Source organism: Faecalitalea cylindroides (assembly GCF_028321995.1).
Classification (GTDB): Bacteria; Bacillota_I; Bacilli_A; order Erysipelotrichales; family Erysipelotrichaceae; genus Faecalitalea; species Faecalitalea cylindroides.
Genome location: NZ_JAQLXG010000003.1, coordinates 115,901 through 173,571, shown reverse-complemented (window position 1 = coordinate 173,571; position 57,671 = coordinate 115,901). Strand labels below are relative to the sequence as shown.

Genomic DNA, 57,671 nt, shown 5'->3' with positions numbered 1-57,671 from the left:
AAAGAAACAAATTGCTCAGGCAAAGTTAGAAATTTTAGAGAATCTAAAACCAGGAGGTCTTTTCTTATATGACAAAGAAAGTCCGGAAATTCAGGAATGCCTGCTGGAGATGGATATTGATCCATCTAAACGTCTGGTTTCTTTTGGCTTTAATGGAGATATTTCCATTATTTCATCTATTGATTATACAGAAAATGGAATTGAGTTTTATTGTTCAAGTTTAACTGATAAAATCACATTAAATGCACTTGGAGATTTTCAGGCAAAAAATGCTTTACCTTGTATTTATGTGGCATTGGATCAGGGAATCTCGACATCATCAATCTTAAAAGGATTAAAAGATTTGGAAATGACGAAGATGCGTACAGCACTTTTAAAGGTTCATGATGCAAAGATCATTGATGATACATATAAATCCAATCCAGAAAGTGCCAAGGCGGCAATTGATACCTTGATGAAAGTACAGGCAAAAAAACATATAGCTGTGTTAGCGGATATGTTAGATTTAGGACCAGAAGAAAACGATCTGCACGCGATGATTGGATGCTATGCAGTTGAAAAAAATGTGGATACAGTCTATGCGACGGGCCCTTTAAGTAAATATACGATTAAAGCATGTACAAATATTGAATCTAAGTGGTTTGAAACAAAGGATGAAATCGTTGAGGAATTAAAACATTTACTAAATGAAGATTGTGCAATCTTGATCAAGGGAAGTCGTGCAATGCATATGGATGAAATTGTGGATAAATTGAAGGAGATGTAAATTATATGTTGAAATTAGGTGTTGTCTTTGGTGGACAGAGTAGTGAGTATTCTGTTTCTTTACACTCTGTTGCTTCTTTTTTAAGACAGATTCATAATGAAAAATACGATATTACTATGATTGGTATCGACCAGAATGGGCAATTTTATGTTTATGATGGTTCGATTGATGATATAGAACACGATCATTGGATTCCTCAGGCTACAAAAGCTGCATGGGTTCATAAAGGAATCATGGCTTTGGATGGAAAGAATACAGTAAAAGAATTAGATTGTGTATTCCCTGTTTTACATGGAAAAAATGGGGAAGATGGATGTGTGCAGGGGTTATTGGAATTGATGAATATCCATTATGTTGGATGTGATGTAATGTCTAGTGCAATTTCTATGGATAAAGAGATCATGCATATTTTATGTGATGAAGCTAACATACCTTGCGCTGATTATGTTTGTTTAAAAGCCAATGAAGAAAATCCTTCATTTGAAATGATCCAGGAAAAGATCTCCCTACCTTGGATCGTAAAACCATGTAATGCCGGAAGTAGTTATGGTGTTCATAAAGTAGAGAATAAAGAAGAATTTGAAGAGGCTTGTAAAGATGCTTTCTTCTATGATGGCCGTGGCAAGATCTTAGTTGAAAAAGCAATTGAAGGCTTTGAGATTGGCTGTGCTGTTATGGGAAATGAAGAAGTGTTTACTGGCAGCTGTGATGAGATTCAAATTTCTGGAGGAATTTTTGATTTTGAAGGAAAATATGAGATGAAAGGGGCTGAAATCATCTGCCCTGCACGAATCGATGAAGAAACGTTTGCCAAGGCTAAGGCCCTAGCAGCTAAAACATATAAAGCTATGAATTGTTGTGGTATGGCTCGTGTGGATATGTTTGTAACGCCTCAAAAAGAGGTTATCTTAAATGAATTGAATACGATTCCAGGTTTTACCGCCACTTCACGTTATCCATCTATGATGAAAGAAGCTGGAATTGAATTCAGTGATTTAATTGATAAATTGATCGATCTAGCAATGCAAAGGACGATTTCAGCATGTTAAAGAGTTATAGCCGTGCTTGGTGTGAAATTGATTATAAGGCAATCAATCATAATTTGGATGAAATTCAAAAGCTTGTGGGAAAAACCAAAATCATGGGAATCGTTAAGGCGAATGCCTATGGTCATGGAGATGTAGCTTGTGCAAGACAAATGGCTAAGTGGGGCGTTGATTTCTTTGGCGTTTCCAGCATTGATGAAGCTTTGAATTTAAGAGAAAATGGAATTGATCAAGATATCTTGATCTTGGGATATACACCTGTTGAACATTTTCATTACTTATACGAAAAGAATATCGTACAGTCACTGGTCTCTTTCGAGTATGCTCAAAAATTAAATGCATTTGCAAAAGAGAACGACGCGATGATTCGCTGCCATTGCAAGGTTGATACAGGAATGTGTAGAACTGGTATCATATATCAGGATCAAGATAAGCATATGGATCAGATCATTGCAGAATATAGATTATCTAATTTAAGTGTAGAAGGAATTTTTTCGCATTTTCCAGTTAGTGATGATCTGGGAGTGGATAGTCGTACATTTACCGAGAATCAGATTCGCTTGTTTAAAGAAGTCATTGACAATCTAAAAAAAGAAGGTATTGATTGCGGAATCAAACATATTCAAAACAGCTATGGAATTTTAAATTATATGGATCTTGGTATGGATTATTGCCGCCCTGGTTTGTTGTATATGGGTGTTACAAGTGATGATCAAATTCCTATTCTTTCGAATCCAGACTTTATTCCGATCATGTCAATCTATGCCAATGTTTCTTTGGTAAAATGGATCCAAGAAGGTCAAAGTGTTAGTTATGGGCGTAATTTTATAGCCACAAAACCAACCAAAGTAGCAACTGTATCAATTGGATATGCCGATGGAATTCCTCGTCTTTTAAGCAATCAGGGATTTGAAGTGTTGATTCACGGTAAACATTGTAAAGTAATTGGAAATATCTGTATGGATCAATGCATGGTTGATGTAACAGATGTAGAAAATGTTAAAGAAGGAGATATTTGTTGTTTTGTTGGTCAAATAGGACAGGAAAGAGTTACGATTGATACGATCAGTCGTTTAGCCAAGACCATCAACAATGAAACGATGAGCGCTATTGCTGCTCGTGTGCCACGTTTAGAAAAGAGGTAGATTATGAAGGTGAAAAGAAAATATGCCGCAATTGATATTGCTAAATATGTTTCGGCATTATTGGTTGTATGCATTCATACATATCCGTTTTATGAAATTAGTGAAACGTTCAATACGTTTTTTATGCAGACGATATGTCGAATTGCTGTGCCATTTTTCTTTACGACTTCCGGTTTTTTCTTCTTTCGTAAATATGGTGATGACTCTGAAGAAAACACAAAGAATCTTCGCAAATATTTAATGCGCTTATTAAAAATATATTTGATTTGGACCGTAATCTATCTTCCATATACTATATGGGATCAATATCAGGCAGGATTTAGTATTCTAGGTGTTTTTTCTTACATTCGAGATTTCTTCTTAAATGGAAGTTATTATCATCTATGGTTTTTACCTGCTTTGATGCTAGCAAGTGTGATCGTTTTCTATTTATACAAAGAAAAAGGTTTGGTGTTTACTTTAAAGGTAAGTTTAGGAGCTTATTTTGTAGGTTATTTGATCAATGTTTATACACCAGTCTGGGAAAGTATTCCAGGAATTAATTTCTTTTTTGCATTTTTCACAAAAACTTTAGTGACAGCACGAGATGGAATCTTTTTTGGACCTATCTTTGTGTCTTTAGGTCTTTTGTTAGCTAAAACAGGACGTTTACCATCTAGAACTAGCTTAGGAGGATTTGTAATTAGCTTTTTATTAGTGGTAGTTGAAGTGTTGATTTATAATATGACAGGCATCTTGCGTGATTTAACGAGCATGTATTTATTCTTAGTGCCGGCAGTTTATTTCCTTGTAAATTGGCTGTTAACAATCAAGATGCCATATAAACCAATTTATAAAGTACTAAGAAATGACTCATTATTGATTTACACATCACATATTTTATTCGCAAAAATTTTATTAGCATTGATGCCAAACGCCCATATCGTTGTTTATTTTTTGACGATTGCCTTAGCGCAGGCTTTTGCAAGTCTTGTGATGTATTATAAGGGAAGATTCCCTGTATTAGAAAATTTATTGTAGCTTATGATTAGAGTATTCCAAGTAAAATGTGCTTATGAAAATGAGGTTGAAGCACAGTTGATCAAAAAACTGCATATAAAAAAAGAAGATCTTTTGGGGTATACAATACACCGCAGAAGTGTGGATGCCCGCCACCAAAAGGTCTTGTTTTCTTATGTTATAGACTGTTCACTAAAAAACGAAAAAAAAGTTTTAAAACACAAAGATGTTCAACCCTGTCCAGATGAAACATATCATTTTGTTTCCAGTGGCACTCGGATAATGAACACAAGGCCAGTTGTCGTAGGATTTGGACCAGCTGGTATGTTTGCATCATTGATCCTGGCTGAAGCAGGATATCAACCTATTGTAGTTGAGCGTGGCAGTATGGTTTCTCTTCGCAAAGAAAAAGTAGATACTTTTTGGCAAACAGGAAAGTTGGATCCAGAATGCAATGTTCAGTTTGGAGAAGGTGGTGCCGGGGCTTTTTCAGATGGGAAATTAACGACGCGTTCTAAAGATTCAAGAGCACGAAAAGTTTTAGAAGAATTGGTGGATTTTGGCGCTAAAGAAGATATCCTAATCGATGCTCATCCACATATTGGAACGGATGCCTTTTTAAAGATCATTGAGAATTGTCGTAAGAAGATCATTGATCTTGGTGGAACATTTTATTTTGATACGTGTTTAAAAGATATAAAGACAAAACAAAATAAACTGGCAGAAATTAAGATCAACGATACATGGATCCCCTGTGAAAATATGATCTTAACAATTGGGCATAGCGCAACCGATACGATTCGAATGTTACATCAAAACGGAGTTATGATGGAAAATAAACCGTATGCGATCGGCGTACGTATTGAACATAAACAAGAATATATCAATCGTGCTATGTTGAAAGACTATGCTACAGATCCTAGATTGATTCCAGCTAGATATCAGTTAACACATACAGCTTCTAATAATAAAGGTGTCTATACATTCTGCATGTGTCCGGGTGGGTATGTTATTCCTTCCAGCAGTTCTAAAGAAAAGCTTGTGGTCAATGGAATGAGTTATGCATCAAGGAGTGGAGAAAATGCAAACAGTGCTTTACTAGTACAGGTCAATGAAGAAGACTATGGAAATGAGCTTTTTGCGGGATTACAGTATCAGGAAGACTTGGAAATAAAAGCGTATCATATGGCTGGTGATTACAAGGTTTGTTTGCAATTGGCAAAAGATTATTTAGAGAATAAGGTTTCGGTTCGCTTGGATGATGTAAAACCAACTTATGCCTTGGGATATCAATTTGTCGATTTAAATGAATTGTTTGATCCAGCAATCAATCAGGCCTTACATGAAGCCTTGATTGTTTTTGAAAAACGTGTTCCAGGCTTTGTCAGCGAAGGAGCTTTATTAAGTGCTGTTGAATCAAGAAGCAGTTCTAGTGTTCGGATCATTCGTGATCATGATCTTCAATCTAACATTCAAGGGATCTATCCTGGAGGTGAAGGTGCTGGATATGCTGGTGGCATTATGACAAGTGCTATTGATGGAATAAAATGCGCAGAAAGTATTATTTGCCGATACCAAAAACATGATACAATGAAGCAGAAAACGGAGGGATGAGATGGCTTTATTAAAACCAAAATACTATGTTTCCAGTTTTGAACATATGTCGATCGAGCGTTTAAAACAACAGGGGATCAAGCTGTTATTATGCGATATTGATAATACGCTGGTTTCTTATGATGAAAAACATCCAAGTCCTTCTGTTATTGCGTTTATTGATCGCGTAAAAAGTTCTGGAATTGAAGTTGCTCTTTGTTCAAATGCAACCAAGGAGAGGGCAACACGGTTTTCCAAGGATCTAAATGTGTCCACAACTTATTATTTTTCCATGAAACCATTACCGAAGAACTTTATTCAAGCAATGAAAAAACATAATTTAAAAGCCAATCAGGTTGCCATTATTGGTGATCAGATGTTTACAGATATATTAGGTGGAAATCTTGCTGGACTTTATACGATATTGACTGCGCCAATCGCAGTGAAAGATAGAGGAGTTACGAAGATCAATCGTTTCTTTGAAAATATTGTATATAAAGTGTTAGAGCATAAAGGAGATTTTAAGAGAGGTGAATTCGATGACTAAATATTGTAAAGGCTGTGGCGCAAAGCTGCAAAACGACGATAAAGATGCAATTGGGTATGTTCCTACACTGGATGCATCGTATTGTGAAAGATGTTTTCGAATTCGTCATTATGGAGACGTAACTATTTCCATGGCACAGAAAATTGAATCCAATCAAACGCTGGATAAGATTGCCAAAGTCAAAGGAGTAATCTTTTGGGTGGTCGATCTTTTTGCGTTTGAATCGAACATGATTTCTCGTTTGAATCAAAAATTGGATACTGATGAAATTGTTCTTGTCTTAACTAAACGTGATGTTCTACCTAAAACATTAAGTGATAAAAAGATTCTTGAATTTGTCAATCGTCGCTTAGATGAAGAAGGAATCAAAGTAAAAGATATCGTGATTTGTGGATATCTCTTAAAGCATAATGAACAGTCAAAGGCCTGCATTGATGAAATCTATTCCAAGATACAAATGTATCGTAAAGGAAGAGATATTGTCTTTATGGGGGTTGCCAATGCAGGAAAATCAACCATCTTAAATCAACTGCTGGCGATGGAAGATCTAACGACATCTAGACATCCTGGTACAACATTGGATCTTGTGCCAATTGAACAAGATGGATATACGATTTATGATACGCCGGGAATTGAAAATCATCATAGTGTATTGACTTTTTTAAATTCAAAAGATTTAAAAATGGTGATTCCAACCAAACCAATTAAGCCATTTGTTTCTCAGATTTATGAAGATCAGTCTTTTGCAGCAGCTGGGCTTGCAAGGCTGGATATCGTAGTAAAAGGAAAAGCCAGTGTAGTTGGTTATTTCTCTCGCTCTTTATCGATTCATAGAGGAAAGTTGGAAAATGCGGATAATCTTTGGAACAAACATTTAAATGAAATGCTGGTTCCTTGTCTAGATACTTCTATGTTGACAATGCATACATTCCAGGCACCAAAAGTAACAAATGAAAAATTGGATGTCGTGATCCATGGGCTTGGATGGTTTTGTATAAGTGGACAGATTCAAGATGTTTATGTCCGTGTTCATAAAGGCATCAATGTTACATTCAGAAAGGCGATGATCTAATGTTAAATAATAAAGATAAAAAATATTTACGGAAATTAAGCATGTCATATAGACCTCTTTTCCAAATTGGAAAAGATGGAATCAGCTATAATTTGATCAAAACAATCAGTGATTCTTTAGAAGCTCATGAGCTTGTCAAATGCAATCTGTTACAGACATGTCCAATTGATACAAGAGAAGCGGCTATTGAGTGTGCCAGCAATACTCATAGTGAGATCGTACACATTGTAGGACATACATTTGTATTATATCGTCGCTCTAAAGAAAATAAGCTGGGGCTTAAAAAATGAGAATTGCGATCATAGGAGGGTCTTTTGATCCAATTCATTATGGCCATATCCATATGGGACTGGAGTCAATCAAACAATTGAAGGTGGACGAAGTCTGGTTCATGCCTACGAAGATCACGCCACTAAAAGATCGTGAATTGACAAGTGTTGAAGATCGTGTGTCTATAATCAAGCTTGCGATTGAACCATATGCCAATTTCAAACTTTGTACACTGGAGTTAGAGCGTGAAGAGAAAAGTTATACAATCGATACATTAAGAGAATTAAAGAAACGATATAAACATGAATTCTATTGGATCATAGGCAATGATCAACTTGAACAGTTTGATCGCTGGAAGGACCCAGAAAAACTCGTCAAGATGGCTCAGTTTGTTTGTTTTGATCGAGACCATATGTTGACAAAGACATCTTATGATATTAAAAGATTACATATGGAATGCATGCCGGTCTCTAGTTCTGAGATTCGTATGGGAAATAAATTGAATTATTTACCATCGAAGGTTTTAGATTACATATATGCGAATAGGTTATATGTTAAAGAATTTGTAGCCAGCCGTGTACCTGAACATCGTTATAGGCATTCACTATCTGTTGCCAACCTTTGTGAAGAATTTGCCCGAAATAATGGTTTGGATGTCAATGTAGCGTATTATATTGGGTTATTTCATGATGTATGCAAGGCAATGCCTAAAGATCGAATGTTATGCTGGATCAAGGCTATCTGCCCAGAAAATGAAAAATATGCTCCTCCAGTATGGCACGGTTTTGTAGGGGCAGAAGTTGTAGATCGCATCTTTTATATCAAAGACTGGCGCATCAAAAACGCTATTTATCATCATGTGCTTGGAACAAGTACAGATCCATACGCAATGGCGGTTTTCTGTGCAGACAAATTAGATCCGTTAAGAGACTATGATACCAGTAAAGGTATCCAGCTTTGTAAGCAAGATTTATATAAGGGCTTTTTAAAAGTAAAAGAAGATAATGAACGATATCTTCAGAAAGGAAAGTAAAGTGGAATTTAAAGAAATCGTATTAAAGGCAATTAGCGAGAAAAAAGGGTTTGATATTAAAGAATATGATACACGTAGTTTGACTCCATTTATGGATAGCATGATTGTTGTAAGTACGACCAATATTCGTCAAAACAATGCAATAGCGCAGAATATTAAGGATCGTTTAAAGGAGAATGGATTTGATGGTACGATTCGTATCGAAGGAAATGCCGATTCAAAATGGCTTTTGATCGATCTAAAAGAAATTGTTGTACAGCTGTTTGTCAAGGATGAAAGGCAGGTGTATCAGCTGGATCGTTTGTATCGAGATGTTCCAGTCATTGAATATGATTTATGATACATTAGCGCAATATTATGATGCCTTAGTAAAAGATGAAGAGGCATCCAGAATGTGGGTGGATTGGATTGAATCCAAATGCAGTCCCTGCGATGTGCTTGAACTGGCCTGTGGCAGCGGAGAAATTACCGAAATGCTGGTACAGGATGGTTTTGATGTTTCTGCCCTTGATCTTTCTGATGAAATGATCGAACAGGCAAAACAAAAAGATACGGATAATAAGATTCAATTTTATTGTCAGGATATGAAAGATTTATCTAATTTTTCTAAGTTTAGTGCAATCTTTTGTCTTTGTGACAGTTTTAATTACCTGCTTGAAAAAGAAGAAGTTTCTAATTTTTTTAAAGAGGTCTCTGACCATTTGAAAGATCAAGGATATTTTTTCTTTGATACTCATTCACTGGATCGCCTGGAAGAGTTTGAAGATGAGTTTAATGAAACAGGTTCTTTTGAAGACTGCGATTATCAATGGTCGATCATGAGTGAAGATGATTTGATCTATCAGGATTTTGCGTTTTATTTTCAGGAAGGACATATTGTTCAAGAACATCATATTCAAAGGGTATATGATCCAGTTTGGTTAGAAAAAGAATTATCAAAACACTTTAATATTCGTTCCGTTAAAACAGATTTTGATCTTGAAGGAATTCAGGAAGGCGAAAAGTATTTTTATATTTGTCAAAAGAAATAAGGGATATATATGATTATAGGAATAGCTGGAGGCAGTGGTTCAGGAAAGACAACTTTTACCAACGCTATAAAAGAAATGTTTAAAGAAGATGTTTTGATCATCCGTCATGATGATTATTATAAAGATAATTCAAATTTGAGTTTTGAAGAAAAAAAGCATATCAATTATGATCACCCAGATGCATTGGAAACGGATTTATTGGTGGAACATGTAAAACAATTAAAAGATGGTCAACCGATTGAAAAACCACTATATGATTTTTCGACTCATGATCGAAAAGGCAGTGAAATGATCTTTCCTAAAAAGATCATTATTTTAGAGGGTATCCTTATATTAGAAAGCGAAGCATTAAGGAACTTGATAGATATAAAAGTTTATGTAGATGCGGCAAGTGATGAAAGAATTTTACGGCGGATTCTTCGTGATACGAAAAAACGAGGTAGAACTCTTGAAGATATATGCGATCAATATTTAAAAACTGTGAGACCTATGCATGAAAAATATGTTGAGCCTACAAGAAAATATGCGGATATCATTATAAATGGTGGGATGAATAAAATGGCTCTTGAGTTAATCAGGACAAAAATAGAGTCAGTTTTACAGGAGGAAGTATGATTGGAATTTTAGCAGCCATGGATACAGAAGTAGAAGCTATCAAAAATATCATGGAAATAAAAAAAGAAGAATTGTATCAGGGAATGAATTTTACCTATGGTACAATTGAAAATAAAGAAGTCGTTTTATGCAAATGTGGCGTAGGAAAGTGCCTTGCGAGTATGAGTGCTACTTTGTTATGTACAAAAGAAAAACTGTCTGCTTTGATTAATGTTGGTGTTGCCGGTGGTTTGAAGGAAGATCAAAATGTATTGGATATTGTGATTTCAGATAAAATAGTTCAGGCAGACTATGATACCTCTCCTATTGATGGGGACGATGGTATTGGGCTTGTGTTTGAAGCGGATGAAAAACTTAAGGAAACGTGTATCGAAGCTGCCAAAAAGGCAAAAATCACCTATCATGTTGGAACAATAGCCTCACAGGATATATTTATGGCAAGAAAAGAAGACTATGATAGATTAATGACAAAATTTGCCGATTCAGCTTGTTCAGAGATGGAAGGTGGAGCTATAGGGCAGATTGCTCATGTTTTCAATGTTCCCGTGTTGATCGTTCGCTCTTTAAGTGATGTCGTAGATCATCATGATAATCCAATGGAGTTTACAACATATGCTCAAATTGCATCGAAACAAGCTGCAACTTTGATCAAAGAGATGATGAGATCCTGAGGGATCTTTTTTTTCAGATTAATTTAGGGGATTGTTGGTATGATCGTAAAGTATAAGTTCATAAGAGAATCTGACAATTTGTGTCAGAAAATATCCTGTTATTCTTAAAAACTGACCACTTATTCTTATGTTCTTGATACATCAAAATCAGTTGACTATGATAGTACGCGTTAGAAAGTAAGGCGATGATCATGATTTTAAAGAATATCTCCGAGGAGGAATTTAGTGATTTTTATGAGAATTTTGAACAAAAATGTTTTTGGCAATCGGTTTCAATGGCTCATTTTGAGTCTTCTCATGGATGGAGCATTCATTATTTAGGCTTTTATGATGAGGATATGATTCGTGCAGCTACAGTGTTAATTTCTAAAAGAGTTATAGGTAAGTGTGCTCTTTTTGAGGCGTTACGTGGTTTTTTGATTGACTATGACGATCTTGATTTAATGGATGCATTTTTAAATGAGTTAAAAATATATCTTCATGCGCATAATTGTTTATATATGAAGATCGATCCATATTGTGAATATCAGCCTCATGATAAAGATGGGAACGCCATAGAAGGCTATAGAAGAGATGACTTGATAGATTTGTTCGAAAAACATGGTTTTATTCATCAAGGATTTCGTAATGGATCGGATAATAATTATGAACCACGTTGGATGTCTATACTGCCATTGGAAGGCAAAGATGAAGAGGATATTTTAAAAAAATGTGATTCAAAGACTCGACAAAATATTGTCAACACACAAAAAACTGGCCTAAAAATAGACCGTCTAAATAAATCGGAGCTATATCGCTTGCATGATATGGTTTCCACAACTGGCCAACGACGTCATTTTCTAAATCCAGATCTTTCGTACTATACCGATTTTATGACAAGTTTTCATGAAAATATGCAGGCATATTGTGTATATTTGGATACAAAAGATTACTATGAGCGTTACAAAAAGAATTATGAAGAACTTATAAAAGAAAAAGAACATATATACAAGCTGATTGAGGAAACAGATTCCAAAAAGAATCGTTCAAAATTAAAGAATTGTGAGAACAAAATCACAGCGGCTTTGAAACGAATTGATGAAGCTAAAAAACTTAGAGAAGAATATGGCGATAAAATTGATTTAGCAGCTGCCATGTATGTTATTACTGATCGTGAAATTGTATATTTATTTAGTGGATCTAATGATACGTTTAAACATTTTAAAGCAGCCTATGCTTTGCAGTGGTATATGATCAAATATGGTATTGAGCATCATATCAAGCGCTATAATTTTTATGGCATTAGTGGAATTTTTTCACCTGAAGATGAAGAATATGGAGTATATCTTTTTAAAAAGGGTTTTGATGCAGATGTTATCGAACTTATAGGAAATTTTGAATATATAGATCGAAAAAGAACATATACAGTTTATGAAGATCTAAGAAGAATCAAGCATCTTGTACGTAAATAATATCTTTAGATCCAGTAAGGGATTTTTGGTAATTGAGAATAGTCTTGGAGACTTCCTGCATCATATCATACATTCGACTGACTTGATTAGAGAAGATAACAAGAATATAGTCTCTTCCAGGAAGATAAACAATTCCTCCATCGTGATATAACAGATCGGCTGCGCCTGTTTTATGGGCGAATTCAATGCCTTTATCTAAACCAGCTTGGATCTCGTCACGGTCTTCACAAGCTTTTAAGATGGAAATCATGTCTTGGCAGGCTTTGTCGGATATGATTTCTTTTTTATATAGTTTTTCAAAAAGAATACCAATGTCTTTTGGATTGGATGTGTTGGCACCTCCATCAGTAAAGAAGTTTTCACCAGGAAGAAGTCCATGGTGAAGTTCTGTGTTTTCTAAGCCTAGTTCAATGTACATCTGATTGATTTGATAAAGGCCAAAGATTCCATTGCCGCCACCAAGTAGAGCAGCTAAATTATTGTATGCTGTATTGCTGCTAATGGTGATCATCTGCTCGATTTCGTTGGCATGAGCAGCATGATCTATATTACCATTCTCGATTTCTTGAAAGATCTTAATTAGAGCAGGTACTTTGATCATGCAGCAAGGATACATATTTTTAGGATTGATATAAAAGGATTGCTCGGTGCGTAAATCTTTAAAATATACAGAAATATCACCATCATATTTTGATAAAACTTTTTGTACTTGCGACTGGATTTCTTCAATGTCAAAATCTACTTCTTGTTTGGTCTTTTCTCCGTTTTTATCGTAATAATCTAGATGCAGTTGTCCATCTTTTGAAAATGCTACATAAGTATCTTTTGCCATTTTTCCATTTTTATCAAAATAGTATATATGATCATTAATGGTTTGAAAACCATATAGTTTATGACCTTTTTGATCATAATAATATGTATTTGTTTTATGTGTCACAAATCCCCTTGCCATAAACCCGGAGTCTTCATTAAAATGATATTCTTTACCATCAATTTCAAGGTTTCCATGATATAAGTGTCCGTTTTGATCCACATAAACCATGATGGCATCTGAAAAAGGTAGAATTTGCACAAACCCTCTTTGATTGGATAACCAGATACAAAAGACAAGGACTATAATTGAAAAAATTCCGACAGATAAATAAATTTTCCCAATAAAATCTAAATGTAAAAACTTTTTTCGCAACATGAAAGAGACCTCTTTAAATATATATTACTATATTTTTTAATTATTGCATCTAAAATTGAGATGAGTGGTCTTGTTTTGCGCTTAACAGGTTTAATAATCACCACCCTCTACATGTAGATATTCTTCAAGTGTTAGACCAGACTGGTATATATTTACTGCCTCATCACCTACATATCGTACATGCCAAGGTTCGGCCATATAGCCAGTTATGCTTTCTTTACCACTTTGATAACGAACGATAAATCCATATTTATGAGCATTTTGAGCTACCCATTGAGCTTCATTAGGACTTTCCAACAGAGCACCATTTGGTTGTATCAAATCAAAAGCCAACCCGGTTTGATGTTCAGAATATCCAGGTCTTGCTGAAAATGTATCAGCGCTTGCCTGACCGTATGAGTTAACATAATTTTGATAAAGAGAACTTTGATATTGATAACTACGATATCCACTGTAGGAATTGCTGATTGAAAGCCCAAGACTTTGCATGTCGGCAATCATTTTTTGAAGTTGAGATAAAGCCGTTGGATCTTCTTGAGATCCATAGTTTGCAGGTAAAGGATGTTTCTTATTCACGATAAGAATGCCGTTTACATAGTATGGCTCAATGGTAGTTTGAGGTGTTGAAGGATTATTTTGATTTTGTTCGGTTGAATTATTTTGACTAGAAGAAGTATCATTTTGATTTTGTTCGGTTGAATTATTTTGACTAGAAGAAGTATCATTTTGATTTTCTTCATTTTGAATAACTATATTGAATTCTTTTGAAGTAGAATTATTGTATTTATCTGTGGCCTTGATTTTACCAATATAGGATCCAGGTGTAGTAAAATCAACTTCTTGTGTATCAAAGCTTAAAGTACATTCACTTAGATCTTCTACAGTAAAATGCTTAGAAAAATCATAACTGCTATCATTGAGAGCTACATCTATAGGATCTGAAGAAGCAGTTATTTTGGGCTTTGTTGTATCTTTTACTTTGATTGTTAATGATTTTGAATGATCAATCAAAGCGTGATAGGATAAAGCGACTTTGTAAGTTCCTACAGCCGGATAATCTTTATCGGGTTCATTTTTAATCTTGGAAGTATCAATGCGAATGTTACTTGGTTCAATGAAAGATGAATTAAACAATTCTTTTGTATTAATATTTATGGACTTTCCATATTCCATTGTATAAGATGTTTGTTTTAAGGAAGGCATGGAAAAATAGATTGCCAAAGCAATGAGAACTATACAACTAGCTGTGCCTGCACCAATATAAATTTTAGTATTTTTCTTCATAGTATCCCTCTATTCTAAAGTGAATAATTTTGTTTCATATGTGTAAAATAAACTAGATATTTCTTTAAAAAAGTCTGTTTTATTTGAAATCTGATCGGTGAATAATACAAGAATATAATCTTTATCAGGAATGTACACGATACCACCATCTAGATATAAATCATAAGCCCATCCCGATTTATGCGCGAATTCTACAGTATTTGGTAATCCTTGCCAAATGGCTCTTTGATCTGAACATTGTTTTAAAAGATTGAGCATTTGATCACATGCAACTTTTGATATAATCTTTCCTTGATACAGCAAGTCAAATAATAAGCCAATATCGCTGGGGCAGCTCATGTTTGATCCATTGTCACTAAAATAGATATCACCGGGTGATAAACTATGATGAAGCTGCGTGTTCTGCAAACCTAATTGCATCATATATGTATTCACAACTTGTAATCCTTTTATGCCATCCCCATTTCCTAACATGGTTATTAGGGCATTATAAGATGTATTATCACTGTGTATGATCATATTATCTAGATAAGTTTGACAGGAATCATATTCCAATAAACCTTGATCTATATAGTTATATACAGTAACTAAAACGCAAACTTTGATGATCGAACATGGATAGAATGTATTATCATTGATGGAAATCTCTTGTTGTGTCCTTAAATCTTTAAAATACAAGCCGACATTTCCTCCGTATTTATTAATGATCGCTTGAGCCTGCTTTAAAAGTGTATCTTCATCGATTAATAATTGTCCGTCTTCATTGAATATTTTTTCTTTGTATTGATTTGTTACCATTTTTCCATCCTTGTCAAAATATGATATCTGGTCGTTTTCGTTCATGGAAACTTTCTTAAATTGATTCTTAATTTGTTTTCCATCTTCATCAAAATAGTAAAAATCATCTTCAATTCGATATAATCCTTTTACCATGGTGCCATCTTCTTTGAAATAGTAGGTATTGTCATCTATTTCAGTAAATCCAGTCTGCATGATGCCGGTTTCTTTATTAAAATAATAGGTTTGGTTTTCTATAGTTTGAAATCCGTAAAGTAAGTCGCCTTCTTTTGTCCTGTAGACAATCTGATCACGGCTAAATATATTTTTTGGAACAAACCCGGATCTAGAAGAAACAAATTTAAAAGAAACAAGAAAAACGAAAATACAAAGAGACAAAATGATTATTATAATTCTTTTCTTCTTTCTCACTGTATCACCGGCTTTATCTTTACTTATATAATAAACTTATTTTAGGCTGCATAGTATAAAAAAAGAACAAGAGGTTAAAAAAATGGCATAACTGGAATTATGTCTTATAACTAATTATTATTTTAACATAAATACAAATATGAACTAGATGAATGTGTTTCATCAAAAATGTTATTGGATCAGGCATGTGTTTATGATTTTTTGTTTATGGATATAGAATTGGGTTCAGAAAATGGAATTGATCATGGATTAAAAATTCGTAAGAAACATAAGAATTGCCATATTATTATTACATCAAATTATACAAAGTATTTAATTGATGGGTATAAGGTAAAGGCGGATCGTTATTTATTGAAACCAATTAGTCAGGAACTATTTGATAGTGAAATGGCACCGGTATTTCGTGAATATTATGCAGAAAACACAACCATCTATGATGAAAAGATTTCGCGATATCGAATTCGTTTGAATGATATTGTGTATATTGATTTTTTTGATAAAAATTCATATTTGGTATTTGATAATGGGAAGAAATTAAAAACTCCATATCCTTTATATTATTGGGAAGAAAAATTATCCAAAGAATATTTTGCGAGATGCTACAAAAGTATATTGGTGAATTTAAACTATGTAGATACAATCGTAAAAAACGATATTATTTTAGTGAATAAACAAAAAGTTCCAGTTTCAAGATTTTATCGCAAACAGTTTGAAGAAAAGTGGTTAGAAAATATTCAACGAATGTTATAAAATTGTATATATGAAAGAGATTATCCGAGATTTTTGTCAAGGCATCTATGATGCGATGTGTTCAAATCGAGAATTTATTGAAAAATATACATTTGAAGATCTTTTTGAGATTGTCTTAAAAGCTTTTTATGCTCTAGTGCTTAAGGTGCTTACCTTGGCCTTAGGTATTGTCGCTTGTGTTTTGGCTGCCGTTAAACTAAATATTAATTTTTATACCATATTTTGGGTTGGAATTACGCTTTGGCTTTGTTGGTTTATGGCAGATAGAGATCTTAAAAAAGCTGCTGCTTTGATACGAGATATTTCCAATCTAAATGAAAAGCCAAAAGAATGATCAAAAGATCATTGTTTTACTTGAAACCATATATAAAAAATGATTTAATATCTGTGCACATTATCAAGAGATGGGTTAGAGAGTTAGCTCAAAGATCCCACACCAACCTGATTTTAAAATTAAGGTGGTCCCGCTAACAACGATAAGAAGTATAAATAATTACAACATACTTCTTAGAGTATGTTTTTTTTATGATATGATATGTGTAAGGAGGAAAAAATGAAAAACTATATTTTCACTAGTGAGAGCGTTACAGAAGGACATCCAGATAAGGTATGTGATCAGATTGCGGATGCAATTCTGGATGCAGCCCTTGAACAGGATCCATATTCAAACATGGCGGTTGAATGTACGATCAAAGATGATTTTGTGTTGATTTATGGAGAAGCGAATACAAAAGCAGATATTGATTATGCAGCGATTGCGTTGGCAACGATCAAAAAGATCGGATACGAAGAAGAATATCATGTTCATGTTGTTGTAAACCAGCAAAGTCCTGAAATTCACAATGCGGTAAACCGTGATGATGTTTGCGCAGGTGATCAGGGAATCATGTTTGGTTATGCATGTGATGAAAGCAAGGAGTATATGCCTTTGCCAATTTACTATGCGCATAAGTTAGCTATGCAGTTGACAAAAGTAAGAAGAAACAATCCTAAATTAAAACCAGACGGAAAAACACAGGTATCTGTTGAATATGAAAACGATGAAATCAAACGTATTGATACGATCGTTGTTTCTACGCAACATGCAGCGGATGTTTCACAAGAAGAAATCAAAGAAATCATCATGAATGATGTCATTAAACCATGCATCAATGAGAATTTATTGGATGAAAATACAAAATACTTTATCAATCCAAGTGGAAGCTTTGTTGTAGGTGGATCTTTTGGGGATTCCGGAACAACTGGACGTAAAATTGTATGTGATACATATGGTGGACGCGGACGTATTGGAGGGGGATGCTTCTCTAGTAAAGATCCAACGAAAGTAGATCGTAGTGCAGCTTATTATTGCCGCTATGTTGCCAAAAGTATCGTAGCAAACAAATTAGCACGTCGAGCAGAAGTACAGGTATCTTATGCGATTGGTAAAAAAGAACCGATTTCGCTTTGTGTAGACACATTTGGAACAGGAAAGTTTGAAGACGAAAAGATTCTTGAAATCATCGAAAACAACTTTGATTTCAATGTTGATAATATCTTGAAAGAACTTGATCTAAGAAAACCAATCTACCGTAAGACAAGTTGCTATGGTCATTTTGGGGATCCACAGTTCTCATGGGAGAAGATAAAAGAGTTAAAATTCTAGGAAGGAAAGAAGTATGAACACTACATTAGTAATCATGGCAGCAGGCATTGGTTCTCGTTTTGGAGAAGGTATCAAACAGCTTGCCAAAATGGGACCAAATGGAGAAATTATCATGGATTACTCTATTTATGATGCCAAGGAAGCCGGCTTTAACAAGGTCGTATTTATCATTCGAAAAGATATTGAAGAAGAATTCAAGAGCGTAATTGGAGATCGTATTCAAAAACACATTGATGTTGAGTATGTTTTCCAAGATATCAATGATGTTCCAGAAGGTTTTTCTGTACCAGAAGGACGTACAAAACCATGGGGGACAGGGCAGGCAGTTTTATGTGCTAAAGAAGTAGTTAAAGATCCTTTTGTTGTCATCAATGCAGATGATTATTATGGAAAAGAAGCATACAAGAAACTACATGACTTTTTAGTTTCTAATGAAAAGCTTGATGCGAAATATACTATGGGTATGGCTGGCTTTGTCTTGAAAAATACTTTAAGTGAAAATGGAACAGTCACTCGTGGTATTTGTAAAGGCGAAAACGGATTGTTGAAAACCGTTATTGAGACAAAAGGAATCAAAGAAGAAAATGGCAAGATCTTATGTGATGATCCTGAAGTAGAAGCTTGGGTAAAACCAGAAGATCTTGTATCAATGAATATGTGGGCAGCTTATCCAGATTTCATTGATTATTTAGAACAGGGCTTTAAAGAATTCTTATCAAATATCGATGATGATCCAATGAAAAAAGAGTACTTATTACCAATTATCGTAAATGGTATGTTAGAAGAAAAGAGTGTGCAAGTTAAGATTTTGGAAACAAATGATCGCTGGTTTGGTGTAACATACAAAGAAGATAAAGAAGCCGTACAAAATTCGTTCAAAGAATTGATTGAAAAAGGTGTTTATCCAGAAAATCTTTGGAATGATTAATAGAAGAGCTTGGTTAAGACAAGCTCTTTTTTATGCTATTTCCATAAAAATGTAAACGGTAACGGGTTTATAATGTGTGAAATTGTCAAAAATACTGGACTTTTTTAGAAGATTATTGTAAGTTTCTTAACTGTGTGTTTTGAAAAATACACAAAAAAACAGAAAAAAGTACCAGGAGGCAAGAAATTATATGATAAAAAAAATCACTAAAACTGTTCTCGCTACCGGATTATTTTTGAGTTTTACAGCGGGAAATACTGCTGTTTTTGCAAGTACAAAAAGTGATGCTGAGGTTAAATTGCCGATTTCATTAACAGAAGCGGCTTATCAAGATGAAGAATCACTGATGGAAATTGTTCATAATTCTTTTGATGAAGAATTAACCGGATTAAAAGTAACAAACACGACAAAGTCAAGTGTTGAGATGGAATCCGATGATTACATGATTGAGGCTAAGGGAATCAATTTGGATAAGACAGGCTTGCAGAATGTTTCTTTGACTTTAACAAAGAAAGCCGGCAAAAATCCATTGCCGATTGAATTACCGGTTACTGCTCAACAAGTCAGTACAACTCCAGAGACTTCTACAAAAACAGTAATTGTAGATGTTAAAGACGTAGTTGCTCCAACGATCGAAACAGAAGAATCATTTGTGACTGATCAGGGAGTTAGCTTAGATCTAGCAAGTCAGATCAGCGCAAGTGATGATAAAGATGAAACAGTTGAAGTATCTTTAAATGGAGATGTTGATTACAACACAATCGGTTCCTATCAAGTGGAAGCAACCGCTACAGATAAAAGTGGAAACACAACAACAAAAATAGTGACTGTCAATGTTGAAGAAAATTTTTATGACAAGATTGCTTCTGCTGCATTGGCTCAATTAGGTGTTTATCAAGATTGTACGATGTTGGTAACAAATTCTTTGAAGGCTGTAGGAATTAATTTCCATGGATCACCGGCTGCTTACTTGTCTTTGGGGACTGTTACAGATAATCCAGTGCCTGGAGATATCATCGTATACAGTGGTCATGTAGCAATCTATATTGGAAATGGTCAGGCTGTGCATGGTGGATGGTTAGGAAATCAAACTGTCATTTCAACAGTTGAATGTGATAGACCGTTTATTGCCTATGTGCATGTAACAAAATAAGCGCACGATGCGCTTTTTTTTTATTGACTTTTGTACTATAGAAGACTAAACTATCTTTTAGTTTACAAGTAAACTAATGGAGGCATTATGAAAAAGAATGTGGAAAATTTGCTGTCATCATTTGCTAAGATTCGACGCTTTTATGCCAATGAATTACAAAATAAGCTAGAAAAGGAAAATCTTACACCTAATGAGATTTCAATATTGATCTTACTATCCAATAACCCTTCAGTCACGACAAGTTCGCAGCTCGTTTATTTTTTACAGGTATCTAAAGGATTGGTGAGTCGAAGTATTGATGGTTTAGTGAAAAAAGGATTGATTCAATGTGTACAGGACGATAAAGATCGTAGAGTTCAAAGAATTGTATTAACTCCAGCATCGAAAACTATAACTATAAAAATCACAAATGAAGTTAGAAAAATTAATGATCGGATTTTAAAAGATATTTCAGAAGAAGAGATTATTCAGATGGAGAGCACGATATCAAAGATTATCGAGTGTTTTGAATCAAAAGGAGGAAGGAATGTATGAAGTTAACAATGTCAAATGAAGTGGATTTAGGTAAAGAATCTGTTAAGAAACTATTCTGGATCTTAGCTTTACCAGCTATTCTGTCTCAGGTTATCAACGCTTTATATAATGTGGTTGATCGTATGTATATTGGACATATTCCTGAAATAGGATCAGCGGCATTGACGGGAGTTGGGGTTTGTTTTCCAATTATTATGATTATCAGTGCAACAGCGTATTTGTTTGGTGTTGGAGGCGCACCACGTGCAAGTATTTTTATGGGGAAAAAAGATAATAAAACAGCTGAAAAGATATTAGGGAACTGCTTTATTTCTTTAGTGATCGTTGCTTTGATAATAACGATCATTGTGTTAATTTTTAATGAACCATTGTTATATTTGTTTGGAGCCAGCGAAAATACGATTGGTTATGCAAGAAGCTATATTTGTATTTATGCAATTGGAACGATTTCTGTCATGGTAACACTTGGACTAAATGCATTTATCTCGGCACAGGGCTTCTCAAAGATAAGTATGCTGACGGTTCTTATTGGTGCGGTTACTAATATTGTTTTAGATCCAATCTTTATTTTCGTGTTTAACATGGGAGTGAATGGAGCAGCATGGGCGACAATTATTTCACAGACAATTAGTGCAATTTGGGCTTTTCAGTTCTTATTATCAAAGAAAACAGTACTACGTCTAAGAAAAGACTGTATGAAAATCGAAAAGGATATCCTTGTTCCGTGTATCGGCTTAGGTGTAGCTCCATTCATTATGCAGTCAACAGAGAGCGTTTTAGTGTTGTGCTTTAATTCTTCTTTATTGGCTTATGGTGGAGACCTTGCTGTTGGAGCTATGACTATTCTTTCTAGTGTTATGCAGTTTGCAATGTTGCCTTTGCAGGGAATGACACAGGGTGGACAACCAATTATTAGTTATAATTATGGGGCAGAAAAGCTTGATCGTGTAAAGAGTGCCTTTAAATTACAGTTAATGGCTTGCTTTATCTATGCTTTAGCGTTGTGGTTATTGGCAATGTTTGTTCCTTCTTTATTTGCGATGATTTTTACATCTGATCCAGATTTAGTTGAAATTACATCATGGGCTTTGCGAATTTATTTGTTCGCGATCCCAATGATGGGAATACAAGTTGCTTGTCAACAAACGTTTATTGCCTTTGGAAATTCAAAAACAAGCGCATTTTTGGCAATTTTCAGGAAACTGATTGTCTTGATTCCTTTGATTTATATTTTGCCAATGATTTTAACAGATAAGGTGTTTGCAGTATTTTTAGCAGAACCAATTGCAGATACGATTGCATCTGTCACAACGGCGACACTGTTTTATATAAGTTTGAAAAAAATGATTAGAACGAAGAATCAGGGATAATTACCTGGTTCTTTTTTTTGAACAAATATGAACGAAAATGGACAAAAATGAGTAAATATGATTGATTTTGTGCTGTTTAGGTGCTATATTGAAGATGACAAGAAAAGAGGGTGGATCTTATGGCTAGAATTAATATTGATGGTGCTCAAAATGTGGAAGTTTCCATTAAAATTCCATGTGAAAAAACACCTTTGGAACAGTTGGAAATCATGGAAGCTTATACAAAAGCCCACCAGGAATCAAAAGATGAAGATAAAGCGGTTCGTGAATTAAATTGTCTTAAAACAATTTTTCCGCGATTGTTCAGAAGCATAGAAGAAAATGATTTGATTGCTGGAAGACTTGATTTTTTGCCTATTGGATTTGGTAGTGTAACTAGTATTGGCGGTGTTGGTCATTATTGTGTATTTCATAAATTAAGAGCGTTTAAAGATACTTTAGAAGATGAAGAATTAAAAAAAAGAGTGGATGTTTTGTATGATTATTGGCAGGATAATGATGTAAAATCAATTTACTGTCAAGATGTATTGAATGATACAACAACAGGGCGGTTTATTGATTGTAAGTATCCATTTATGGCGACTGCCAGATTGAGCGGGATGATGTTGGATTATAAAAAGCTAGTGAGGTTAGGTGTAAATGGATTGATTGATTTGATCGAGAAAAATGAATCCAATACATTTATGGAAGCCTGTCTAAAAACGATGTATCTTTTCAAAGATGTCATTCGCAGACAAATTGAATTGGTAAAAGATGCCATCGAAAAGACACAGGATGAACAAAGATTAAAGGATCTTCACCTTATGAAAGAAGACTTAGTTTATATTTTGGATCATAAGCCAGCTACCTTCCATCAGGCTCTACAATTATTCTGGCTATATGCTCTATGTGCAGGATGCATCAATTATGGTCGTATGGATATTGTCTTAGGCCCATATCTAAAACATGATATCGATACCGGTTTGATTGATGAAGATGAAGCTTATCGTTATGTTAAATCGTTATGGACTATGATCGAAAATCGAAGAACGACGGTAAATGGCCGTATCATTGTAGGTGGTAAGGGTAGAGAAAATGTAGAAGCTGCCGATCTATTCTGTAAGATTGCCTTAAGAGTATGTAAGGATACTCGGTATGTTGAACCACAATTTACACTTCGTTTTGATCATACAACTCCTGATTACATCATGGATATGGCTTATGAATGTATTGCATCTGGGGCAACTTATCCAACTTTATATAATGATGAAGTTAATGTACCGGCTGTCATGTATGGTATGAGAGTAGATGAAAAAATTGCTGAACAATATATCCCATTTGGATGCGGTGAGTTTGTCATTCAGGGGAAAAGTGTTGGTACTCCTAATACATTATTGAACTTGGTTAAGATCATGCAGCTTGCATTAAATGAAGGATATGATCCAATGGATTATGTTTATAAGGCTGGTCCAGTTAAAGTAGATCCAATTGAATCCTTTGATACATTTGATAAATTCTACGATCAGTATAAAGCTTTACTGGATTATTACTTTGATTTAAGTGTATATGCACAAAAACACAGTTATGAAGTTATGAATCAGGAAGTCAGCTTCTTATTTACATCTATTTTAATGGATGATTGTCTAGCTAGACAAAAGGCATTATTAGATGGTGGTGTTGAAATTCTTGGTGGTACCAATGAAACATATGGAAACATTAATGCCAGCGATGCCCTTTATGCGATCAAAACATTGGTATACGATCAGAAAAAGTATACTCTAAAAGAGTTGAATGAAGCGGCATTGCATAATTATGTCGGCTATGAAAAGCTTCGTAAAGAAATTCTGGCTTTGCCTAAATATGGCAATGATATTGAAGATGTTGATGAAATGGCTAATGATTTATATGAATATGTCGCAAAAAATATTCGTCAACGTGGTATTGATGAAGGCATGGGTTATTATTTGATCGTAATCTCAAATAACCAGACCAATACTGACTGGGGACATCAAACAGATGCAAGTTTGGATGGAAGATTAAAAGGTATGTATATGAACCCGGCAAACAACCCTCAAGGTGGAGCGGCAAAGAGTGGGCCAACGGCTGTATTGAATTCTTTGGCTCGATTTGATGCGAAATATCATGGCGGCAGTGTTCAAAATATCAAGTTTACTCCACGCATGATGCATGAAGATAAAGAAAAAGTAAAGCTTTTATTTAAAACATATTTTGATAAAGGCGGATGTCAATTGATGGTAACTGTTGTCGATCATGGCGTATTGGAAGATGCGCAAAAACATCCGGAAAATTATCCGGATCTGATCGTTCGAGTTGCGGGATATAGTGCTGTGTTTGTCAATTTAACAAAAGATGTTCAAGAAGAATTGTTAAGTAGGACCTTATATGATTAATGTTTCGAATATTGAACGATTTGCGACCCATGACGGGCCGGGAATTCGTACTACGATTTTTTTAAAAGGATGTTCGTTACATTGTCCATGGTGTGCGAATCCAGAAACATGGGTAGAATATCCTGTATTGATGCATGATACTAAAAAATGTGTTCGTTGCTTTGCCTGTCAAAAGAATTGTCCAAATATGGCAATTCATTTTGATCCGGAATTTAAATGGAATCCTCAAACATGTCAACACTGTAATACTTGTGTTGAAAACTGTCCGCTTGAAGCGCTTGAATTTTCAGGAAAGAGCATGGAAATTGAAGAAATCGTTAAGATCGTTTTAAAAGATATTGATTATTATAAGAATAGTCAGGGTGGTGTAACGATTTCTGGAGGAGAAGCCTTTGTACAGTTTGATGCATTAATGGAATTGTTGAAGACATTAAAAAAACATGATCTACATGTAGCAATTGAAACGACCGGAAATTATTCCAATGAAAAAATAAAAAGGGCATTGCCGTATATTGATTTATGGCTCATAGATTTTAAACATATCGATAAAGAGATGTTGCAGAAAGTAACCGGTGGTGATTATGATCAAATCATGGAGAATATCACATATTTAATGAATACTTGCCCAGATCAAGTTATTATACGAACACCAGTTATACCAAAATTTAATGCTGATCAAAAAACACTGTGTGCCATGATCGAATATGTTTCAAAATATCCTGTCAAAGAAATGGATTTGCTTCCATATCATTCTTTAGGAAAATCAAAATGGGACAAGATGCATAAAAAATATATGTATTCAGATTTAAAAATGATGGATAAAAGTGAACTTTTAGACTATGTTGAAATCGGCAAAAAACATGGGTTGAAGATCAAACTGGGAGGTTAGTATGTTAACAAAAGAAAGAAAGCTAAGGATCATGAATCTTTTAGAGGAGAGATCCTTTGTGACAATCAAAGAATTAATTGAAGATTTTAATGTTTCTCGCTCCAGCATTGTTAGAGACTTAATTGAATTAGAAAATCAGGGGTTGATTCAAAGAGAACGAGGAGGAGCCAGTTTAAAGAGTGTTGATATTACTCTAACGAGCTTTAATGAACCGGCTGTTCAGGAAAAAGAGAATCTTCATATAGCACAAAAGCAGAGAATTTGTAAAGAAGCAGCTAAATCCATTCGTGATGGAGATTGTGTTTATATTGATTCAGGAACCACACCTGTTTATTTATTAGATTATTTGCAGGATAAAAAAATCACACTAGTAACTCCCAGTACATTTTTGATTCGTAAATTATCCGCAAATTTTAAAGGAGATATTTATCTTCTTGGTGGTCAATTTAACAAGTCATACGATATGAGTTATGGCTCCTTGACTTTAGAAATGATTCGTCAATTCTATTTTGACCATGCGTTTTTATCGACAAACGGCGTGGATCTTGAAACCAAAGAAGTTTATGTCTTTGATTTTAAGGTGGGGGCTGTTAAAAAGGAAATCATGTCTCGCTGTAAACGTACGGATTTATTGATCGATGCATCTAAGTTTGAAACAAGAGCAATGTGTACGTGGGCGAATTTAGATGATTTCCATACTGTGTATACGGATTCAATCAAAGAAGGGATCGAACCATTAGAAAATTTTGTAATTTGTGAAAAGGAGTAGACTATGAAAACAAAAGATGCAAGAAAATCCGCAATTTTAGAAAGTTTAAAAGGAGGCTTGATTGTATCATGCCAGGTGCAAAAAGACGATCCAATCTATACCGATGATATTGTAGTAAAGATGGCAGAAGCGGCAAGATGGGCGGGTGCTGTTGGTATTCGTGCGAATTCTCCAGAACAGATCAGTGCTATCAAAAAAGCAGTTCCAGAGCTTCCTGTAATTGGTTTATGGAAAGTTTGGCATGATGATACAGATGTTTTTATTACACCAACGATGAAAGAAGTTGACGCAATCTATGAAACAGGAGCAGAGATCATTGCCCTAGATTGTACAGCCCAGATCACACATGAAAAAACGGTTGCGTGGGACTTATTAAAACAGGCAAAAGAAAAATATCCAGATGCGATCTTTTTTGCGGATGTATCAAATTATGATGAAGCTAAACATGCAATCGAAAATGGTGCGGATATCGTAGCCCCTACTCTATATGGTTACACAAAAGAAACAGCGCATATTGAAGGACCAGATTTAAGAGAGTTTGCGAGAATGTGTCGTGATTTTAAAGATGATGCATGTGTGATGATGGAAGGACACTTATATACACCTGAAGATGCGATGAAATGTATTTTCTTAGGGGCTCATTCCGTTGTTGTAGGAAGTGCAATCACAAGACCTCATCTTACCGCAAAACGTTTTGTGGATTTGTTAAGCGGATATCAGAACAATTGGCGTGATGCAGAAAAAGCGAAACACTAATGTCAGATTTTTTTCTGACATTTTTTTCTTTTGTAGTATTCTATAGGTATAAGTAATATAAATAGCCTTTTAAGGTTTATTTAAAGAAGAGGAAGTAGGATTAGAAAGGAAAGGACCTTTATAAAGATGAAGAAAATTATTGTAAAAATAGCAACAGCTGTTATTGTGCTTGGCTTAGTTGGAGGTATCATATATTGGAAGTCATTACCTGAAAAAGATGTTTCTATAGAAACAGTTTATACTGAAGAGTATCAAAATAATGTTGCTGACGAACTGGAATCAAAAAAATCCTTAAACGATTATGATGAAGATCATATGTTGATTGAATATAATCCATTCAAGACTAATACTTTATCGCTCTATGTTTTTTTTAATACTGAAGAAGCTACAAAAGTATCTTATACTGTAAAGGCGCCGGAAACAGATTATGGAGATTTTAGTGCTAATGTAGATGGCAGTTATCGAACAGAACACGAATTTCAAGTTCTGGGTTTGATCCCTGGTACACTCAATGAAGTTGAGTTTGCAATAGAAGATGAAGATGGAAATACAATTACACGAACATATGAGTATACTACATCCTCTCTTCTAGGAAATGAGGATGTTCAACTTGAAGAAATGAATAGTACGGTGATTCAGTAGATATTGGAAATGGATTGTTTGCCTTTATGGGGAATGATAGTGATGAGCAGGATTTCATGTATTACTATGATGAAGATGGTGTGATTCGTGGAGAAATACCAATTCTTGGATATCGTAGTCATCGTTTGTTGTTTCAAGATGATTTGATGTATTTTAGTGTTGCTGAGAGTAAGATGGTAGCCATGAATGGATTAGGTCAAATCGTAAAAATATATGATCTAGGTCAATATGAACTGCATCATGATTATGTATTTGATAATGATGGAAATATTTTGATCTTGGCATCCGATACTGAATCCGATACGGTAGAAGATCGAATTGTCTTATTAGATGTAGAAACAGGGGAAGTCAGCGAAGTGTTAGATCTTGAAGATTTATTTGGGTCATATAAAGATATGACAAGCCATGATGAAGATGAAGACTGGGATTGGATGCATATCAATACGCTTCAATGGTTAGAAGATGGAAGTGTAATTTTAAGTTCAAGAGAAACAAGTACGATCATTAAGATCAATGATCTAGAAACAAATCCAAGTATTGATTATTTGATTGGGGAAGAATCATTCTGGAGCGATACTGAGTATGCGGATTATTTGTTAATGCCAACGAGTGAATTCTCCAATACAGGTGGGCAGCATTCCGTGACATATATGAGAGATGACTCTTTAGAAGATGGTCAATATTACCTATACCTATTCAATAATAATTATGGTGTTAGTACAACACGCAGCGATTATGATTGGACGCAGATTGAAGGAATTGAAACAAAATTAGCTACAGAAGGAGATACAGAAATTGATAGTGTATCTTACTTCTATCAGTATCTAGTAGATGAAAATGAAGGAACATATTCTTTAGTACAATCTTTTGAGATTCCTTATTCAGGAATTGTGAGCAGTGTTCAAAGAGTTGATGACTATATTATCACAGATTCAGGAATGCAAGGTGTACTGGGAATTTATGATGCGCAGGGAAACCTTTTGAAACAGTATAAATCAATGTTGAACAAGAAATATATTTATCGTATTTACTATTATGATTTTGATGGATTCTACTTTAATATTTAATAGAATCGGCTTTATGCCGATTCTTTTTTATCAACTTAACTGTCTTGTCAGCTGTAAATAAAAGATGTATAATTTGGCGGTATAAGTTTAAAAAGAGGGAAGATTATGTCATTGTTTAGTGAAATAGAAACATTAAAGAAAGAAAAAAATGCGATCATCTTGGCGCATTACTATGTGCCTGATGAAGTACAGGTAATTGCTGATTTTGTTGGGGATTCGTTTGCCTTGGCAAAAAAAGCTAAAGAAACGGATGCCAAGATCATCGTTTTTGCCGGAGTTCTGTTTATGGCAGAAAGTGCTAAATTGTTAAATCCAGATAAAAAAGTATTGATACCCGATATGAGTGCAGATTGTCCAATGGCACATATGGCTGCTATTTCAAAGATTAAAAAGATGAAAGAAGAGTATGAAGATCTTGCGGTTGTATGTTATGTGAATTCAACAGCAGCTTTAAAAGCCGTCAGTGATGTTTGTGTAACATCTTCTAATGCGGTAGATATCGTACGATCATTAAAGAATCAAAATATCTTCTTTATACCAGATCAGCATCTTGGATCGTATGTAAAAAAACAAGTTCCAGAAAAAAATATTATTTTAAATGATGGCTATTGTATCACGCACCATGCGATGACTAAAGAGACTGCATTATCTGCCAAAAAACAACATCCTGAAGCATTGCTACTGGTACATCCAGAATGTAAAGAAGAAGTGGTGCAGTTGGCAGATTATGCCGGCAGCACAGCTGGTATTATCAATTTCGCAAAAAGCAGTATGAACAAGGAGTTTATCATTGGTACTGAACTTGGTGTTTTATGTGAACTAAAAAAACAGTGTCCGGATAAGACCTTCTATCCAATGTCTGAAGAATTGATTTGCTCCAATATGAAAAAAATATTGGTTGAAAAAGTTCGAGATTGTCTAAAAGAGGAAAACAATGAAATAATTTTAGATGAAAATATGATGATCAATGCGAACAAACCACTGGAAAAAATGTTGGAGCTGGCATCATGAAACGAATTGATACAGATATCTTGATCGTAGGAACAGGAGCTGCAGGATTGTTTGCGGCATTACATGCAGATCCGGATAAAAAAGTTTTAATGATCACAAAAGTTGCAAAGGACAAGAGCGATTCCTATTTAGCACAAGGTGGAATATGTGTTTTAAAAGATGAAAGCGATTATGATAGTTTTTTTGAGGATACGATGAAAGCAGGTCATTATGAAAATCGTAGGGAATCCGTTGATATCATGATTCGCTCGAGTAAAGAAACAATCAATGAACTTATAGGATATGGTGTTGAATTTACGAAAAAAGGCGATCATTTTGACTATACTAGAGAAGGATGTCACTCTAAACCTAGAATCTTATATCATGAAGACATTACAGGAAAAGAAATCACTTCAAAGCTTTTAGCCGAGGTATTAACGCGTAAAAATATTACGATTCTTGAAAATATGCCTATGGTTGACATTTTGGAAAGAGAGAATGTTTGTTATGGGGTATTGGCAAAAAAAGACGGTGAATATTATACGATTAGGGCTAATTATACAATTTGGGCAACTGGAGGAATTGGAGGATTGTTTTGTAATTCAACAAATTATCCGCACTTACGAGCAGATGCAGTTGCGATTGCAATTCGTCATGGAGTCCAACTGGAGCATCCAGAATATATTCAATTTCATCCTACAACACTATATTCAAAAAAACATGGTAGAAGTTTTTTGATTAGTGAATCAATTCGTGGAGAAGGTGCAAAACTTTATGGGGCTGATGGTAAAAGATTTGCCAATGAAATATTGCCTCGTGATTTATTGACCAAAGAAATATTAAAACAGATGAAAAAAGACCATAAACCATTTGTTTGGCTCGATATGACTGTATTAGGAAAAGAAACGATCGTTACGCATTTCCCACATATTTATCAACACTGCCTGAATGAGGGATATGATTGTACAAAAGAGTGGATTCCTGTTGTTCCAGGTCAGCATTACTATATGGGTGGAGTATACGTGGATAAAAATTCAAAGACTTCAATGGAACGATTGTATGCAGCTGGGGAGACAAGCTGCAATGGCGTGCACGGAAAAAATCGTCTTGCTTCTAATTCTTTATTAGAAAGCCTGGTTTTTGCAAAAAGGGCAATGCAGGATATAAAAACACAGAAAGCAGTTCAATCTTCATGTGATTTAGACGATTTGGCTAAAGAAACAATTGAAAAACTACCAAAGGATTATGTGGAAACATATAAAAATATTGTTCTAAATGAGATTAAAAAGCGAAAGGAGAAGCAATGAACACAATAACGATGTCAATGAATGTGGATGGATTGATCCTGCAGGCTTTGCGGGAGGATATCACAAGTGAAGATATTACAACCAATGCCATCATGAAAAAATACCAGGAAGGATCTGTGCAATTGATTTGTAAACAAGATGGTATCATTGCCGGTTTGCCTGTATTTGAAAGAGTATTCCATTTGACAGATCCTAAAACAGAGGTGTTTTTGTTTGTGGAAGATGGAGCCGAAGTTAAAAACGGTCAGCAGATCGGTGAAGTGCATGGGGATATTCGTGTGCTTTTATCTGCCGAAAGAACGGCCTTGAATTTCCTTCAAAGGATGTCAGGAATTGCGACATATACACACGAAAGTGCAAAACTTTTAGAAGGTACAAAAACAAAATTACTGGATACAAGAAAAACAACACCAAATATGCGTGTGTTTGAAAAGTATGCAGTAAAAGTTGGTGGTGGATATAATCATCGCTATAACCTTTCAGATGGAGTTTTATTAAAAGATAATCATATTGCAGCTGCAGGAGGCATTACACAGGCAATCAATTTGGCTAAAGAATATGCATCATTTGTTCGTAAGATCGAAATTGAAGTTGAGAATATGGATATGGTCAAAGAAGCGGTTGAGGCTGGTGCAGATATTATTATGTTAGACAATATGAGCATAGATGAAATGAAAGAAGCGGTCGCATATATTAATGGCAGAGCATTGACAGAATGTAGCGGAAATGTCACAAAAGAAACAATTAAAGATCTAGCACAAATTGGAGTGGATTATATTTCCAGCGGTGCTTTGACACATTCAGCTCCAATTCTGGATTTATCTTTAAAGAATTTAAAAGCGGTGTAATCATGTCCAAAAATCATCGTTTGGATATAATCGTCAAAACTTTGTGCGATTCAGATCAGCCTGTTTCTGGAACAAAACTGGCAAAAATTTGTGATGTATCGAGGCAAGTCATCGTTCAAGACATAGCTTTATTAAGGGCTAAAGATATCGATATCATTTCTACCAGTAAAGGATATATTATCTTAGATCATGATATAAAAAGAGAAATCTATGTTTGTCATACAGATGAGATGATTGAAGATGAGTTAAATACGATAGTTGATCTAGGTGGAAAAGTAGAGAATGTTTTCGTGGATCATGCGATCTATGGAAGAATTGAAGCAAACCTGAATATTCATTCACGAAAAGATGTTAAAATTTTTGTGAACGAAACCACATTGAAAAAAATTAAACCTTTGACAGAGCTTACTGGTGGTAAACATGGTCATTTGGTTTGTGCCTCTAGTGAATTTATTTTAGATGAGATAGAAGAAGCCTTGGCTAAGATGAATATTTTGTCAAAAAAGGATGAGTGATTGTCTAGTTGTGTTATAATCATTCAAAGGATGTGATTATATGCAACCACCAGTATTTGATAAATTTCAAAATGAAGATCGTGATTTTAAATCAATAGGAAAAAGTTTATGGGTGTATTTTGCCGTAATGCTTGCCATTACTATGCCTTTTTCCTATATAGATAATGGATTGTCGGCTATTATTTCCATTATTACAATTTTGATCACGATCTTTTATTGTAAGCGAAAAACTAAAATACAAATACCAGGCTCTATATATGATTTGAATTGCTCTGTAAAAGAGCTGGGTAAGTATTTTATCTTGATGACCGGATTCTCCATGGCTGCAATCTTATTTATCAGTATTATCAGTACAGTATTCACCACGATTACAAATTTAGATATTCCTCAGGCAGATTTTACGTTTGATTTTAGCTCTTTGTCAGGTTGGCTTTTTTTGTTCTATGTTTGTTTGATCGGACCAATCTTTGAAGAAGTCTTATTTCGTGGAGCAATCTTAAGAACACTTAATAGATATAATCGCTATTTTGCCATTATTGCCTCAGCATTGATCTTCGGCTTATTTCATCTATATTTGGAACAAGGCGCACATGCATTTGTATTAGGATTAGTGCTTGCGTATGCTTCTTTAAAAACAGATTCTTTGATGGTTCCTATTTTGTTGCATATATTTCATAATACTTTAACGACATTTACTTCATTTTCGATGTCATTGACCACAATCGATCTGTTGTTTCGCTTTGCTTGTATGATTGTCGCTTTAATTTGGTTATCAAATCATATAAAAGATCTTAAAAAAGAATATCAGGAAGACCCGATTAGCTATCCTTTTTTTTCAAGACTCTTTTTAAGATTTTCTTTTATATCCTGGTTTGTTTTGTTTATACTTGAGACAGTTGTTAGTTTTATCGTTGGTTGATTTGATTTAGAATCAACCTTTTTTTTATCAAGTCGTATCATTTGAAATCGCTAAACCTGTATGTTATATTTAGGGTGCTTATATAACTGACGGGAAAAGTGGAACTGACCACATGGAAGTATAAGAGTATAAATGCCGTCCGTCTGGGCAGCCATAGAAAAGACAGGAGGACAACATGAGAAAAGAGTGGCAAGGTTTCAAAGGAACAAAATGGCAGGATGAAGTGGATGTTCGTGAATTTATTCAGAACAACTATACTCCATATGATGGAGATGAAAGCTTCATGGCTGAACCAACACAAGCAACAGAAAAATTATGGGGAGCTCTTCAAAAGCTTCAAAAAGAAGAGCGTGCCAAAGGTGGCGTTTTAGATATGGAAACAGAGATTGTTTCTTCTTTGACATCTTATGGACCTGGTTATATTGATGAATCAATGAAAGATCTTGAACAGATCGTCGGCTTACAGACGGATAAACCATTAAAACGTGCTTTTATGCCTTATGGTGGAATTCGTATGAGTGAAGAGGCATGTACCACATATGGTTATAAACCAAGTGAGAAATTACATGAAATTTTTACAAAATATCATAAAACTCATAACGATGCGGTATTTAGTGCATATACGCCGGAAATGCGTGCTGCACGACGCAATAAGATCATCACAGGACTTCCAGATACATATGGGCGTGGACGTATCGTTGGTGATTATCGCCGTGTTGCACTGTATGGAATTGATTATTTGATTGAGAAAAAGGAAGAAGATCTGGCACTTTGTGGCGATGGTACAATGCTGGATCATATCATTCGTCAGCGTGAAGAATTAGCTGATCAAATCAAGGCTTTAAAAGGCATGAAAGAAATGGCTGCTGCCTATGGCTATGATATTTCTGGACCAGCTAAAAACGCTAAGGAAGCTGCACAATGGTTATATTTTGGATATTTAGCTGCAATTAAAACACAAAACGGTGCAGCTATGAGTGTCGGACGTATTTCTACTTTCCTTGATATTTATTTTGAACGTGATCTAAAAGCAGGAATCTTAACAGAAAGTCAGGCACAGGAAATCATTGACCATATGACCATGAAGTTTAGAATGGTTAAATTTGCCCGTATTCCTAGCTATAATCAATTATTCTCTGGTGACCCGGTTTGGGCTACTTTAGATGTTGCGGGTATTGGTATGGATGGAAGACATATGGTAACTAAAACATGTTATCGTTTCCTACATACTCTTGAAAACATGGGACCTAGTCCTGAACCAAACTTGACTGTATTGTATTCATCTCACTTACCAGAAAACTTTAAAAAGTATGCAGCTAAGATCAGTGTTGCGACAAGCTCTGTTCAATATGAAAACGATGATGTAATGCGCCCAGTTTGGGGTGATGACTATGCAGTATGTTGCTGCGTAAGTGCAACACAGACAGGAAAAGAAATGCAGTTCTTTGGAGCTCGTGCAAATCTTGCGAAATGTTTGTTGTACGCAATCAATGGTGGAGTTGATGAAAAGACAAAAACACAGGTAGGGCCTGAATATAAACCAATTACAAGTGAATATTTAGACTTTGATGAAGTAATGCATAAATATGACATCATGATGGATTGGTTGTCTGGATTATATGTAAATACACTGAATTTGATTCAGTATATGCATGATAAATATTATTATGAAGCAAGCCAGATGGCTTTGATCGATACAAATGTTCGTCGTACATTTGCGACAGGTATTGCGGGATTCTCTCATGTAGTAGATTCATTATGTGCTATTAAATACGCAAAAGTGAAAACTGTACGTGATGAAGATGGCTTAGTCGTAGATTATGAGATTGAAGGAGATTTCCCTCGTTATGGAAATGATGATGATAGGGCCGATGAAATCGCAGTATGGTTGTTAAAGACATTTATGCGCAAAATTGAAAAGCATCATACATATCGTGATAGTGAACCAACAACTTCTATTTTGACAATTACATCAAATGTTGTATATGGAAAGGCAACAGGTGCTTTACCAGATGGTCGAAAAGCAGGGGAACCTTTATCACCAGGTGCAAACCCATCTTATGGTGCAGAAAAGAATGGCTTGTTGGCATCTTTAAACTCTGTAGCTAAACTTCCATATGAATATGCGCTTGATGGTATCTCAAATACGCAAACGATCAATCCTGGAGCGTTAGGGCATGACGATGAGGAAAGAGCAGAGAATTTAGTTCATGTTATGGACGGATACTTTGATCAAGGAGCACATCATTTAAATGTAAATGTATTTGGTGTTGAAAAGTTAAAAGATGCAATGGAGCATCCGGAAAAAGAAGAATATCAAAACTTTACGATTCGTGTTTCTGGATATGCGGTTAAGTTCATCGATTTAACTCGTGAGCAACAATTAGATGTTATTGCTCGTACATGTCACGATCATCTATAAAATTAAAAAGCCTGTACTCAGGCTTTTTTTAGAAAGGAAGTACTTATGACTTTAGGTTCAATTCATTCAATTGAAACTTTTGGATCTGTGGATGGGCCAGGTGTTCGTTATGTGATCTTTATGCAAGGATGCAAGATGCGTTGTCAATTTTGTCATAATGCTGATACGTGGAAAATTCAAGAGCCTGATCAAGATCCAGAAGATGTATTAAATAAAGCTTTGCGTTATCGCCCTTATTGGAAGGAAAAAGGCGGTATTACTGTAAGTGGTGGAGAACCATTGTTACAAATTGACTTTTTGATTGAATTGTTTACTCTTGCCAAGAGAGAAGGTGTTCATACTGTTCTTGATACATGTGGGCAGCCATTTACGTATAATGAACCATTTTTTAAAAAGTTTAATCGATTGATGGATGTGTGTGATTTAGTTTTATTGGATATCAAACATATAGATAATGCTAAACATCAATTGTTAACAGGACATACAAATCAAAATATACTGGAAATGGCAAAATATCTTTCCAAAATTAATAAACCGGTTTGGATTCGTCATGTTCTAGTTCCACAAAGAACAGATGAAGATATATTCTTAAAAGAATTATCTCAGTTCATTTCAAAGCTAAAGAATGTAGAAAGAGTGGAAGTTTTACCGTATCACACATTGGGGGCATATAAATGGCGTGAGTTAGGTCTATCGTATCCTTTAGAAGGCATTGATCCTCCAACAAAAGATAGAATAGAAAACGCAAATAAAATTTTAAAGACAGGCTGGCGATAATAAGTCAGCCTTTTCCTATCGAATGGAAATTATATACTATAAAAGGATATTCAGTTTCTGTTATAATATCAAAGGTGATTAAATATGGCAGTTTTACAAAAATCGATGACACAAGGAACTATTTGGAAACAAATGGTTGTATTCGCATTACCAATATTTTTTAGCAATCTATTTCAACAGTTATATAATGCGGCTGATTCATTAATTGTTGGTAATTTTTTAGGAAGTGAGGCCTTAGCGGCTGTAAGCTCATCAGGAAATTTAATATTTATGATGATAGGATTGTTTAATGGGATTGCCTTAGGTGCTGGAGTGGTAATTTCGCGATATTTTGGAGCGCAGGATCATGAAAATCTTCGCATTGCGATACATACAGATGTTGCTTTTGGATTGATCATGTCTGTTGTTTTGACGGTTTTAGGAGTAGTATTAGCACCATTTATATTGGAATTGATGGGCACACCAGAAACGGTCATGCCAGAATCGTTAAAATATTTTCGTGTTTATTTTGCAGGGGCTTTAGGACTTGTTATGTATAATATCTTTGTAGGAATCCTTCAATCACTAGGTGACAGCAAACATCCATTGTATTATTTGATCATTTCGAGCCTGATTAATATTGTCCTAGATTATGTGTTGATCGCATGGTTTGAAATGGGGGTCGAGGCGGCAGCTTTTGCGACTATTCTTTCTCAGTTTGTAAGTGCATTTTTATGTATGCGCCTGTTACACAAAAGTCAGGAAAGCTATCATCTTTCTTTTCGTGAAGTTCGAATTAATAAGGAAATGTTGAGAGAAATATTGCGCAATGGAATTCCAAGTGGAATACAGAATTCGATTACCGGGGTAGCTAATGTCGTAGTTCAATCCAATATTAATGTTTTTGGAGCAATGGCCATGGCTGGTTGTGGAGCGTATTCAAAAATTGAAGGTTTTGCCTTTTTACCGATTATGAGTTTTAATAACGCAATTACGACATTTGTTGGTCAAAATTTGGGAGCCAGACAAGAAAAGCGTGCCCAAAAAGGAGCAATTTTTGGAATTGTATGCAGTGTTGTGATTGCTGAAATGATAGGAATAGGGACAGTATTGTTCGCTAATCAATTGATTCTATTATTTGATAATAATCCAGAGGTAATATCATTTGGTGTTGCTAGATCCCAGATTGCAGGCTTTTTCTTCTGTTTGTTAGCTTTTACACATGCGATATCGGCGGTAAAACGAGGTGCGGGGCAACCTATGATCCCTATGATGGTAATGATCGTATCTTGGTGCATTATTCGAGTTGTTTTCTTAAGTGTGACTGGATATTTGTTCCATAATATACAATTTGTTTATTGGGTTTACCCTCTAACTTGGGGAATATCTTCTTTATATTATGTTTATGATATCATTAAACATAGAGAATTATTTTAAAAGACGAGTAGTTCGTCTTTTTTTGTAAATGAAAAGAGGTACGATTGATCGTACCTCCTCTTTTTATTTAAAATAGGTTTAATAATTGTTGAATCAACTTTCTTGGATCCCAGCTTAAGATAGCAGCAATATTTTGTGTCTGTGCACCTGTATTACCATCATTTCCGGAACCTCCTTGGCCACCATCACCGCCGGTTCCTCCACCTGGAGTTGGTGGATATGTACATGTTGTGCCATCCCAAGTACCACCTTGAGCAATACATTCTTCTTCAGGAGTTGGAGGATATGTACATGCTGTACCATCCCAAGTACCGCCATTGGCGATACATTCTTCTTCAGGAGTTGGAGTTTCAGGTTCTTCTTCCTCTTCTTTTACACAAGTAGAGCTTTCTGCATCCCAAGTACCGCCTTCAGCTTCACAAGCTTGTTGTTCTTCAGATGTATCATCTTCATCGTCATCTGTTGAAGATGTATCTGGATCTCCTTTGCTAGCAAATTCAGTCTTGATATAACCACCTTTATAATCAGTGATTCCATCTGGGCGAGGGATATCAACATATTGTTCTCTAGAACTCATGTAATCTAATAAGTAATCAGTGATTTCAAATGCCATATTGTAATATATGATCTGGTTAACTGGTATATAGTAACCTTGCTGTTCATATTGAGTTAAGTAACCAGACCAGCAGGCGACAGTGTATGCACTCGAATATCCAACTGACCATTCATCACGAATTGCAGCTTGTGGAATACCGTATTCCAATCCGTAAATTCCCCAGTCGGATGTACCAGATTTACCATAGATTGGATAAGAAGATGAAGCTAACTGATCATTCATCATTCCATAGTTTCCATTGACTACGTCATATAATAATTGAGACATCATCCATGCGGCTTGTTCTGAAATTACTTGAATAGGTTCTAAATTCGGAGTGACTTCAGAATTATCATTACGGTATACGATCTTACGAATCGTATGATCTTCGATTCGTTTTCCACCATTGGCAAATATCGTATATGCACTTGCCTGTTCTCTTGAAGAGGCCTGCATATCAGCACCACCGATACAATATTGTTCAACGAAAGCTTCTGCAACATCATCGGTATATCCCAGATTCTTACAATATTCAATCCAGTGATCATAACCTGTCTGATCAACGAGATCGATCATGGCTTGAGCAGCCGGCGTATTTTTAGAAACTCCTAAGGCTTTGGCCAATGACATTTTTCCATCGTATTTACCATCGGAGTTACCTAAATTAGTTCCTGATTTAAAGTAATCTTTTGCGACGTCATTTACTGTATGCACTGTAGACCAACCTAAAATATCGAAAGTCGATGCATAGGCTAATAATGGTTTCATAGATGAACCAGGTGAACGTTGCATAATTGAACTATCTTTACGATCAGCTGATGTAGAATCATAGAAACGACCTGGACCGACTGCCAAGACTTCACCGGTGTCATTATCTACAAACGTGAAACCTACATCAAACGCTTCATCTGGGAAGGCAAAGATTTCACCATTACAGATAGCGTTTGCCTGATTTTGAAGATCAGTATCAAGACATGTATAAATGTCCATTGGAACAATAGCTGGATCTTGTCTAGTTAAGGTTGCAGCTTCATTTAGTACTTGATCTAAGTATGCAGCATATGGATTTGAGTTTTCCTGTTCTACATACTGAAGAGAAAATGAAAGATCTGTATTTACATATAAATTGTATTCTTCTTCGGTGATGTATCCGTGTTGTAACATCATTGCCAGTGTTGTATTACGACGTTCTGTCGCAAGTTGTAAATGATTGGTATCTGGATCATTGATGTTATTGATTGGATTGTAGTAGTCAGGCGCATTGATTGCTCCGGCTAAAAATGCAGCTTCACCGACATTCAATTGAGAAACATCTTTATTGAAATAATAATTGGCTGCTTTTTGTATGCCTCGAGTATTACCACCTGAACCAAACCAGATTCGATTTACATAGAATTCAAAGATAGCTTCTTTATCAATCGTCTGCTCTGCAATCAAAGATAGATAAATCTCTTGAACCTTTAATTTGATTTGATCTACTGTTGTATAGCTTCCAGATTCTTTTAACTGTTCTTCTTTTTGTTTTGTGAAAGCATTGTCAATCATCTGCATGGTCAATGTTGAACCACCCTGTGAGAAGTCTCCAGTTCTTAGGTTGGTTAAGGCAGCGGCCATAAAACGAGGAAGGTCAAATCCATTATGTTCAAAGAAACGAGAATCTTCAATAGCTAAAAAGGCATCAATTACAGACTGTGGTATTTGTTCATAAGATACATCTTCACGAATTTCAGAACCTAATTCTGTCCATAAGTTTCCATTTCCGTCAAATATTCGCGTGTTTTGTGTTGTGACAAGTCCGTCCTGATTAAAACGCATACCATCTGGATCATTGACAATATTAACAAGGATAAAGAATACAGATATGCATCCTACCAAAAAAACTGTCAGGACCCCAATAGCGAGTTTATTCCAAATATCCAGTTTTCTTCGCCCTTTTGGTTTAGGACTTTTTGGTGGCTTGGAATCTGAACTTGTATTATTCTTGAGTTTTGACATTAGTTTTGCCATGAATTCAATCCTCCTTAAAATATTTTGCATCCACTTCTTTTAAGTACGCTAATCGTGGACGCAGTCCTTCTTTGATCAGTTGACCATTTTCTAAAAACCATTTATATGGAATAAAGCTTTTTGTCGTCTGATGATATTCTTTGATAAGCAATGGAGCATCGACTAAAAAAGTTTGGTGATAATATGAAAAACGAATGATAAAGAAACCAATTCCTTTGTGGAGCTTGACTTTTTCTAGATGCTCGATTTGATGATCATGGATCATCATTTTTGGGAATCCAGTTTTATTTTTCGTTTCCTTTGCTTCAAAGTCGATATAACATCCCCTATATACCCCATTGTAATCTGTAGTAGAAGGAGTTTTATAATAAGCTTCTACAATCTTAGCCTTATTTCTAGCCGGGTAATCCACTCGAACCACTTGTATAGGTGTTGGTTTCTTATATATCAGCGCAATATCACAAGCTCTATAATACTTGTTTGAATCATTGATATCTGATTCAAGACTCATTCCTCGTTGTGAATAAGTCGTGCTGGACTGTGATAAATTAACCGGTGAAATAGCGGTAGGATATTTTATCGTGCTCATCGAAAATATTATATATGAAAAGATAAGAACATTCAAATTTGCAATTGATTTTTTAGTCCAAAGACGGCATAATGTATAGAGAATTGGGGGAACGAATTATGGCAAAAGATACAAATTTGACAGCTCAAGTTATTTATGAAAAAGAATTTCATGTAGATATTAAAGGATATGCGCCTGCAGAAGTAGATGAATTTCTAGATCAGATCATTGAAGATTATCAGATATATGATGAAAAAATTGAAGAATTAGGACAGGCTTTGACCCGTTATGAAGAGAAAATTAAAGAACTTTCTCAACAAATTTTCACTCTTCAGACAGAAAATCAAAACTTGAACGAAAAAGTTAATGCTGACTTTGTGAATGGTAACAGCGATATGGTAGACGTTTTAAAACGTATCGCACGTTTAGAGAAAGCTGTATTTAATCAGTAAGAGAAGATGAGTCTGGGTCTAGACAGTCGCTGGCGTTAAGCTAGAGGAAAGTCCATGCTCGCACGATCTGTGATGATCGTAGTGTTTGTGCTAGATGAATTAATAAGTCTAGGCAGGTCCCAACCTGACGGCCGTCGATTTTCCTAAGGGAAACTATGGAAATAGACTATAAAAGTGCCACAGAGACGAGTCAATATGGAAACATATTGAGTGGAACGGGTAAACCCCGCAAGCGAGAAACCCAAATTTGGTAGGGGAGTCAGCCGGATTGAAACGAAATGAAGGCTGGATAACGAAAGTTATAGATAAATGACTGTCACTGACTTGTCAGAACAGAACATGGCTTATTGATCCAGATGTTAAGCAGGTGTAAAATCCTGCTTTTTTTCTCGTATTTTTAAAATTATGTGATACAATACCTGAGGAAAGAAAGTAGGTGGAATGATGTCTCCAGATCCGAGTGAATATTATTCGAATAGTTTTGACAAATGCGGAGGCATCGTTAAACAGTAGCCTCCGTCTATAAAGGAGGGGTACTGTGTTAGAATTCTACAAAACATTTGAAGATGGTACACGCAAGATTGATGCAGCTGAACCAGGTTGCTGGATCAATGCGGTAGCACCCACAGAAGAAGAAAGAAATTATCTAATTGAAGAAATTGGAGTTTTGCCGGAATTTGTAAAATCTTCTTTGGATGAAGAAGAAAGTTCACATATCGATTACGATGATGATTTTAGACAGACACTGGTCATTGTCGACTATCCAAGTGCCGATGATGAGCAGACCGGAGAAGATTTTACAACTTTGCAATATACGACCTTGCCATTAGGTGTTGTGATTTTAAAAGGATATATTGTAACAATTTCTCTACATGAAAATTACAATATAGAAGATATGGCTCAGCAGCGAATCAAAGGAATTGATACTCGTTTAAAAACACGTTTCTTGTTGTTACTTGTCTTGCGCATATCACAACGCTATTTAATTTACTTAAGACAAATTGATCGCTTATCTTCAAGAACAGAAATGCGTTTACATCAGTCCATGCAAAATAAAGAATTGATTCAGATGTTAGGGTTGGAAAAATCTTTAGTATATTTTTCAACATCTTTAAAATCTGTTGAGATTACTTTAAATAAGATCATGCGAGGAAAACAAATTAAACTATATGAAGAAGATGAGGATTTGTTGGAAGACGTAATGATTGAGGTGCATCAGGCCATTGAGATGTGTAACATTTATTCAAATATCTTGTCTGGTACGATGGATGCCTTTGCGAGCGTGATTTCTAATAACTTGAACATCGTAATGAAAGTTTTAACCGTTATCACGATCGTAATGTCAATTCCAAATATTATCTTCAGTTTTTATGGAATGAATGTTGATGGACTTCCATTTGCTTCAAGTATCTGGATTCCAATTGGTATTGCCGTTGTTGCATGTGCGATCGCAACGTATATCTTTTCTAAAAAAGATATGTTTCATTGATATAGAAAAATAGAGTCTAAGAGCTCAGTAGATCTAATATCTATTTTGAGTCAAGACTCTTTTTTTCATCGCTATATTCGAAATGAATTGTTTTTTTATTAGAAGCACAAAACAATTTAAAAGTTATAACATTTACTTTCTTTTTTTTGTGGCTGTGCTATGCTTGAAGCAAGGAAGTGATATCATGCAATTATCAATAATTACCGATCAAATCAATCAGGATTTTGAAACAGCTTTACAAATCATTCATGAACATGGCTATAAGTATATCGAAATCCATAATGTTTTTTCAAAATCTATCGAAGAGTGTAACGACAAAGAAGTAAAAAAAATTAAAGAATTAGTTCAACGTTATGAAGTAAAAGTAACGAACATAGCGAGTACTATCTTTTTCTTGTGTCCTTTATACGAAAATGATCAAGTTACTTTGTTCAATCCTGAGTTTTATTCGATTAAAGGAAATGTTCACACGCATTTAAGGTATCTTGAGAATGCTTGTAAAATTGCTCTAGAACTTGACTGTAAACGAATTCGTGTATTTCCATTCCGTTGGCCAGATAATAGAAAACCGCCTTTTGGCACAAAAGAGGATATGGAAATTATCTTGAATAACCTATTGTTGGCAGAAAAAATTGCTCGTAATTATGGAATTACGCTTGTCTTAGAGAATTGTCCATATTCGCATCTACCAAAGGGGAAGATGACCTTACAATTGGTTCAACAGATCAATAGTCCTTATCTCAAGCTTTTGTGGGATCCAGCCAATTCATATCGCGCCTTTAAACAAAATGTTCCATTAGAATATCAGGGGATAACACTGATTGAAGAATTAAAAGAAGTTTATCCTTACATCGATCATATTCATGTCAAAGATTATCATTATGTAGAAGGATTTAAAAAACCGTTTGTGCATAAACCAATCTATGATGGGGATATTGATTATGATTCTATCTTTGCCTACCTAAAAGAACAAGGCTATGATAAAGCACTGTCCTTAGAGCCAGAAGTTAGTCATAAAGAAGCCTTGTTATGCATGAAAAGACTACAAGAAAAGACAAAATAAAAAGCAGGGATTCCTGCTTTTTATTTTATTTCTTGATGCTTGGTTCTACAGCTTTATATAGAAGAGGAACGATGATCAAACCTAAGATCAAAGTTGGAACCATGTATGTTGCCTGGTAAACGATGCTTCCCCATAAATCAACACCCCACACAACAGTTCCAGAAATGGTTGAACAAACAAAACGAATGAAGTTTGTTACCAATACACCTGTATAGAAATAACCAAAGTTTGGAAACAAACATGCGATTCCATATACACTGAATGCTAATAAATAGTCTAGTAAAAAACCTAGTAAATCAGGTGTATACATAGGTCCTGTTACAAATTGAGCGAATACGGAAACAACGGATACAAACAATCCTTTCTTCCATCCTAGATGATAACTAGCCATTAACAAAGCTAGAGTAGATACACCTAGGCTTCCTCCGTTTGGCATTTGGAAGATTCCTAATGTATTGACAAATGTGTCCAATACCATAAATAGGGCAACATAAAACGCCATCAAAACTAGATCTTTAACTGATAAATTCTTCATAAAAAAACACCTCCATGTTTGAGGCGTAAGGATCATTACAAAAATATCAAATACTTTTATAGACTCCCTACGCTAGCATTACCTAGTTCAGGTCATGAGGGACCGTTATCATAACATCTCAGCCAAAATTGGCGCCCCTGTCTTGACAGTTCTATTATAGATATTTTTTTTAATGATGCAAGTTAAAATAATAAATTTCTGGTGTAGACAACAAACGAACATTGACATTTGTACAACCAACTCCACTAGAGATAATATAATCAAAACTTAGATTTCTCGAGATGGATCGATTTAACTGGGTGGCATTTTCGATACTTCTATAACCTCCAATGATTGGATAGGTTACTTGTGTACCATGAGAATGTCCTGCAAGAGCTAAGGAAATCGGATATGAAGCAAGTGTTTCATTAACTAGCGTATCTGGATAATGACTTATCAACAGATTGTATTCATCGGAACTTAAATTAGATAACGCTTGTTCGAAGTTAGGCTGTGAAGATAAACCAATTAAACGAATTGATGCAGTGGATTGATTTCCAATTTTAACATTGATATCACTTAAGATTTCAAACTGGCTATTGGAATAAATGTTATTTACCGTATTTAACATCGTTTCATCTAACTGATCTTTTTCACCAAGAACCGTAAATTTACCTAAAGGAGCATCGATTTTTGATAAATAGTTAATTAAAAGTTGATTGTTTTCATCATTGATCTGATCAGATGAATCATATAAATCACCACCGAAGATCACAACATCTGGAGCTAGATCATAGATGGTGTTAAAGAGATTTTCCGTTCGTTCTTGATTTTGAAACTCGCCGAATTCTAAGTCTGTGAAGTAAAGGATGGATACATCATTCAAACTTGTTGGGATAGCTTCATCCTGCAGAGTTTGATAAATAACGTTTAGATTATTAGGATTTACATAGATTGCCCGATACAAAGAAAAAGTGATCGATACCATGATACCGACAAGGATACTTAGAAGAATGATCAACTTTTTTTGTAGATTTGTAATTTCCATATGTTCACCCCTATGCAAAAAATTGTAACATATCAAATTGAAAAATCAAAAAAAGGATAACTTTGAAGTTACCCTATTCATGTGAAGTATTTACCTTGCGGGGTTTACGTGCTGTTTTTCGCGCGTTTTGTAATTCTTCCATCGTAGCCTTGGAATTGATGATAACAGGAATTACGATTGGATTTCGATGTGTCTTTCTATATAAGAAAGGTTCCAGTGTTGAGCGAACACAGTTTTTCAATTCAGAGAATGTAGTTTTTTCTTTCATTCTTTCCTGTAAAGAAGCATTTACGATAAATTCAGCTTCCTTGATCAATCCCTGTGAATCTTTGATGAACACAAAACCACGTGATACGATAACCGGACGCATCAAGATCTTATTGATCTTGGAATCAATGGCAATAACGACTGCTACCAATCCGTTGTCTGCCAATATGCGACGATCTTTTAAGACTGCAGTGGATAATCCACTGATGTCATTTCCATCGACATAGATATCATCTCCCTGGTATCGCCAGTCGCTTTGAAGAATTTCATGATTACGCAAAATCAAGATATCTCCATTGGCGCAAACAAAGATGTTTTCTTTAGGGATACCTACCTCCATGGCGGTTTGACGATGCTGCATCAACATTTTATATTCGCCATGTACAGGCATGAAATATCTTGGACGAATCAATTGCAGCATAAGTTTTTGTTCTTCTTTAGAAGCGTGCCCTGTTGTGTGCAGATTGTTCAAAACTGATTTTGTAAGAACGGTAGCTCCAGCACGGAACAAATTGTCTACGACTTTATTAACACTGGATGTGTTTCCTGGGATTGGATTGCTGGAGAAAACGATCGTATCACCTGGTTTTAGATGAATGTGACGATGTGTACCATTGGCAATTCGACTTAGTGCAGCCAAAGGTTCTCCCTGGCTTCCTGTACAGATGATACAGATTTTATCATCTGGTGTATGTGCTAATTCATCCGGTGATAACATATCACTGTTCTTGATATGGATCGTACCCATTTTTCGTCCAATATCCACCACATTTTCCATGCTTCGACCAAACACGATAACTTTACGTTTGCATTTGACGGCTGCTTCAATGATTTGAGAAACGCGATGTACATTTGAGGCAAATGTCGCAACAATCAAGCGCTGTTTTGTTTTGCGCATGATTTCTAAGATCTCGTCTGCAACTTTCTTTTCTGAAATAGAAAAGTCTTCAACACCTGAATTGGTAGAATCCGACATTAATAAATCTGGTTTTAAAACTCCAATATGAGCCATTTTTTGATAATCGGCATTGGTTCCAACTGGAGTTAAGTCAAATTTGAAGTCACCTGTATGTACGATCGTTCCATTTGGTGTTGTGATCAATACTCCTAATGAATCTGGGATGGAGTGGATCGTATTGAAAAATCCAACGGTAAAATAACGAGTTGAAACGCGACTATCTTCGTTGATTTCAATGATTTTTGTGTTCTCTAATCCTTTATGTTCACTTAATTTTTTTTGAATTAAAGCTTTGGCAAATCGAGGTGCATAAATCGCATCGATTTGTACTTGTTTTAATAGGAATGGGATTCCTCCAATGTGGTCCTCATGTCCATGTGTTATTACTAAAAATTTCCTTTTTTTGTTCATACGAATCAAGTGGTGATAGTCAGGAATGACATAATCGACACCCAAAAGCTCATCACCAGGAAATAAAACACCGCAGTCTACGATGCATATTTCATTCTCGTGTTCATAACAATACATGTTTTTACCAACTTCGCCTAGTCCACCTAATGCATAGATGAGGGTATCGGTTTTCTCAACATGATTTTTGGTATGATATGGTTTTCTTGAGTTCGTATGCCCTAAAACATTATTTTGTCTAGTTGGCATATTCTTCCTCTTTCTAATTCCGTTTTTCTTTTATCATTATAACAAACAAATATCTTAAAAAAAAGCAGAAGCTAAATAACTTCTGCCAACTCATCTTCTTTCCATGGATCGTTTTTATCAATGCGATCATAGAACAATATTCCAGATAAATGATCAATTTCGTGTTGTAAGGCTATCGCAAAATAACCTTCTGCGCTGATAGTTACATTATCGTCTTTGATCAAGTCATAGCCACGAACTTTGATGCGTGCATGACGGAATACGTGTCCTTCATGAACCTCTTTGACGGATAAGCATCCTTCTCCATTATCTAAGTAAGCGTTTTGTACAGATTCACTGATGATTTTAGGATTGGCAAGGGCAACTTCCTGCACATTGCCTTCTTCGTCCGGTACAACGACCGCAATTAATTTTTTAGGAACTCCTACTTGAATGGCCGCAATACCTACAGCTGGTTCTAGATTGTCTCTTTCGGCAATTTCTTCATCGGTTGAATTACGCACATATTCTAACAGTGCTTCTAGAAGCTCTTTATCTTCTTGGTTTAAGGGGAGCTCTACTTTTTCACTTTTTTGTCTAATTCTTGGATCTGTGTCCAAGATGATATTCTCACATGTAATCTTCATAATTTTTATCCTCGGACTCTATTCTAGTTTATTTTTTGATAAATGACAATTTATTTGATTATTTTTCTCATTGCTTTACACATGTGTTAAAATAGGTGCATGGCTAGAAAAAGACTCTCAAGAAAAGATAAAGCACAAAAAAAGTTAGAACAGAAAAAAAAACGTACTCAGCGATTACGTTCTTTTATTGATTTGATTATGTTGCGAAAACATAGTGATATATACATAAATGTAGCAGTCTTTGTCTTAATTTTGTTTGGAACGTTTATGATTGTTTCAACCAACGTTGGACAGACTACGACAAATTCTACGGTCGTTTTAACTACACTGATAAAACAGATTGTCTTTTTGTTTGCGGCATATTTCTGTATGTGGATCGTCAATCATGTATTCAGCTTTCGTTGGTTTAGTAAAGCAGAGATGATGTTTATATTATTCATGTCGGTATTTATGATGATGCCGTTTGCCTTTAGTGCATCTGGTGGATCTCAGGCATGGATTCGTTTACCTGGTGGTATTACGATCCAGCCAAGTGAATTTACCAAGCCGCTTTTGATCGTTTTGATTGCCTGTGCAGTTTATAAGGCAAAAAGAAATCCTAAGTTGCAGGAAAAATGGTCTAAATTATTTCGTTTTCCTATTTATGCACTTGTGTTAGATATTATCTTTTTGATTCTACAAAGAGACTTGGGAACAATGTCCATTGTTGCAATGATTTTCTTTGTTTGTATATTGATTCCAGATTACCCATCAATTCAAAGAATCCAAAAAAATCTAAAACGCCTATTTACAGTAAGTGTTTTAGGTGTGGTGGTTCTATTTGGTATTACGGATATCGGAACAGACATCATTGCCCAGACACCTTTTTCGCATGTTGCGACTCGTATTGAAAACGCAAAAAATCCATATAATGATATATATGGAGAAGGATATCAGCCAGCCAACTCTTTATACGGTATTGCATCAAGTAATATCATAGGAAAGGGAATAGGGGCTTCTGCACGTAAATATGGATATTTAACACAGGCGGATAACGACTATATCTTGGCCGTAACGATTGAAGAAACGGGTGTTTTTGGATTAGGACTGATCGTACTTTTGTATGGGGTCATAATTTATCGTTTGTTTTATTATGCTTTTAAGACAAATGAAACAGTTTATAAAATTGTGCTAGTTGGAAATGCCACCTATTTGTTCATGCATTTCTTCTTGAATGTTGGTGGTGTGGCTGCCTTGATTCCATTTACCGGAGTTCCGCTGCTGTTTATTAGTAGTGGTGGTTCTTCTTTGATGGCTATTTGTACGGCGATTGGTTTATCGCAACAGTGTATTTCACAAATACGAGTAAAGGAGATGAATGCCTAATGCGTATCGTTGCAGGAAAATATGGATCAAGACCTTTGAAATCATGCAAAGGCGATACGACAAGACCGACAGCAGATAAAGTGAAAGGGGCTGTTTTTTCCAGCCTTGGAGGTTCTTTTGATTCTGGAAGAATGTTGGATTGTTACAGCGGCACAGGCAATATGGCTTTAGAAGCTTTATCAAGAGGTATGAAATTTGCAACCATGGTTGAAAAAGATCGTATGGCTCTTAATGTAATTCGCGAAAATGTGAAATCTTTGCAGGAAAAGAATTGTGAAATCATATCTGGGAGCATTTTTTCTGTTATGAATCGATTGAAAGAAGCTTATGATCTAGTTTATATTGATCCTCCTTATAAAGAAGAAAAGAATGTGGAATTGATCGAAAAATTGGATCAGTTATCTTTGATAAATACAAATGGAATGGTCGTAGTGGAAAGTTTGGCTCAACAAACATTTCCAGAACAGATCGCAACACTATCAAAACAAAAAGAAAAAGTGTATGGTATTACCAAGATCACATATTATAGAAAGCAGGAACAACAATGAAAACAGCAGCCTTTTGTGGAACATTTGACCCGGTAACTTTAGGACATGTGGATTTGATTAAAAGAGCAAGTAAGATGTTTGATAAACTGGTGGTCTTTGTTTCACCTAATTCGCTGAAAACGAATACTTTTTCAAATGAACAAAAACTTGCCTGGTTAAATGAAATCACTCAGGATATGTCCAATGTCGAGTGTTATATCCAGGATGGATTGGTTGTTGAAGCTTGTCATAAAGTTGGGGCAACTGTGCTTGTCAGAGGAATTCGAAATACAGTGGATTTTGAATATGAAAAGAATATGGCTGGTATGAACGCTTTGATCGATCCAGCCATTGATACGATCTGCCTTTATACAAGAGAAGATCTGGCGCTTTGTTCCAGTACGAATGTTCGTGAATTTATAAAATATGGTTTAGATATATCGTCTTTTGTACCAGAGTGTGTGCTTAAAACGATCAAAGAGAGGGAATCAAAATGAGAACATTTACAGATTGGTTAAGAAATGAAGGCTTTAGACCAAAACGAGAAGATATTTATGAGGAAGCTTGTACACATTCAAGCTATGCCAATGAACATCCTCATGGTTGTGATAATAATGAACGTTTGGAATTCATGGGGGATGCAGTCTTGCAGATTTGGAGCGCAGATCAGTTGTTTCATATGCAGCCAAAGATGCACGAAGGGAAAATGACAACCTTACGAGCTCAGACGGTATGTGAAGCAACACTTGCAAAGTTAAATGAAGAACTAGGCTGGTATAAATTTTTGAAATTAGGAGTTGGTGAAGAAAAGAGCGGAGGTAGAAAGCGTCGTTCTTTAATGGCCGACCAGTTTGAAGCTTGTATCGGAGCAATGTATATCGATTTGGGATATGAAGCCTGTGATAAGATTTTGACCGAATATATGATGCCAGTATTTGGTAGTGAAAAAAGTGAAGATGTAACAGATTATAAGACCCATCTTCAAGAGGTGATCCAGGCTGATTCTAGAAAGACTATTCAATATAAACTTATTGAAGAACAAGGTCCAAGTAATGCGCCTACTTTTACGATGGGAGTCTATTTGGATGACATCTTGTTAGGAAAGGGAACCAGCAGCACAAAGAAAAAAGCTGAGCAGCTGGCTGCCAAAGCAGCCTTTGATAAAATGGCTAAGTAAAGGAGGAAAGTATGGCACAGGACGTAACAAAATCCTTTGAAAAACTATTACCGTCATCATTAACGGGATATTTTGATAATGCGACCTTTGTCAAAAATCCTGTTTTTCATTCGCAAAAAAAACAATTGGAACTAAACATTGAAGTAGAGAATGTACTTCCATTTTCTATATATGAAGAAGTTTTTTCTAAACTACAATTAGCTCTTCATGTTCATCTTGTATGGAATCTGCAGTCTAGAAATCCTCAAGTTTCAATGGAAGAACTTGATCTTTATGTCAATTATTTTGTAGAAAAAGTAGATGTGTTGCGATGTTTTCGTTTTCTACATCCTTATCAGGAAAATCATACTGTTTGTTTTTCAACGAAAGATCCAGAAAGACTAGCATCTTTAAATCTTTCTTTGCCTACACTAAAGGAAGAATTGAAAAAAGTTGGTATTGAGATGGATATTCTATGTAAATTGGTTGAAGATGATGAAGATATAGAAACCAATGTGATTGAAATCAAACCAATTCCTCAAAAGGTAGCGCCAGAACCAAAGCGCAATAACTATTCTTATAAAAAAGAAGAAGCGGAAATCTATAAGATTTCAGAACTTCAAGTAGGAATGCGTAATGTTGCCTTTGAAGGACATATTTTTTCTATTGATAATCGAGTCATGAAGTCAAAAAAAACATTGCAGATGTTATATATCAGTGATTATGAAGATGCGATCGTTGCCAAACGTTTTGAAGGGGCACGATGTCCTTTAGAAGAAATCGAAAAAGCAAAAAAAGGACAGACCGTTCGTGTAACTGGTGAAGTTGTCTATGATTCTTTTTCCAAATGCGATGCCTTTATGATCAACAAGATGGAAGTGATTCCAGAAAAGAAACGGGTGGATAATGCCAAAGAAAAACGTATTGAATGGCATGTTCATTCCAATTTCTCAGAAATGGATGGGGTTTGTGCAATCGAAGAGTTCATTCAGACTGCATATGACTGGGGCATGGATGCGATTGGAATTTGTGACCACCAAGTCGTTCAGGCTTTTCCCATGGCACAACATAAGGTAAGTGCTTTAAATAAAGCCAATCCAAATCGCAATTTTCAAATGTTGTATGGTTGTGAAATGAGCATGGTAGATCCAGAATATAAGATCGTAACCAATAATAACCATGCCAAATTGGAAGATTGTACATTTGTGGTATTTGACCTTGAAACCACAGGTTTATCCAATCGTTTGGATAAGATCATTGAATTTGGTGCGGTCAAGATGAAAAACCGTGAAGTGATTTCACGTAAACAGATGTTTATCAATCCAGAATGTAAATTGCCGGCACATATCATGTCTTTAACACACATTACACAAAATGATGTAGATAGTGCTAAGACGATCGAAGAGGCAATAGATGAAATATTAGAGTATTTTGAGGATGCAGTATTGGTTGCCCATAATGGAGTGTTTGACGTTGGTTTCATCAATGCAGCTTTACGTAAGCTAGGAAGAGAAGTGTTAAAGAATCCAACAATTGATACTTTGCCGCTGGCATACGCGATCCTGGACCGAAAAGGATATCGACTAGGACAGGTATGTCGTTCTTATGGGGTCAGCTATGATGGCGAAGGTGCCCATAGAGCTGATTATGATGCGGAAGTCTTATCGCAGGTAATGTGTCATATGATGAATGATCTGGGCAGTGAGGCAACGATGGATACATTATGTCAGTTGCAGGATAAACCAGAAGGATTTAAGAAGAATCATCCAAATCACATTACTGTATACGCTAAAAATAAAGAAGGGTTAAAAGAACTTTTCGAATTGATTACTTTATCGCATACACAATATTTGGCTTATAATGGAAAATCAGGTGAAAATGTGGTGGCAGAGCCACGCATCATTCGCAAAGAGTTGATCGAAAAACACGCACATGGAAATCTATTGTTTGGATCTTCATGTCAAAATGGTGAGATCTTTGATTTGGCACATACGCGAAGTGAACAAGAATTGTTGGATGCGATGGATTTCTATGATTATATCGAAGTTCAACCTTTAGAATGTTATAAAAATATGATCGATCGAGGCAGTATCAAAGATGTCGATGAATTAAAAGAAATCATACGCTTTATTCTTGATGCAGCCAAGAAGAAAAATAAGATGGTCATTGCGACAAGCGATGCACACTATGTACACCCACATGAAAAACGTGTGCGTGATATTTATATCAATGCCAAAGCGATTGGAAACGCAAGGCATCCTTTATATTTCTATGATCGTGTAAAGCGTAAAGCATGCAAGGCACCGGATCAGCATTTACTGACGACAGATGAGATGTTGCAGGCATTCAGTTGGATTGGGGAAGATCTTGCATATAAGATCGTTGTCGAAAATCCAAGAGAACTTAAATCTATGATGGAACCAATTTATCCAATCAAAGATAAACTGTATCCACCTGATATTGAGGGATCCGATCAAAAATTACGTGATATTTGTTTTGAAACAGCTCATTCGATTTATGGAGATAATCTACCAGATGTAGTAGAGAAAAGATTGTCCCGTGAATTAGACAGCATTATTGGGCATGGATATTATGTTGTTTACTATATTTCACATTTATTGGTTAAAAAGAGCAATGATGATGGATATCTAGTCGGAAGTCGTGGATCTGTTGGATCCAGTTTTGTTGCGACGATGTCCAATATTACCGAAGTAAATCCACTGACACCACATTATGTATGTCCAAAATGTCATTACTATGAATTTGTTGATGATGAAGATGTTAAATCTGGATTTGATCTTCCAGATAAACCGTGTCCTGTATGTGGAACTATCATACGTGGTGATGGACAGGATATTCCATTTGAGACATTCCTGGGCTTTGAGGGAGATAAAGTTCCGGATATCGATTTAAACTTCTCTGGAGAATATCAGCCAACAGCTCATGCCTATACCAAGGAAGTATTCGGTGAAGATCATGTCTTTCGTGCAGGAACCGTAGGTACGGTTCAGGAAAAGACAGCTTATGGATATGTCAAGGGTTATGAAGAAGAGATGGATATTCCTGAATACAGTGAGGCAAAGCGTACAGATCTGGCAAAAGCCTGTGAAGGGGTAAAACGTACTACAGGACAACATCCAGGTGGTATCGTTGTTGTGCCATTGGATATGGATGTTCATGATTTTACTCCAGTACAATACCCAGCTAATAATCCAAATGCAGAATGGAAGACTACACACTTTGATTTCCATCAGATTCATGACAATATCTTAAAATTTGATATTCTTGGGCACGTTGATCCAACTGCCATGAAGATGTTGGAGAGAATTACGGGTGTAGATGTAAGAAAGATTCCAATGAATGATATTGAAACGATGATGATCTTCTCATCGACAGATTCATTAAAAATTGATACGACAAAATACAATGAGGTAACCGGAGCAGCCGGAATTCCTGAATTTGGTACTCCATTTGTTCGTGGTATCCTGGAATTGACAAAACCAACGACTTTTGGAGAATTGGTCACAATTTCTGGATTGTCCCATGGTACAGATGTTTGGTTAGGGAATGCCAAAGACTTGATCGATAATGGAACATGTGTCTTAAGTGAAGTTATCGGATGTCGTGATGATATCATGGTCGATTTGATTCAATATGGATTGGAACCAAAGCTTTCTTTTACGATCATGGAGAGCGTTCGTAAAGGAAAAGGTTTAAAAGATGACTGGATCAAGGCAATGAAAGCCAGCAATGTTCCAGATTGGTTCATTGATTCCTGCCTAAAGATCAAATACATGTTCCCAAAAGCCCATGCGGTTGCCTATGTTATGATGGCGGTGCGTATTGCCTGGTTCAAGGTGCACATGCCAGTTCATTATTATTGTATGTTCTTTAGTATTCGTTGTGATGCTTATGACATTCAAACGATGATTGCAGGTGAAGAAGCGATCCGCATGCGAATGAGTGATATCAAGCGCGCAAGAGAAGATAAGACCCAGAAAGTATCGGATAAAGAAAATGCGATTTATGATACGTTAGAACTTGCCTTGGAAATGACATTGCGTGGTTTTAGATTCTCTAATGTTTCAATCAATCGTTCAGCAGCCAATGAATTTATCGTAGACCCGGATGATCCTAAAGCTATAATTCCACCATTTACAAGTCTGGATGGATTAGGTGATAACGTAGGAAAATCGGTTGTCGAGGCAAGAGAAAAACGACCATTCTTATCCAAAGAGGATGTCTTAAAAAGAACACAGCTTTCTAAGACCTTGTGTGATCGATTGGATCAAATGGGTGCTATGGAAGGATTGGACGAAGAAAACCAAATGACTTTATTCTAATAATTTCTCTATAGGTTCATCTTAATATGTTCAAGCAATGAAAGATGCAGTAGATATCGATGGTGTCGATATGATGGGATATACAAGTTGGGGACCTATTGATCTGGTAAGTGCCTCTACCGGTGAGATGAAAAAACGCTATGGTTTTATTTATGTTGATCTAGATAATGAAGGAAAAGGAACTTTGAAGAGAACAAAGAAAAAATCATTTGCGTGGTATAAAAAGGTCATTGAGACAAATGGAGAAGATTTAAGTTATTGATACAGAGATAGAGCGGCTTAGGCTGCTCTTCTTTTTTTGAGTTTATGTGCGAATTGAGTATAATTAGGATATGGTTTATAAAATATTTATTGTAGAAGATGATAAAGTGATTTCACAAAAAATGGCAGAGTTTTTATCCAGCTGGAATTACCAAGTAAGGCAGGTTCATGATTTTTCTAAGATCATGGAGGAATTTATTGCCTTTGATCCGGATCTGATCTTGATGGATATTACGCTTCCGCATCTAAATGGTTATCACTGGACCTTGGAGATTCGTAAGTTCTCCAAAGTACCAATTCTATTTGTATCTAGCGCCAACGACGATATGAACATTGTTATGGCGATATCGCAGGGAGCGGATGACTATATCACAAAACCATTTGATCTACAGGTTTTGGCTGCCAAGATCCAGGCCCTATTAAGAAGAACCTATGATTTTAATTCACAAAGTCATTTTATTGAACACAAAGGTGTTCGATTTAATGTGGAAGATAATACAGTGTCTTTTCAGGACAAGAGCATCGAATTGACCAAGAATGAAGCCAAGATCTTGAGACTCTTGTTGGAAAGAAAGAATTCGATCGTTTCTCGAGATGATTTGATGGAATACTTGTGGAAGACTGATTATTATGTGGATGAAAACGCACTCAGCGTGAATGTGAACCGTTTACGAAAGAAGTTAGAACAAATTGATGTTCGAGATTTTATCATCACAAAAAAGGGAATTGGGTATTTGGTATGATAGTGCTTCATTATTTAAAAGATAGATTATTGGCCATCATCGTGTTTTTGATGTCATTTTTGATCTTATCCTTTTTATTCTTTCTCTATCGATACGAATTAGATATGATCATTTATGCCTATATGTTGATAGGAGTATTGATCTTAGGTGTCTGCATCATTGATTTCTATCGTTATTATAAGCAGCACGAGACATTAACGACCTTACAAATCAAAAATAATGTATCTTTATCTCCTTTTATTTTGGATACTTCTTTAAAGGGACAGGATTATAAGAAGATCTTGCAGGCTATGGATCAAGATAAACTGCGGATTATTGAAGAAAATGAAGCTAGACAAAAAGAACAGATGGACTATTTTACATTATGGGCTCATCAAGCCAAGCTTCCTATTGCAGCCATGCGCCTTTGTCTAGATACAGATCCAATTGATCAAAAAGAACTCAAAATGCAGCTTTTACGCATGGAACAGTATACAGACATGGTTTTGGCTTACTTAAGAATGAACAGTACACAGACAGATTATGTTTTTCGTGAACAGGATCTAGATGATCTCATTCGTCAAGCCATTCGTCATTTTTCCAGTGAATTTATATACCGTAAGGTTATGCTGGATTTTAAAGAAACGCATACATGCGTATTAACCGATGAAAAATGGTTTGTGTTTGTATTAGAACAAATTTTATCTAATGCCTTAAAGTATACAAATCCAAAAGGGAAGATCATGATTTACTTACAAGATGAACATGAGCTTGTGATTGAAGACAATGGAATTGGTATTGAACAAAGCGATCTAAAGCGAGTCTTTGAAAGAGGATTTACCGGATACAATGGTCGTATTGATAAGAAAGCCAGTGGTCTGGGTTTATATCTTTGTAAGGAGATTTTGGATAAGCTTAATCATTCAATTGCGATTGAGTCCAAACGACATCAGGGCACTAAAGTTATCATTACATTGGACCGATATGATTTTGGTATATTAAAGGATTAAAGCTCACAATATGTGGGCTTTCTTTGTGTTTCTTT

54 protein-coding genes, 1 other RNA gene, 1 pseudogene and 3 riboswitches (1 of these 59 cut by a window edge) are annotated in these 57,671 nt (G+C 35.4%); of the genes and pseudogenes, 47 read left to right on the top strand and 9 right to left on the bottom strand.

From position 1 onward, the window contains the following. From PND65_RS03265 to PND65_RS03200, 14 genes are all read left to right on the top strand, one after another. On the top strand, positions 1 to 766 hold the 3' portion of the coding sequence (locus PND65_RS03265; protein WP_087319419.1) for a UDP-N-acetylmuramoyl-tripeptide--D-alanyl-D-alanine ligase. It extends 596 nt beyond the left edge of the window; the window shows 766 of its 1,362 coding nt (coding positions 597-1,362); its start codon lies beyond the left edge, outside the window; the stop codon is at positions 764 to 766. Positions 767 to 771: 5 nt separating this feature from the next. After that, a complete protein-coding gene (locus tag PND65_RS03260; protein WP_022355780.1) occupies positions 772 to 1,815 on the top strand; it encodes a D-alanine--D-alanine ligase family protein in 1,044 nt (347 codons plus the stop codon). Continuing rightward, entirely contained in the window at positions 1,809 to 2,957 is a 1,149-nt protein-coding gene (gene alr, locus PND65_RS03255) for an alanine racemase (RefSeq protein WP_271990303.1), read from the top strand. The genes PND65_RS03260 and alr overlap by 7 nt, the downstream gene beginning before the upstream one ends. 3 nt (positions 2,958 to 2,960) lie before the next feature. Continuing rightward, complete coding sequence (locus PND65_RS03250; protein ID WP_271990301.1) at positions 2,961 to 3,977, top strand: acyltransferase family protein; 1,017 nt, start codon at positions 2,961 to 2,963, stop codon at positions 3,975 to 3,977. Between the two features lie 3 nt (positions 3,978 to 3,980). Next, complete coding sequence (locus tag PND65_RS03245) at positions 3,981 to 5,570, top strand: NAD(P)/FAD-dependent oxidoreductase (protein WP_087158383.1); 1,590 nt, start codon at positions 3,981 to 3,983, stop codon at positions 5,568 to 5,570. 1 nt (position 5,571) lies between these two features. After that, entirely contained in the window at positions 5,572 to 6,096 is a 525-nt protein-coding gene (locus tag PND65_RS03240; protein WP_015535363.1) for a YqeG family HAD IIIA-type phosphatase, read from the top strand. After that, on the top strand, positions 6,089 to 7,168 hold the full coding sequence (yqeH, locus tag PND65_RS03235) for a ribosome biogenesis GTPase YqeH (protein ID WP_087158384.1): 1,080 nt from the start codon (positions 6,089 to 6,091) through the stop codon (positions 7,166 to 7,168). Before PND65_RS03240 ends, yqeH begins: the two co-directional genes overlap by 8 nt. Next, positions 7,168 to 7,458, top strand: coding sequence for a YhbY family RNA-binding protein (locus PND65_RS03230; protein WP_022355785.1), 291 nt, complete (start codon positions 7,168 to 7,170; stop codon positions 7,456 to 7,458). Before yqeH ends, PND65_RS03230 begins: the two co-directional genes overlap by 1 nt. Beyond that, on the top strand, positions 7,455 to 8,471 hold the full coding sequence (nadD, locus tag PND65_RS03225; protein WP_271990298.1) for a nicotinate (nicotinamide) nucleotide adenylyltransferase: 1,017 nt from the start codon (positions 7,455 to 7,457) through the stop codon (positions 8,469 to 8,471). Before PND65_RS03230 ends, nadD begins: the two co-directional genes overlap by 4 nt. Position 8,472: 1 nt before the next feature. Further along, the gene (rsfS, locus tag PND65_RS03220) at positions 8,473 to 8,811 is read left to right on the top strand and encodes a ribosome silencing factor (RefSeq protein WP_022355787.1); all 339 of its coding nucleotides are present in this window, start codon (positions 8,473 to 8,475) and stop codon (positions 8,809 to 8,811) included. Continuing rightward, positions 8,744 to 9,502, top strand: a complete 759-nt coding sequence (locus tag PND65_RS03215) for a class I SAM-dependent DNA methyltransferase (RefSeq protein ID WP_334259013.1) — start codon at positions 8,744 to 8,746, stop codon at positions 9,500 to 9,502. Before rsfS ends, PND65_RS03215 begins: the two co-directional genes overlap by 68 nt. A gap of 9 nt (positions 9,503 to 9,511) precedes the next feature. After that, positions 9,512 to 10,117, top strand: coding sequence for a uridine kinase (gene udk / locus PND65_RS03210; RefSeq protein ID WP_271990296.1), 606 nt, complete (start codon positions 9,512 to 9,514; stop codon positions 10,115 to 10,117). Beyond that, positions 10,114 to 10,788: a 5'-methylthioadenosine/adenosylhomocysteine nucleosidase gene (locus tag PND65_RS03205; RefSeq protein WP_022355790.1), complete on the top strand. Its 675-nt coding sequence runs from the start codon at positions 10,114 to 10,116 to the stop codon at positions 10,786 to 10,788. The genes udk and PND65_RS03205 overlap by 4 nt, the downstream gene beginning before the upstream one ends. A 185-nt stretch (positions 10,789 to 10,973) precedes the next feature. Further along, a complete protein-coding gene (locus PND65_RS03200) occupies positions 10,974 to 12,239 on the top strand; it encodes a peptidoglycan bridge formation glycyltransferase FemA/FemB family protein (RefSeq protein WP_271990294.1) in 1,266 nt (421 codons plus the stop codon). Here the strand turns inward: PND65_RS03200 and PND65_RS03195 are convergent. From PND65_RS03195 to PND65_RS03185, 3 genes are all read right to left on the bottom strand, one after another. Continuing rightward, on the bottom strand, positions 12,217 to 13,428 hold the full coding sequence (locus PND65_RS03195; RefSeq protein WP_271990292.1) for a serine hydrolase: 1,212 nt from the start codon (positions 13,426 to 13,428) through the stop codon (positions 12,217 to 12,219). The genes PND65_RS03200 and PND65_RS03195 overlap by 23 nt on opposite strands. 90 nt (positions 13,429 to 13,518) lie before the next feature. Continuing rightward, complete coding sequence (locus PND65_RS03190) at positions 13,519 to 14,712, bottom strand: M15 family metallopeptidase (RefSeq protein ID WP_271990290.1); 1,194 nt, start codon at positions 14,710 to 14,712, stop codon at positions 13,519 to 13,521. A 9-nt stretch (positions 14,713 to 14,721) separates the two neighbouring features. After that, the gene (locus PND65_RS03185) at positions 14,722 to 15,921 is read right to left on the bottom strand and encodes a serine hydrolase (protein ID WP_271990287.1); all 1,200 of its coding nucleotides are present in this window, start codon (positions 15,919 to 15,921) and stop codon (positions 14,722 to 14,724) included. A 168-nt stretch (positions 15,922 to 16,089) separates the two neighbouring features. Here PND65_RS03185 and PND65_RS03180 point away from each other — a divergent pair, with 168 nt between their 5' ends. The 21 genes from PND65_RS03180 to PND65_RS03080 all read left to right on the top strand — a co-directional run bounded on the left by PND65_RS03180 (position 16,090) and on the right by PND65_RS03080 (position 38,008). Beyond that, positions 16,090 to 16,671, top strand: coding sequence for a LytR/AlgR family response regulator transcription factor (locus PND65_RS03180; RefSeq protein WP_271990286.1), 582 nt, complete (start codon positions 16,090 to 16,092; stop codon positions 16,669 to 16,671). 10 nt (positions 16,672 to 16,681) lie between these two features. After that, complete coding sequence (locus tag PND65_RS03175) at positions 16,682 to 17,005, top strand: hypothetical protein (protein ID WP_035401427.1); 324 nt, start codon at positions 16,682 to 16,684, stop codon at positions 17,003 to 17,005. 55 nt (positions 17,006 to 17,060) lie between these two features. Beyond that, a riboswitch (SAM-I-IV-variant riboswitch) is annotated at positions 17,061 to 17,174 on the top strand. 50 nt (positions 17,175 to 17,224) lie between these two features. After that, positions 17,225 to 18,316 (top strand): methionine adenosyltransferase, encoded by a 1,092-nt coding sequence (metK, locus tag PND65_RS03170; RefSeq protein WP_015536259.1) that lies wholly within the window; start codon positions 17,225 to 17,227, stop codon positions 18,314 to 18,316. A gap of 13 nt (positions 18,317 to 18,329) precedes the next feature. Beyond that, a complete protein-coding gene (locus PND65_RS03165; RefSeq protein ID WP_035401429.1) occupies positions 18,330 to 19,244 on the top strand; it encodes a nucleotidyltransferase family protein in 915 nt (304 codons plus the stop codon). 190 nt (positions 19,245 to 19,434) lie between these two features. Further along, the gene (locus tag PND65_RS03160; protein ID WP_051335170.1) at positions 19,435 to 20,397 is read left to right on the top strand and encodes an immunoglobulin-like domain-containing protein; all 963 of its coding nucleotides are present in this window, start codon (positions 19,435 to 19,437) and stop codon (positions 20,395 to 20,397) included. A gap of 87 nt (positions 20,398 to 20,484) precedes the next feature. Further along, complete coding sequence (locus PND65_RS03155) at positions 20,485 to 20,931, top strand: MarR family winged helix-turn-helix transcriptional regulator (protein ID WP_015536257.1); 447 nt, start codon at positions 20,485 to 20,487, stop codon at positions 20,929 to 20,931. Beyond that, positions 20,928 to 22,301 carry an MATE family efflux transporter gene (locus PND65_RS03150; protein WP_035401432.1) on the top strand — a complete coding sequence of 458 codons (1,374 nt, stop codon included), beginning with the start codon at positions 20,928 to 20,930 and terminating at the stop codon, positions 22,299 to 22,301. Before PND65_RS03155 ends, PND65_RS03150 begins: the two co-directional genes overlap by 4 nt. A 119-nt stretch (positions 22,302 to 22,420) precedes the next feature. Continuing rightward, positions 22,421 to 24,691, top strand: a complete 2,271-nt coding sequence (locus PND65_RS03145) for a pyruvate formate lyase family protein (protein WP_271990283.1) — start codon at positions 22,421 to 22,423, stop codon at positions 24,689 to 24,691. Further along, positions 24,684 to 25,580, top strand: coding sequence for a glycyl-radical enzyme activating protein (locus tag PND65_RS03140; RefSeq protein WP_204712789.1), 897 nt, complete (start codon positions 24,684 to 24,686; stop codon positions 25,578 to 25,580). Before PND65_RS03145 ends, PND65_RS03140 begins: the two co-directional genes overlap by 8 nt. A gap of 1 nt (position 25,581) precedes the next feature. Beyond that, positions 25,582 to 26,349, top strand: coding sequence for a DeoR/GlpR family DNA-binding transcription regulator (locus PND65_RS03135; protein ID WP_015536252.1), 768 nt, complete (start codon positions 25,582 to 25,584; stop codon positions 26,347 to 26,349). 3 nt (positions 26,350 to 26,352) lie between these two features. After that, complete coding sequence (locus tag PND65_RS03130) at positions 26,353 to 27,105, top strand: N-acetylmannosamine-6-phosphate 2-epimerase (RefSeq protein ID WP_271990281.1); 753 nt, start codon at positions 26,353 to 26,355, stop codon at positions 27,103 to 27,105. A 126-nt stretch (positions 27,106 to 27,231) separates the two neighbouring features. Continuing rightward, a complete protein-coding gene (locus PND65_RS03125) occupies positions 27,232 to 27,747 on the top strand; it encodes an aryl-sulfate sulfotransferase N-terminal domain-containing protein (protein ID WP_271990279.1) in 516 nt (171 codons plus the stop codon). 26 nt (positions 27,748 to 27,773) lie between these two features. After that, positions 27,774 to 28,814 (top strand): aryl-sulfate sulfotransferase, encoded by a 1,041-nt coding sequence (locus PND65_RS03120; protein ID WP_271990277.1) that lies wholly within the window; start codon positions 27,774 to 27,776, stop codon positions 28,812 to 28,814. 105 nt (positions 28,815 to 28,919) lie between these two features. Then, the gene (nadA, locus tag PND65_RS03115) at positions 28,920 to 29,825 is read left to right on the top strand and encodes a quinolinate synthase NadA (RefSeq protein ID WP_271990274.1); all 906 of its coding nucleotides are present in this window, start codon (positions 28,920 to 28,922) and stop codon (positions 29,823 to 29,825) included. Beyond that, entirely contained in the window at positions 29,822 to 31,111 is a 1,290-nt protein-coding gene (locus tag PND65_RS03110; RefSeq protein ID WP_271990272.1) for an L-aspartate oxidase, read from the top strand. Before nadA ends, PND65_RS03110 begins: the two co-directional genes overlap by 4 nt. Then, complete coding sequence (gene nadC, locus PND65_RS03105) at positions 31,108 to 31,959, top strand: carboxylating nicotinate-nucleotide diphosphorylase (RefSeq protein WP_015536248.1); 852 nt, start codon at positions 31,108 to 31,110, stop codon at positions 31,957 to 31,959. Before PND65_RS03110 ends, nadC begins: the two co-directional genes overlap by 4 nt. 2 nt (positions 31,960 to 31,961) lie before the next feature. Further along, positions 31,962 to 32,474, top strand: a complete 513-nt coding sequence (locus tag PND65_RS03100; protein ID WP_271990270.1) for a transcription repressor NadR — start codon at positions 31,962 to 31,964, stop codon at positions 32,472 to 32,474. Positions 32,475 to 32,514: 40 nt separating this feature from the next. Next, positions 32,515 to 33,393, top strand: coding sequence for a CPBP family intramembrane glutamic endopeptidase (locus tag PND65_RS03095; protein ID WP_204712783.1), 879 nt, complete (start codon positions 32,515 to 32,517; stop codon positions 33,391 to 33,393). Positions 33,394 to 33,465: 72 nt separating this feature from the next. Further along, positions 33,466 to 33,549: riboswitch (ZMP/ZTP riboswitch) on the top strand. 19 nt (positions 33,550 to 33,568) lie between these two features. Continuing rightward, the gene (pflB, locus tag PND65_RS03090) at positions 33,569 to 35,815 is read left to right on the top strand and encodes a formate C-acetyltransferase (protein WP_035401450.1); all 2,247 of its coding nucleotides are present in this window, start codon (positions 33,569 to 33,571) and stop codon (positions 35,813 to 35,815) included. A gap of 45 nt (positions 35,816 to 35,860) precedes the next feature. Continuing rightward, on the top strand, positions 35,861 to 36,592 hold the full coding sequence (gene pflA / locus PND65_RS03085) for a pyruvate formate-lyase-activating protein (RefSeq protein WP_271990268.1): 732 nt from the start codon (positions 35,861 to 35,863) through the stop codon (positions 36,590 to 36,592). A gap of 84 nt (positions 36,593 to 36,676) precedes the next feature. Continuing rightward, positions 36,677 to 38,008, top strand: a complete 1,332-nt coding sequence (locus PND65_RS03080) for an MATE family efflux transporter (RefSeq protein WP_271990266.1) — start codon at positions 36,677 to 36,679, stop codon at positions 38,006 to 38,008. Between the two features lie 67 nt (positions 38,009 to 38,075). On the opposite strand, the gene PND65_RS03075 is transcribed toward PND65_RS03080, so the two are convergent. Both PND65_RS03075 and recU read right to left on the bottom strand, forming a co-directional pair. After that, positions 38,076 to 40,610: a transglycosylase domain-containing protein gene (locus PND65_RS03075; protein WP_271990264.1), complete on the bottom strand. Its 2,535-nt coding sequence runs from the start codon at positions 40,608 to 40,610 to the stop codon at positions 38,076 to 38,078. A 4-nt stretch (positions 40,611 to 40,614) separates the two neighbouring features. Then, entirely contained in the window at positions 40,615 to 41,199 is a 585-nt protein-coding gene (gene recU / locus PND65_RS03070) for a Holliday junction resolvase RecU (RefSeq protein WP_081683629.1), read from the bottom strand. A gap of 98 nt (positions 41,200 to 41,297) precedes the next feature. Between recU and PND65_RS03065 the strand changes: the two genes are divergently transcribed. From PND65_RS03065 to PND65_RS03050, 4 genes are all read left to right on the top strand, one after another. After that, positions 41,298 to 41,630: a DivIVA domain-containing protein gene (locus PND65_RS03065; RefSeq protein ID WP_015536244.1), complete on the top strand. Its 333-nt coding sequence runs from the start codon at positions 41,298 to 41,300 to the stop codon at positions 41,628 to 41,630. Between the two features lie 14 nt (positions 41,631 to 41,644). Continuing rightward, an RNA gene (gene rnpB, locus PND65_RS03060) (RNase P RNA component class B) lies at positions 41,645 to 41,981 on the top strand. A gap of 187 nt (positions 41,982 to 42,168) precedes the next feature. Beyond that, entirely contained in the window at positions 42,169 to 43,119 is a 951-nt protein-coding gene (locus PND65_RS03055; RefSeq protein WP_022355673.1) for a magnesium transporter CorA family protein, read from the top strand. Between the two features lie 184 nt (positions 43,120 to 43,303). Further along, positions 43,304 to 44,182, top strand: a complete 879-nt coding sequence (locus PND65_RS03050; RefSeq protein WP_035401458.1) for a sugar phosphate isomerase/epimerase family protein — start codon at positions 43,304 to 43,306, stop codon at positions 44,180 to 44,182. A 25-nt stretch (positions 44,183 to 44,207) separates the two neighbouring features. Here PND65_RS03050 and PND65_RS03045 read toward each other — a convergent pair whose 3' ends face one another. The 4 genes from PND65_RS03045 to def all read right to left on the bottom strand — a co-directional run bounded on the left by PND65_RS03045 (position 44,208) and on the right by def (position 48,252). Further along, entirely contained in the window at positions 44,208 to 44,717 is a 510-nt protein-coding gene (locus PND65_RS03045) for an energy-coupled thiamine transporter ThiT (RefSeq protein WP_022355675.1), read from the bottom strand. A 47-nt stretch (positions 44,718 to 44,764) separates the two neighbouring features. Then, positions 44,765 to 44,866, bottom strand: a riboswitch (TPP riboswitch). Positions 44,867 to 44,886: 20 nt separating this feature from the next. Further along, entirely contained in the window at positions 44,887 to 45,744 is an 858-nt protein-coding gene (locus PND65_RS03040) for a metallophosphoesterase (protein WP_271990262.1), read from the bottom strand. 73 nt (positions 45,745 to 45,817) lie between these two features. Continuing rightward, positions 45,818 to 47,626, bottom strand: coding sequence for a ribonuclease J1 (rnjA, locus tag PND65_RS03035; protein ID WP_087158406.1), 1,809 nt, complete (start codon positions 47,624 to 47,626; stop codon positions 45,818 to 45,820). 71 nt (positions 47,627 to 47,697) lie between these two features. Continuing rightward, positions 47,698 to 48,252, bottom strand: a complete 555-nt coding sequence (gene def / locus PND65_RS03030; protein ID WP_022355678.1) for a peptide deformylase — start codon at positions 48,250 to 48,252, stop codon at positions 47,698 to 47,700. A 99-nt stretch (positions 48,253 to 48,351) separates the two neighbouring features. On the opposite strand from def, the gene PND65_RS03025 reads away from it, so the two are divergent. The 8 genes and pseudogenes from PND65_RS03025 to PND65_RS02990 all read left to right on the top strand — a co-directional run bounded on the left by PND65_RS03025 (position 48,352) and on the right by PND65_RS02990 (position 57,636). Further along, positions 48,352 to 49,617, top strand: a complete 1,266-nt coding sequence (locus tag PND65_RS03025) for an FtsW/RodA/SpoVE family cell cycle protein (RefSeq protein WP_087319400.1) — start codon at positions 48,352 to 48,354, stop codon at positions 49,615 to 49,617. Continuing rightward, on the top strand, positions 49,617 to 50,165 hold the full coding sequence (gene rsmD, locus PND65_RS03020; protein WP_087158408.1) for a 16S rRNA (guanine(966)-N(2))-methyltransferase RsmD: 549 nt from the start codon (positions 49,617 to 49,619) through the stop codon (positions 50,163 to 50,165). The genes PND65_RS03025 and rsmD overlap by 1 nt, the downstream gene beginning before the upstream one ends. Next, the gene (gene coaD / locus PND65_RS03015) at positions 50,162 to 50,641 is read left to right on the top strand and encodes a pantetheine-phosphate adenylyltransferase (RefSeq protein WP_271990259.1); all 480 of its coding nucleotides are present in this window, start codon (positions 50,162 to 50,164) and stop codon (positions 50,639 to 50,641) included. Before rsmD ends, coaD begins: the two co-directional genes overlap by 4 nt. Further along, entirely contained in the window at positions 50,638 to 51,321 is a 684-nt protein-coding gene (gene rnc, locus PND65_RS03010; protein WP_022355682.1) for a ribonuclease III, read from the top strand. The genes coaD and rnc overlap by 4 nt, the downstream gene beginning before the upstream one ends. An 11-nt stretch (positions 51,322 to 51,332) precedes the next feature. After that, positions 51,333 to 55,643 carry a PolC-type DNA polymerase III gene (locus PND65_RS03005; RefSeq protein WP_271990256.1) on the top strand — a complete coding sequence of 1,437 codons (4,311 nt, stop codon included), beginning with the start codon at positions 51,333 to 51,335 and terminating at the stop codon, positions 55,641 to 55,643. Between the two features lie 25 nt (positions 55,644 to 55,668). Further along, a pseudogene (locus PND65_RS03000) lies at positions 55,669 to 55,905 on the top strand (family 1 glycosylhydrolase); the annotation flags it as partial. Between the two features lie 70 nt (positions 55,906 to 55,975). Continuing rightward, positions 55,976 to 56,647 carry a response regulator transcription factor gene (locus tag PND65_RS02995; protein WP_022355685.1) on the top strand — a complete coding sequence of 224 codons (672 nt, stop codon included), beginning with the start codon at positions 55,976 to 55,978 and terminating at the stop codon, positions 56,645 to 56,647. Further along, positions 56,644 to 57,636, top strand: coding sequence for a sensor histidine kinase (locus tag PND65_RS02990; RefSeq protein ID WP_015536235.1), 993 nt, complete (start codon positions 56,644 to 56,646; stop codon positions 57,634 to 57,636). The genes PND65_RS02995 and PND65_RS02990 overlap by 4 nt, the downstream gene beginning before the upstream one ends. Positions 57,637 to 57,671: the final 35 nt, after the last annotated feature.

Coding starts and splice junctions, on each gene's coding strand:
- PND65_RS03195 (WP_271990292.1), bottom strand. CDS start 13,428: ATGTTGCGAAAAAAGTTTTTACATTTAGATTTTATTGGGAAAATTTAT.
- PND65_RS03095 (WP_204712783.1), top strand. CDS start 32,515: ATGCAACCACCAGTATTTGATAAATTTCAAAATGAAGATCGTGATTTT.
- PND65_RS03175 (WP_035401427.1), top strand. CDS start 16,682: ATGAAAGAGATTATCCGAGATTTTTGTCAAGGCATCTATGATGCGATG.
- coaD (WP_271990259.1), top strand. CDS start 50,162: ATGAAAACAGCAGCCTTTTGTGGAACATTTGACCCGGTAACTTTAGGA.
- PND65_RS03245 (WP_087158383.1), top strand. CDS start 3,981: ATGATTAGAGTATTCCAAGTAAAATGTGCTTATGAAAATGAGGTTGAA.
- PND65_RS03180 (WP_271990286.1), top strand. CDS start 16,090: ATGTTATTGGATCAGGCATGTGTTTATGATTTTTTGTTTATGGATATA.
- PND65_RS03100 (WP_271990270.1), top strand. CDS start 31,962: ATGTCCAAAAATCATCGTTTGGATATAATCGTCAAAACTTTGTGCGAT.
- PND65_RS03125 (WP_271990279.1), top strand. CDS start 27,232: ATGAAGAAAATTATTGTAAAAATAGCAACAGCTGTTATTGTGCTTGGC.
- PND65_RS03110 (WP_271990272.1), top strand. CDS start 29,822: ATGAAACGAATTGATACAGATATCTTGATCGTAGGAACAGGAGCTGCA.
- PND65_RS03240 (WP_015535363.1), top strand. CDS start 5,572: ATGGCTTTATTAAAACCAAAATACTATGTTTCCAGTTTTGAACATATG.
- nadD (WP_271990298.1), top strand. CDS start 7,455: ATGAGAATTGCGATCATAGGAGGGTCTTTTGATCCAATTCATTATGGC.
- pflB (WP_035401450.1), top strand. CDS start 33,569: ATGAGAAAAGAGTGGCAAGGTTTCAAAGGAACAAAATGGCAGGATGAA.
- PND65_RS03140 (WP_204712789.1), top strand. CDS start 24,684: ATGATTAATGTTTCGAATATTGAACGATTTGCGACCCATGACGGGCCG.
- rsmD (WP_087158408.1), top strand. CDS start 49,617: ATGCGTATCGTTGCAGGAAAATATGGATCAAGACCTTTGAAATCATGC.
- PND65_RS03155 (WP_015536257.1), top strand. CDS start 20,485: ATGAAAAAGAATGTGGAAAATTTGCTGTCATCATTTGCTAAGATTCGA.
- rnc (WP_022355682.1), top strand. CDS start 50,638: ATGAGAACATTTACAGATTGGTTAAGAAATGAAGGCTTTAGACCAAAA.
- PND65_RS03230 (WP_022355785.1), top strand. CDS start 7,168: ATGTTAAATAATAAAGATAAAAAATATTTACGGAAATTAAGCATGTCA.
- PND65_RS03215 (WP_334259013.1), top strand. CDS start 8,744: ATGAAAGGCAGGTGTATCAGCTGGATCGTTTGTATCGAGATGTTCCAG.
- PND65_RS03165 (WP_035401429.1), top strand. CDS start 18,330: ATGAACACTACATTAGTAATCATGGCAGCAGGCATTGGTTCTCGTTTT.
- udk (WP_271990296.1), top strand. CDS start 9,512: ATGATTATAGGAATAGCTGGAGGCAGTGGTTCAGGAAAGACAACTTTT.
- PND65_RS03050 (WP_035401458.1), top strand. CDS start 43,304: ATGCAATTATCAATAATTACCGATCAAATCAATCAGGATTTTGAAACA.
- rnjA (WP_087158406.1), bottom strand. CDS start 47,626: ATGCCAACTAGACAAAATAATGTTTTAGGGCATACGAACTCAAGAAAA.
- PND65_RS03145 (WP_271990283.1), top strand. CDS start 22,421: ATGGCTAGAATTAATATTGATGGTGCTCAAAATGTGGAAGTTTCCATT.
- PND65_RS03045 (WP_022355675.1), bottom strand. CDS start 44,717: ATGAAGAATTTATCAGTTAAAGATCTAGTTTTGATGGCGTTTTATGTT.
- nadA (WP_271990274.1), top strand. CDS start 28,920: ATGTCATTGTTTAGTGAAATAGAAACATTAAAGAAAGAAAAAAATGCG.
- alr (WP_271990303.1), top strand. CDS start 1,809: ATGTTAAAGAGTTATAGCCGTGCTTGGTGTGAAATTGATTATAAGGCA.
- PND65_RS03250 (WP_271990301.1), top strand. CDS start 2,961: ATGAAGGTGAAAAGAAAATATGCCGCAATTGATATTGCTAAATATGTT.
- PND65_RS03040 (WP_271990262.1), bottom strand. CDS start 45,744: ATGGAAATTACAAATCTACAAAAAAAGTTGATCATTCTTCTAAGTATC.
- PND65_RS03260 (WP_022355780.1), top strand. CDS start 772: ATGTTGAAATTAGGTGTTGTCTTTGGTGGACAGAGTAGTGAGTATTCT.
- PND65_RS03130 (WP_271990281.1), top strand. CDS start 26,353: ATGAAAACAAAAGATGCAAGAAAATCCGCAATTTTAGAAAGTTTAAAA.
- def (WP_022355678.1), bottom strand. CDS start 48,252: ATGAAGATTACATGTGAGAATATCATCTTGGACACAGATCCAAGAATT.
- metK (WP_015536259.1), top strand. CDS start 17,225: ATGAAAAACTATATTTTCACTAGTGAGAGCGTTACAGAAGGACATCCA.
- yqeH (WP_087158384.1), top strand. CDS start 6,089: ATGACTAAATATTGTAAAGGCTGTGGCGCAAAGCTGCAAAACGACGAT.
- PND65_RS03025 (WP_087319400.1), top strand. CDS start 48,352: ATGGCTAGAAAAAGACTCTCAAGAAAAGATAAAGCACAAAAAAAGTTA.
- PND65_RS03065 (WP_015536244.1), top strand. CDS start 41,298: ATGGCAAAAGATACAAATTTGACAGCTCAAGTTATTTATGAAAAAGAA.
- recU (WP_081683629.1), bottom strand. CDS start 41,199: ATGAGCACGATAAAATATCCTACCGCTATTTCACCGGTTAATTTATCA.
- PND65_RS03080 (WP_271990266.1), top strand. CDS start 36,677: ATGGCAGTTTTACAAAAATCGATGACACAAGGAACTATTTGGAAACAA.
- PND65_RS03120 (WP_271990277.1), top strand. CDS start 27,774: ATGGGGAATGATAGTGATGAGCAGGATTTCATGTATTACTATGATGAA.
- nadC (WP_015536248.1), top strand. CDS start 31,108: ATGAACACAATAACGATGTCAATGAATGTGGATGGATTGATCCTGCAG.
- PND65_RS03190 (WP_271990290.1), bottom strand. CDS start 14,712: ATGAAGAAAAATACTAAAATTTATATTGGTGCAGGCACAGCTAGTTGT.
- PND65_RS03205 (WP_022355790.1), top strand. CDS start 10,114: ATGATTGGAATTTTAGCAGCCATGGATACAGAAGTAGAAGCTATCAAA.
- PND65_RS03160 (WP_051335170.1), top strand. CDS start 19,435: ATGATAAAAAAAATCACTAAAACTGTTCTCGCTACCGGATTATTTTTG.
- PND65_RS02995 (WP_022355685.1), top strand. CDS start 55,976: ATGGTTTATAAAATATTTATTGTAGAAGATGATAAAGTGATTTCACAA.
- PND65_RS03150 (WP_035401432.1), top strand. CDS start 20,928: ATGAAGTTAACAATGTCAAATGAAGTGGATTTAGGTAAAGAATCTGTT.
- pflA (WP_271990268.1), top strand. CDS start 35,861: ATGACTTTAGGTTCAATTCATTCAATTGAAACTTTTGGATCTGTGGAT.
- PND65_RS03005 (WP_271990256.1), top strand. CDS start 51,333: ATGGCACAGGACGTAACAAAATCCTTTGAAAAACTATTACCGTCATCA.
- PND65_RS03200 (WP_271990294.1), top strand. CDS start 10,974: ATGATCATGATTTTAAAGAATATCTCCGAGGAGGAATTTAGTGATTTT.
- PND65_RS03135 (WP_015536252.1), top strand. CDS start 25,582: ATGTTAACAAAAGAAAGAAAGCTAAGGATCATGAATCTTTTAGAGGAG.
- PND65_RS03075 (WP_271990264.1), bottom strand. CDS start 40,610: ATGGCAAAACTAATGTCAAAACTCAAGAATAATACAAGTTCAGATTCC.
- PND65_RS02990 (WP_015536235.1), top strand. CDS start 56,644: ATGATAGTGCTTCATTATTTAAAAGATAGATTATTGGCCATCATCGTG.